Genomic DNA, 56385 nt, shown 5'->3' with positions numbered 1-56385 from the left:
CTGAGCGAGAACGAAATCGGCTACCTGGTACTGCATATTGGCGTCGGCCTGGAGCGGCACTACAACATTGGCTATGAGCGCCATCCGCAGGTGATGCTGGTGTGCGATACCGGTAACTCTACGGTGCGGATGATCCAGGCGCAGATTGCGCGCAAGTACCCGCAACTGGTGGTGACGCGCATCGTTTCGCTGCGTGATTACGAAATTCTCCCCAGTATCGACGAAGATTTTATCATTTCCAATGCGCGCATCAGCGAGAAGAACAAGCCGGTCGTCGTGATGTCGCCGTTCCCAACGGAGTATCAGCTAGAACAGTTGGGCAAGCTGGTGCTGGTCGATCGTACCAAGCCGTATATGTTGGAAAAATTCTTTGATGCCAACCACTTTATGATCGTCAACGAGCCGCTAACGCAGGAGCAGCTGTTTAGCAAAGTTTGCGCTCAGTTGGAGCAGGAAGGCTATGTGGGCAGTGATTTTTACCCTTCGGTCGTTGAGCGGGAGGCCATCGTTTCTACCTTGCTGGGGGAGGGGATTGCTCTGCCGCACTCTCTGGGGCTGTTGGCGAAAAAGACCGTGGTGGTCACGCTGCTGGCACCGCAGGGTATCCCGTGGGGAGAAGGTGAGGTGGCACACGTCATTTTCTTGCTGGCGATCAGCAAAAGCGATTACGAAGAAGCGATGGCGATCTACGATCTGTTCGTCACCTTTGTGCGAGAACGTTCGATGACCCGCCTGCTGGGCAGTGACAATTTCGACAGCTTCAAAGCGGTGGCGTTGGACTGCCTGAGCCGCATTTAACGGCTCCCCCTCTGAATGCAGAGGGGGAGCACCGTATTAATCGTCTTTCTTCTTGCCGAATATCTTCATCAGCGCGCCGACGATCAGCCCTAGGGCGATGCCGCCTAAAATCCAGTCAACCAAACTCATTGTTGTGCTCCCGCGATCCTATAGTGCTGATCATATTATCATTCAATCAAGAACGCCCCATCGATCATTAACCTCCGTTGCTCGCTAGTGTAACTGAGCCAGGAATTCTTGCTGTTGGACTTCTCCAGTACGATGGCCAGTTCCGCCTGACTAAGGGATAGCTCGTCCTGCCAGAACGGGGCGATGGCGTGGCGCGTGATAAAGTCGATCAAAAAGCGCGCCGGGCTGTCCTGCTCTTCAGGGAATAGCCGCAGGGCCAGCTCGGTCATTAATGCACGTTGTTGCGGCTGCTCGCTTTCTCCCAGCAATTCAAGGAACGGCAGCAGCAGGCGGCCGCACACTTGGCCGTGGTGGTAATCACGCAATGCCCCTATCTCGCCCGCGATGCCGTGGATCACACCCAGGCCCGCCATACTCAACGTCAGGCCACCCAGGTAGGAAGCTTGCATAATCGCTTCGCGGGCCTCATCGCTCTGTTTCAGCACCGGCCAGGCGCAAAGGAAATGATGGATGCCACTCAACGACATCTCGCGCGACAGGCTGCTAGCCGTCTTGGAAAGGTAGGCTTCAAACAGATGGGTGAAGGCATCGATAGCGCAATAGGCCAGTACATGGTCTGGCGCTCCTTTCAGCAGGTCAGGGTCGAGGATCGCCACCTGTGGCACAAAGTTATTATGCCGCAAAGAGGCTTTCACCTTGGTGACCTGAGTATCGGTGATCACTGCGTTTTGGGTTACTTCGCTACCGGTGCCTGCGGTGGTGGGGATGGCAATCAACGGCAGTGTTGCGCCACTGATTTTGCTGTCACCCACTTTTTCCATATAACGCAGGGTTGGCAGCGGGTGTTCGATCAGGGCAGCGAACGCCTTGGCGGCATCCAGCACGCTACCTCCGCCGATGGCTACCACTCTTTGCACCTGGCCTCGCCAGCGCGCTACCCATTGGTCGATTTCTTGCGGGGAGGCCTCATGGGCGACAATTTCTTTGCCTACCAGCAACGGCGTCAGCATCGGGGCCAGTTCAGCATAGAGGGTGCCGTTAAGGAACGATCGGCAGGTGAACAGCAGCGTGGTCTGCGGCTCTGCCTGGAGCAGTGGGATCAGGTGCTGGATGCTGCCCTTGCCAAACCAGGCCTGCCGGTTGGCGATCATCAGACTAGTGGTCATGCTCTCTCCTTGGCGTATTTGGGCATTGAAACCACAGCATAATTCAGCCTGGCTGGGCGAACCAACGCTTTTCCGTCGCTTAACGCGAAATTGTTAAGATATTAATCAATTCAATTTGTGTGGGTAATCGTTGTAAGGACCTAACTTGTGATTTGATTAACATGTAAACAGTAATACCCTTGCATTCTGGCCAATTGAATGCTTTTTATAGCCTATTGGCCCAATATCGGTCGCTGATTCGTTGGGAAAGGTTGATTGTTAATTTATTAATGATTGTGGGGGCGAAATGAGTATTCAGGTCGAAAGATTATCGGCGGTGATCGACGCAGTCGCTACCCGCCAATTCTATGCCAGCCTGCTGGGTTATCTAGAGGGTTTCTTCGCCTTTGATAATGCCATCGTCTATGCCTTCGAATATGGTCAGGCACCGCGCTGCCTGATGAAAACCGAGAAAGAAAACAGCGATGCGGTAAACCAGATTTACCAGCAGGGTGCTTACCTTGAAGATCCCTTTTACCAGGCGCTGAACGGCGGCGGCCATGGCGATGTGTTTACGCTGCGGCAACTGGCTCCCTGTGGTTTTTACCAGACGGATTACTACCGTAACTTTTACCGTAAAACCGGCTGGCACGACGAGGCTGGCGTGTTGCTGCAACTGACGCCGGAACGCGGACTAGGCATATTTTTCGGCTCGGCCCGGCAAACGGTTGGCGTGCGTTATCCCCAACTGGCTGACCTGCGTGGTGCGTTGACGCTGGTAAAAAGCGTGGCACGGCTGCATGGGGAAGTGGTGGTCGCGGCTAATGTGCCCACTCCCTCCGCCCCTCTGGTAGATAGCGCAGCCCAGGCGCGCTATGCGTTAAGCCCGCGTGAACGTGAGATCGTCGATCTGATCCTGAGCGGCAACGGATCGCAGCAGATCGCCGAACGTCTGTTTATCAGCCTGGGCACGGTAAAAAATCATCGCAAGAATATTTACGGCAAGCTGAATATTGGTTCTCAGGCCGAGTTGTTCAGCCTGTTCTTGAGTCCCCCCCTGCGCCGTACGGCATAATGTTAAAAAAGTGTTGCGAATGTCCCTAAAGGGACATAGCCGCCCACCCACGCTCTGCTGATAATCCAGGCTAAGGCAATGGGTAAAGGGAGTGCAGCAATGAATAATCAAATCGAATCGTTAACCTACTACGCGGCGACCAAGAAATACGATCTGCGCTTCCCCACGCTGGAAGAGGATCTGGATGTTGACGTGGTGATCATCGGCGGTGGCTTCTCCGGCATTAATACGGCGCTGGAACTGGCGGAAAAAGGCATCACCAATATCGCTATTCTGGAGGGCCGTCATCTGGGCTACGGCGGGACGGGCCGCAACGGTGGCCAGGTGATGGCCGGGATCGGCCACGATCTGGAGAAGATCAAGCGCCACGTTGGCCCGGCAGGGTTAGAAACCATCTTCAAGATCAGTAACCTTGGTGCCGGGATTATCCGCGAGCGGATTAAAAAGTACGCCATCGATGCCGATTTCTGCTTTGGCTATGGCTACCTCGGCAGCAACGCCAGGCAGGAAAAGACCCTGCGTTCCTGGCTCAAAGAATTCAAAGCGGTCTCACCGGATGAAGAGATCGAGCTCTATACCGGCTCCGAAGTGAAGCAGGTGGTGGGGTCTGATGCTTATACCTGTGCGCTGAAACACATGGGGGGTGGCCACGTTCATTCTCTCAACCTGCTATTGGGGGAGGCGCAGGCGCTGAGTGGTTACGGGGTGAAAATCTTCGAAAACAGCAACGTGCTGAATGTGGAATACGGCCCGCGCATTACCGTGCGTACCGCCATGGGATCGGTACGCGCCAACAAGATGCTGTGGGCCTGCAACGGCTTCCTCAACGGCATGGATCCCTTTATCTACAAAAAGACCATCAATACCTACGCCTTCCAGTTGGCGACAGAACCGCTGTCTGACGAGCTGATCCGCCAGATCAGCCCGATCCGTGGGGCTTACAGCGATATCCGGCCGGTGATCGACTATTACCGCGTCACCAACGAGAACCGCCTGTTGTTCGGTAGCGCCACCCGGCTGGTCGAATATATCCCTTCAGACCTGAAGGCCTGGAACCGCAACCTGATGCTGAAAGTGTTCCCGTATCTGAAGGACGTGAAGATCGACCTGGCCTGGGGCGGGCCGCTGTGTTGCAGCGCCAACCTGTTCCCGCAGATCGGCACCTTACCGCAGCACGATAACGTGTTTTACGTGCAGGGCTATTCCGGCTTTGGGGTGACACCGAGCCATATCGTTTGCAAGGTGTTGGCGGAAGGAATGAGTGAGGGGTCCGATCGCTATGACCTGATGAGTTCGATCCCGCACGTGGATATTTTTGGTAAAGACAAGCTGCGCCGTGTGATGACCACTGCGGGCAAGGTTTGGCACCAGACTTCCGGCTACTGGAAGGGGCGTCGTTAATTCTGACCACTAATCTATAAGGAAAAACCATGAAACCATTACTGCTTAAACAAGCGCTACCAGAACTGCAACAGATTGGCAGCGTCAGCAACCTGGGGGCCACGGTGGTCGCCGGTGAACCCAACGTCGGCGTGGCGATGATTTTTGGCGCGCCAACGGACAACCTCAACTGCGGTGTCTTCAGCTGTACCCGTGGCACCTTCGTGATGGAATATCCGTTTGCGGAACATGCCACGGTATGGGAAGGCACGGCAACGCTGACCAATGAAAACACCGGCGAGTCGGTACAGTATCAGGCCGGAGATTCCTGGTTTGTTGAGAAGGGCACCCCGGTGCGCTGGGAAATCACCTCGGATCGTTTTGTGAAGCACTATCTGGCGATTGTCGAAGGCTAACCCGCAAGGAGGGCGATGCGATGACGGATATTACACTGTTGCCACAGGTCACGGCCTTTCTGGACCGCCAGCAGGGCCATTACATTCATGGCCAACCGGTGGCTGGGGCAGGCGTAGAAAGGTTTGCGGTGGTTAACCCGGCAACCGGGCTGGCCATTGCGCAGGTGAATGAAGGCGGCCAGGCTGAAGTCGATGCGGCAATGCAGGCGGCCTTTGGCGCTTTCCACGGTAGTTGGGCACAGGTTTCTCCCTTGGAGCGTGGCAACTGCCTGACGCGCCTGGCCGATCTGCTGCAAACCCATCGTGAGGAACTGGCGCAGCTGGAAAGCCTGTGTTCCGGCAAAACCATTCAGCTGTCTCGCGGGCTGGAAATCGATATGGCCTCGCAGTTCCTGCGCTACTTTGCCGGTTGGTCGAGCAAAATCAGCGGAGAAACGTTGAACGTTTCATTGCCTTCCTTCCAGGGTGAGCAATACAGCGCATTCACCCGGCGTGAGCCGTTGGGCGTGGTGGTCGGCATCATTCCGTGGAACTTCTCGATCATGATCGCCATCTGGAAGCTGGCTGCGGCGCTCACCTGTGGCTGTACGGTAGTGCTCAAGCCGAGTGAGTATACGCCGTTAACCATGCTGCGGGTGGCGGAATTGGCAACGGAGGCGGGCATCCCGGCTGGTGCACTCAACGTGATCAACGGTTCAGGCGCACGCCTTGGCCCTATGCTTATCGCCCATCCGCGTTGCGCCAAAGTGACCTTCACCGGCTCGGTGCCTACCGGGATCGCGGTGGGGAAAGCGGCGATGGAGCAAGGGATTGTGCGTACCACGCTGGAACTGGGGGGTAAGAATGCCGCCGCGTTTCTGGCGGACGTCTCGGTCGACAAGATGGTCGACGGGATTATCGAGGCGGGCTATCTGAATCAGGGCCAGATCTGTGCCGCAGCAGAGCGTTTCTACCTGCCTGCCAGCCATATCGATGAGGTACTGGCAAAGCTGACGCAGCGCTTGGCGGCCATGAAGGTGGGCTCACCGCTGGATGAGAGTACCGAAGTGGGGCCATTGGCCAACGAGGCACATTACCGCAAGGTACTGGCGCTGTTTGACAAGGCACGGGCTGATGGCAGCCAGATCGTCTGCGGCGGTCAGGCGTTGGCAGGTCCAGGCTTCTTTGTTGCGCCGACGGCGATCCGCGCTAATGGGCCGCATGATGCGTTAATGCGTGAGGAGACCTTTGGCCCGGTGGGCACTTTCCTGGCCTATGAGGATGAAGAGCAGATGATCGCCATGATCAACGATTCGCCTTATGGCCTGGCCGCCAGCCTGTGGACCAACGATCTCAGCAAGGCGATGCGCATGATCCCGCGGATTGAAGTGGGCACCTTGTGGATCAATATGCACACATTCCTCGATCCGGCGTTGCCATTCGGTGGGGTGAAATCGTCGGGGATGGGCAGAGAGTTCGGCAGCGCGTTTATCGAGCATTATACCGAGTTGAAATCGGTGATGGTCAGATACTGATTGCCGTTGTTTTTTTAGGGGCGGAGGATCTCCGCTCCCATTAATCTTCGTCGAAGCCTGAATTAAACAGCTCAATCACCGCTGCCAGTGCCTGTTCTTCCTGCGGCCCGGTGGCTTCAATTTCGATCTGGCGGCCCTGGGCGGAATCCAGCATCAGCAGCGCAATTACGCTGCTGGCTTCCGCTTCGGTGCCGCTGTCATTACGCAGCAGCACTTCGGCGTCAAAACTCTGCACCAGCTCAAACAGCTTCATAGCCGGGCGTGCGTGCATGCCCAGCTTGTTCTTGATCTCAACCGTCTGCTTGACCGTCATTGTTGTTTACGCTTTTCCAGTGTGCGGTGACGGGATTGCACGTTCTTGCCGCGTGAACGGAAATAATCCGCCAACTGTTCAGCCACGTACACCGAACGGTGCTTACCGCCGGTACAGCCAATGGCGACGGTCAGATAGCTGCGGTTGTTGGTCTCCAGCATCGGCAGCCACTGTTCCAGATAGCTACGAGTCTGGTAGATGAAGTTGTGCACTTCGGTGTGGCGATCGAGGAACGAGGCCACGGGCTTATCCAGACCGGTCATCGGGCGCAGTTTAGGGTCCCAGTGCGGGTTGGGCAGGAAGCGTACGTCGAACACGTAATCGGCATCGATAGGAATGCCGTGCTTGAAGCCGAAGGATTCGAACACCATCGTCAGCTCGCGTTCGCGTTTGCCCAACAGACGGGTACGCAGCATTTCCGCCAACTCGTGCACCGACATTTCCGAGGTATCGATAATCAGATCGGCACGGGAACGCAGTGGCTCAAGCAGATCGCTTTCTTCATCGATCGCGCTTTCCAGCGACAGGTTCTTGGCAGACAGAGGATGCAGGCGACGGGTGTCGCTGTAGCGGCGGATCAGGGTGTTGCGATCGGCATCAAGGAACAGCAGCTGCGGCGTGAAGCTCTCCGGCAGCTGGGTCATTGCATATTCAAACACTTCCGGCGATTCCGGCATGTTACGGACGTCGATGCTTACCGCAGCGGAGCTATTACGTTCGGCCAGCGTCTGGGCCAGCTGTGGCAACAACACCACGGGCAGGTTATCAACGCAGTAAAAACCCATGTCTTCCAACGCCCGCAAGGCGACGGATTTCCCCGAACCGGAACGGCCGCTGACAATCATCAGCACCATGTGGTAACTCCCCTTGCATCTCAATGGCGCTCATCGCCACCGTTAGGATCTATTATCCGGGCCACGGCCCGGATATATCGTAAGTAAAACAGTAGCGTTTTCATGGCGGAAAGTCACGCCAGCCGCTGGTTACTCGGTGATGATCTGATACAGCTCCTCGTCGCTCAGCGCTGCGCGCAGGCGGCGGCACACGGTTTTGTCGGCCAGCCGTTTGGCAACCAGCGATAGCGTATGCAAGTGAGTTTTACATTGATCGGCCGGTACCAGCAAGGCGAACAGCAGATCGACCGGTTGATTATCAATGGCATCAAAGGCGATAGGTTGCTCAAGGCGGATAAACACGCCAACGGCCCGCAAAGTGTCCTCTTCCAGTTTGCCGTGTGGGATCGCGATACCGTTGCCGATACCGGTACTGCCCATACGTTCCCGGGTGAGTACTGCGTCAAACACCACCTGCGAAGGTAGGTTGAGCTGCTTGGCCGCCAGCTCGCTGATAATTTCCAAAGCCCGTTTCTTGCTGGTGCAGTGTACCGAGCTTCTGGTGCACTCGATGTTTAACACCGAGCTTAATTGCATTATTTCGTTGTTCATCTCATCTTCACTTAAAACCGCGTCCTGTCGCTTTATTGCAAGCCTGCTTTACCATTGGAAAGCAGGCTTGCGTTGATAACCTTCATGAAACGGTTTTTCGCCTGTTTAACCCTGATGGCTTATCGGCGCATACCTATACAGGTGCTGCGCCGAGGGTTGCCGTGTAGCCAATGCGACTACGATGTGGGCCATTACGCATCGCATAACGGCCCAGAATGTCAGTGTTGCTTTAGTTTGTCTTTATGTTTGTTCAATTGACGCGCCAGTTTGTCGATCAGGCAGTCAATTGCGGCATACATATCTTCTTTTTCCGAGGTGGCGTGCAACTCGCCCCCATTCACATGCACCGTTGCTTCCGCAATCTGCTGCACTTTTTCCACACTGAGTACGACATATACCTGGTTAATGCGGTCAAAATACTGCTCGAGTTTGGCAAACTTGGTGTTGACGAACTCACGCATTGGTTCGGTGACTTCGACATGGTGTCCGGTAATGTTGAGCTGCATAATGTCTTCCTTCTCTATAGAGGTCAAACCAACTGTTTACGCTGGTTGGACGGCGGGATGGACAAAGACTCTCGGTACTTGGCAACGGTGCGCCGCGCCACCATGATCCCCTGATCGGAAAGCATGGTGGTCAGCTTGCTGTCGCTAAGCGGTTTGGCAGGGTTTTCCGCCGCGATCAATTTCTTCACTAACGCCCGGATCGCCGTAGAGGAGGCTTCGCCACCGCTGTCGGTATTCACATGGCTGGAGAAGAAATACTTCAATTCGAAAATACCACGCGGGCTGTGCAGGAATTTCTGCGTCGTCACGCGTGAGATTGTCGATTCATGCATTTCCACGGCCTGGGCGATATCCGCCAGCACCATGGGCTTCATAAATTCTGCACCCTGTTCAAAGAACGCCTCCTGCTGTTCGACAATACAGCGGGTCACCTTGAGCAGCGTGTCGTTCCGGCTTTCCAGGCTCTTGATCAGCCACTTCGCTTCCTGCAAATTGCTGCGGATATACTGGCCGTCGGCATCGTTGCGCACCGTGTTGCCCAGTGCCGCATATTGCTGGTTGATTTTCAGCCGTGGGATGCTGTCTGCATTAAGCTCTACCACCCACTTGTCCTGCACCTTGCGCACCAACACGTCCGGGATCACATACTCGGATTCACCGGTATTGATCGACTGCCCAGGGCGCGGATCGAGCGAGTGGATCAACACCATCGCTTCTTTCAGTGTATCTTCTTTTAAGCGAGTTGTTCGCATCAGGGTGCGAAAGTCGTGGTTGGCCAGCAAATCCAGATGCTCGCTGACGATCAGGCGGGCCTCCGCCAGATAGGGCGTGTCTTTGGCATACTGGGAAAGCTGGATCAGCAGGCAGTCACGCAGATCGCGCGCCGCGACGCCGACCGGATCAAAACGCTGTACGCGCTTCAATACCGCTTCGACCTCGTCCATCGTCACGTTATCGTCACCCATACTCTCCAGAATGTCTTCCAGCGGTACGGTGAGATAGCCGGTGTCATCGACGGCGTCGACGATCGAGGTGGCGATGGCGGCATCGGTGTCAGAGAACGGTGTCAGATCCACTTGCCACATCAGGTAGTCCTGCAGCGTTTGCGTGGTTTCGCCCTGATAGACCGGCAGTTCGTCATCGCCATAGTCGGTACCGGTGCCGGACGGGGTGCCCGCGGTATAGATCTCATCCCAGGTGGCATCCAAAGGCAGCTCTTCGGGCATGTCCTTCTGTTCCAGCGCTTCGCGGGTGTCTAGCCCTTCGGTCTCGACGCTTTCTTTGGTGTCGATCTCTTCGTGCTGGTCTTCGGTCTGTTCAAGCAGAGGGTTGCTCTCTAGCGCCAGTTGGATCTCCTGCTGGAGCTCAAGCGTGGACAGCTGCAACAGGCGGATCGCCTGCTGAAGTTGGGGGGTCATGGCCAGTTGCTGGCTGAGCCTGAGTTGCAAACCTTGCTTCATAATCTTCTGCTACTTCCGTTAACGGCGGCCTGCTGGCCTGCCGCTGGAACCTACAGGCGGAACTCTTCGCCCAGATAAACGCGTTTCACCTGCTCATCGGCCAGGATGGCGTCCGGCGTGCCGTGGGCAATCAGCTTGCCCTGGCTGACGATATAGGCACGTTCGCACACGTCTAGCGTCTCGCGCACGTTATGATCGGTGATCAGCACGCCAAGGCCGCTGTCGCGCAGGTGCTCGATGATTTTCTTGATATCGATAACGGAAATCGGGTCAACCCCGGCGAAAGGTTCATCCAGCAGGATAAATTTCGGGTTGGCGGCCAACGCACGGGCAATCTCCACGCGGCGGCGTTCACCACCGGACAGCGATTGGCCCAGGTTGTCACGCAGGTGGGAGATATGAAACTCTTCCAGCAGCTCGATAGCCCGATCGTTGCGTTGCTCACTGGTGAGATCGGCGCGGATCTCCAGCACCGCCATCAGATTGTCGTAAACACTCAGGCGGCGGAAGATAGAGGCTTCCTGCGGCAGGTAACCGATACCGCGGCGTGCGCGGGCGTGCAGCGGCAGGATACTGATATCTTCGTCATCGATCACGATGCGCCCGGCGTCGCGCTGAACGATGCCGACCACCATGTAGAAAGTGGTGGTCTTACCGGCACCGTTTGGCCCCAGCAGGCCGACGATCTCGCCAGATTTCACTTTCAGGCTCACGTCTTCAACGACTTTGCGGCCTTTGTAGGCTTTCGCCAGGTTTTCTGCGATGAGTGTTGCCATAAGTAATTAGTTACTCTTCTTTTGACCGTTTTTGTCTTGCAACTGTGATGGCACCAGAACCGTGGTTACGCGTTTGCCTTTATCGCTGAACGCCTGCATCTGCTGCTGTGGCACCAGATAGGTAATACGGTCGCCCTTCACGTTGCTATCGAGCTGTTCCAGATAGGCGTTGCCGGTGAGGGTGATCAGCTGCGGCGCGACGTCGTAACGAACTTTCTGCGCATGGCCTTTCACCGGCTTGCCGTTGTCCTGCATCTGGTAGAAGGTTACCGGATTGCCGAACGCTTCAATATAGGTTTTATTCTGATCGCCACCCGGGCGCGTGACCACGACCTTATCGGCCTTGATCTCGATGGTGCCCTGCTTGATCACCACGTTGTCGGTAAAGGTGCTGACGTTGCTCTGCATATCCAGCGACTGTTTCAGCGAGTCGATACTTACCGGTTGGTCAGAGTCGGATTTCAACGCCAATGCGGGGGAGCTGGCGGTCAAAACGAGGCTGACGATCAACAGATTACGGAGTTGGCTTTTGGTTCTGAATTTCATAGTTGGTCTTGACCTTATCAATCAGCTCAGCGGTTTTTTTCCGCAGATTACCACGCATTTTCATGCCGTTAGAGGTGAAATTCGTGCCGAACAGGGTGACTTCATCATCGGAAGAAACGTCCTGGGTGACCAGATTAATCTGGGCATTATCGGTTTTAATTTTTTCCAGCTGTGAGGTGGTTGTCAAACTGTTCACCTCTACGTGACCGTACAGATACAGCATGCGGTTTTTGGTCAGCTTGGCGCGATCGGCGCGTATTGACCAGGTGGCCACGGCATGCTCATCAAACAGCGTCATCACCGGCTGGGTGAACCAGCTTAACTCATCAGCGGTGTAATATTTAACCTCTTCTGCCACCAGCTTATAGCTTAGCTGCCCGGCCGGATTGTATACCACAGTCACGGTATGCTGGCTCTGATAGGTCGGGTCTTGGTTGTTGACCGGTACCGAATTGTCGTCATCGCTGAAATCGGCCATGTTCCAGCCAATCAGCGCCAGCGCGATCACGGTCAGCAAGAGGGTGATCCAAAGTTTGGTTTTACTCATATTGACAGCCCTTTGGCGTCCTCCAGCTTGTTTTGCGCCAGCAGGATCAGGTCGCACAGCTCGCGCACCGCACCACGGCCACCGTTGATACGGGTGACATAATGGGCGCGAGGTAACAATAATGGATGCGCATCGGCCACCGCGACGGCCAGACCGACTTCGGCCATGACCGGCCAGTCGATCAGATCGTCGCCGATGTAGGCGATTTCATCTGGCATCAGGGACAGTTTATCCAACAGTTCACGGAAGGCCAAAAGCTTATCGGACTGCCCTTGATACAGATGGGTGATATCCAACGTTTTTGCCCGGTCTTCCAGCAGTTTGGCCGAACGCCCGGTGATGATGGCCACCTCGATACCCGAGGTTTTCAGGCAGCGGATGCCGTAGCCGTCACGGACGTTGAAGGCTTTCAGCTCTTCACCGTTATTGCCCATGTAGATCAGGCCGTCTGACAGCACGCCGTCGACATCACAAATCAACAGGCGGATTTTCCCGGCGCGGGCCATGACTTCTTCAGCTACCGGCCCGTAACAGGTTTCAACCAGACTCATGCAGTTCGTTCCTTTCATTAAACGACGCCAGCGCGCAGCATGTCATGCATATGTACCACACCCAGCAATTGGTCGCCATCGGCAACCAGCACGGCGGTGATATGGCGTTGCTGCATCAGATTGAGCGCATCGACCGCCAGCAGGTTCGGGCGCACCCGGATACCGCCCAGCGTCATGACGTCGGTGATGTTGGCATTATTCAGATCGATGCCCATATCGAACACCCGGCGTAAGTCACCGTCGGTAAAAATACCGGCGATCTTCATTAGATCGTCGCAGATCACCGTCATGCCCAGGTTTTTACGGGTGATCTCCAGCAGCGCGTCGCGCAGCGAGGCTTCGGGGCTGACGTGCGGAATTTCATCGCCGCTGTGCATGATATCACTAACGCGCAGCAGCAAGCGGCGGCCCAAAGCTCCACCAGGGTGAGACAGGGCGAAATCTTCCGGTGTGAAGCCCCGGGCCTTCAGCAGCGCTACGGCTAATGCATCGCCCATGACCAAGGTGGCGGTGGTGCTGGTGGTGGGGGCCAAACCCAGAGGGCAAGCCTCCTGCGGTACCTTGATGCACAGATGCACGTCTGCCGCCTTGCCCATCGAGCTTTCCGGATTGTTGGTCATGCAAATCAGTGGGATCTGCTGGCGTTTCAACACCGGGATCAGCGCCAGAATTTCGTTCGACTCACCGGAGTTGGAAATCGCCAACACGATGTCCTGTGCCGACACCATGCCCAGATCGCCGTGGCTAGCCTCCGCGGGATGCACGAAGAACGCTGGGGTTCCGGTACTGGCCAGCGTGGCGGCAATTTTGCAGCCGATATGGCCGGATTTGCCCATACCCATGACCACGACTTTACCGCAGCATCCGGCGATCGCTTCACATGCCCGGGTAAAATCGGCATTGATGTACTGATCAAGCTGGGCCAGGCCATCACGCTCAATCTGAAGCACTTCTTTGCCGGCCTGCTGAAAGTCAAAGCCCGGTTGCAACTGGTTAGATGACATACTCATTCTCAACGGTTAGCCGAACGTACTGAAAGGGTTAAAGAACAGCACTGCAAGATACGCAATAAAGCCACATAATAACAGAGCTCCCGCCAGATGACCGATACGATGTTTGCGGCCAATACACAGCGCGGCAAGCAGGATACCGGCCGCCAGCATCACCCAGTAATCGCGCTGGAAGGCGGCGGGATCGATACTGCCCGGTGATAGCAGGGCAGGGACGCCCAGTACGATCACCGTGTTAAAAATCGTCGAGCCGATGATATTCCCTACCGCCATATCATCTTCGCCTTTTAGTGCTCCGGCGATCGAGGTGGCCAGTTCGGGCAGGCTGGTGCCGATGGCGATAATCGTCAGGCCAACCACCAGTTCACTCAGGCCAAAGTAGTGGGCAATCACCGAAGCGTTATCGATGATCATCCTTGATGACAGCGGTAGAATAATGAAGGCCAGCACCAGCCAGAGAATGGCCACGGTGTTGCTGCTGTCCTGCGGCAGTTCGGCGAGTTGCTCCACCGTCAGGCTGTCGTTGCCTTCACGTTGCGCCAGCCTGGCGATTTTCAGCATCAGCAGAATAAAACCGGTGGCGGCCAACAGCAGCAGTACGCCATCGAAGCGGCTCAGGGTGTTATCCATCAGCACATAGCCGCACAACAGGATAACCCCCAGCATCAGCGGCAGTTCACGCCTTAACACTTCGGAGCGAACCGACAGCGGATGGATCAGGGCTGCCACCCCCAGGATCAGTAAAATATTGGTGATGTTGGAGCCAATCACGTTGCCCACCGCCAGGTTGGTCTGCCCATTAAGGGCGGCGGTGACCGACACAATCAATTCTGGCAGTGACGTGCCGATACCGACTATCGTCATGCCGATAATCAACGGGGGAACCCCCAGCGAACGGCTAATCACCGCCGCACCATAAACTAATCTATCCGCCCCATACACCAGTAAAAATAAACCAACGATCAACAGCACTATCGCGAGAAACATTCAGGGTCCTATATTGGGGTATCATCCCGGTTCGTTGGTTAAAGACCATCATCGGCCAGCTTGCTTACCCTACGTTGTGCAAAACAACGAATTTTCCCGGTAAAAGATCGAACCATAAGACTGCGACTAATCCTGATGAACTGGCTTTGTAGGGGCGCCGCATGCTGCGCCCTCAGAAACATTCTCAGTTTGTCATCAGTCAGACTTTATTTTTTGCGTTATTTCCTAATTTTGACCGTCTGGAGCCTAAAAGTAAAACCTATGGCATCATTGGTAGCGCATTGTGGGCAAGTTTCGGTAAAAATAGGACGTATTGCCCCTATTGCTTTACCATCACGGATGATTTGGCAAAAAAATAGCCTGTACAGGATCAATAAACATGCACCAGAAGGCAGATAATCTGGTCGAAGTGCGCGGCATGAGCTTCTCTCGCGGCGATCGGCTGATATTCGAAGACATCAACCTGACGGTTCCCCGTGGCAAAGTGACGGCCATCATGGGGCCGTCCGGCATTGGTAAAACCACGCTGTTACGCCTGATTGGTGGCCAGTTGAACCCAGACTGCGGTGAGATCTGGTTTGATGGGGACAACATCCCGGCGCTGTCGCGCCATCAGTTGTATGAGTCACGCAAGAAGATGAGCATGCTGTTTCAGTCGGGAGCGCTGTTCACCGATCTGACGGTATTTGAGAACGTGGCCTACCCGCTGCGTGAACACAGCCGCCTGCCGGAGCCGATCCTGCGCAGCACGGTGCTGATGAAGTTGGAAGCCGTAGGGCTACGCGGCGCGGCAGATCTGATGCCGAACGAACTTTCTGGCGGTATGGCACGGCGAGCGGCCTTGGCGCGTGCTATCGCGTTAGATCCGACATTGATCATGTTCGACGAGCCTTTCGTTGGCCAGGATCCGATCACCATGGGCGTGCTGGTCAAGCTGATCGATGAGCTGAATAACGCGCTCGGGATCACCTGCATCGTGGTATCCCATGATGTGCCAGAAGTCTTGAGTATCGCGGATTACGCCTATATTGTGGCGGATCACCATGTGATTGCCGAAGGCTCGGCAACGCAATTACAGAACAATCCTGATGCGCGAGTGCGTCAGTTTCTGGATGGTATTGCCGATGGGCCGGTACCGTTCCGTTACCCCGCCGGTGATTATCAGACAGAGCTTTTAGGGGAAGGGAGTAAATAACCTCATGTTTTTAAAGGCGTTAGCGTCGTTAGGACGCCGTGGTATCAACACCAGCGCAGCCTTTGGACGCGCCGGGCTGATGCTGTTCCACGCGCTGATCGGGCGCCCGGAGCCGCGTAAACAATGGCCGCTGCTGCTCAAACAGCTACACAGTGTGGGCGTTCAGTCGCTGCTGATCATCATGGTTTCCGGCTTGTTTATCGGCATGGTGTTGGGGTTGCAAGGTTACATCGTCCTTACCACCTACAGTGCCGAGGCCAGCCTGGGCATGATGGTGGCGTTGTCATTGCTGCGTGAGCTGGGGCCGGTAGTGACCGCTCTGCTGTTCGCTGGCCGCGCCGGTTCGGCTCTGACGGCCGAAATCGGTCTGATGAAGGCCACTGAGCAGCTTTCCAGCCTGGAAATGATGGCGATCGATCCGCTGCGGCGTATTGTTGCCCCACGTTTCTGGGCCGGTCTTATCAGCATGCCGTTGCTGACGATTATTTTCGTGGCCATCGGCATCTGGGGCGGCGCGATTGTTGGCGTGGACTGGAAGGGGATCGACAGTGGTTTCTTCTGGTCGGCGATGCAAGGGGCCGTTGAATGGCGTCAGGATTTACTTAACTGCCTGATCAAGAGCGTGGTGTTTGCCATTACCGTTAGCTGGATTGCGATCTTCAATGGTTACGATGCCGTACCGACCTCTGAAGGGATTAGTCAGGCAACGACAAGGACCGTGGTACATTCGTCACTGGCTGTGTTGGGATTGGATTTCGTGCTGACTGCACTGATGTTTGGGAATTGATGTGATGCAAACGAAGAAGAGTGAAATCTGGGTTGGGGCGTTTATGCTGATTGCGCTGTGCGCCATCATCTTCCTCTGCCTCCAGGTGGCCAATATTAAATCGATCGGTAATGAACCGACTTACCGTATCTACGCCACCTTCGATAATATCGGTGGTTTGAAAGCGCGTTCACCGGTGAAGATTGGTGGGGTGATGATTGGTCGGGTTGCAGCTATCTCGCTCGACCCGAAGACCTACACGCCACGCGTGGCGTTGGATATCCAGCAACAATACAACCAGATCCCGGACACCAGTTCGCTGGCGATCCGCACCTCCGGCCTGCTGGGTGAACAGTATCTGGCGCTGAATGTCGGTTTTGAAGATCCCGAGATGGGCACGACTATCCTTAAGGATGGTGGGACCATTCAGGACACCAAATCAGCCATGGTGCTGGAAGACTTGATCGGCCAGTTCCTCTATAAGAGCGGTGGTCAGGATAGCCCGAACTCACCAGACGCTGCAGCAGCACCTACATCAGTTCCGGATGCCGCTGCGCATTCCGCTACAAGTCATTAATCGAGGAAACCTGCATGTTTAAACGTTTTTTAATGGTTGCCCTGCTGGTGGTTGCACCGCTGGCTAATGCGGTCGATCAGACTAACCCATACAGCCTGATGCAAGACGCTGCGCAGAAAACCTTCACCCGACTGAAAAGTGAGCAGCCAAAAATCAAGCAGGATCCCAACTACCTGCGCACCATCGTGCATGAAGAGCTGATGCCGTTCGTGCAGGTGAAATACGCGGGTGCGTTGGTGCTGGGCCGTTACTACAAAGACGCCACGCCAGCCCAGCGCGAAGCTTACTTCGCCGCCTTCCAGGCTTATCTGGAGCAGGCGTATGGCCAGGCGTTAGCCATGTACCAGGGCCAGACCTATCAGATCGAACCGGAGCAGCCGCTAGGCAATGCCGATATCATCGCGATCCGCGTGACCATCATCGATAAAGGGGGGCGCCCGCCGGTGCGTCTGGATTTCCAATGGCGTAAGAACAGCAAAACCGGTCACTGGCAGGCGTATGACATGATTGCCGAAGGCGTCAGCATGATCACCACCAAGCAGAATGAGTGGGCATCGACTCTGCGCCTCAAAGGCGTAGACGGTTTGACCCAGCAGCTGCAAGCGGCCGCCAAACAGCCAATCACTCTGGATCAGAAAAACTGATGGTCGCAGCGCTGAGTTGGACATCACAACAGCAAACGCTGGTGCTGAGCGGCGAGCTGGATCGTGAGACGTTATTGCCGCTGTGGCAGCAACGTGAGACGCTGTTGGCAGACAAAACCGTGATTGATGTGGCTCAACTGCAGCGCGTGGACTCTGCCGGCCTGGCCCTGCTGCTGCATTTACGTGAGCAACGGCGCCAGCAGGGAATTGAGATAAAAATTTCCGGTATCACAGAACGGTTGCAAACGCTGATCACGCTCTACAATTTGTCAGCAATAATGCCTGTCGAAACCGCTAGTTAGCCACATTTTCGGCGGGTTGACCGGAAAAAATCAGTTAAAGGCCCCTGCTACTCGGGGGCTTTTTCTTTGGTTTAAGAAAGCGGCGGATTCCACTAAGATAGACGTCAAGAAGTCGCCACTGGTGACTATGATCCTTCGATGCAGAATTGGATACTATGGAAAATAGCGAAATTAAAGACGTGCTGATGAAGGCGCTGGCACTGGAAGAAGCGCATGTGACCGGCGATGGCAGCCATTTTCAGGTGATCGCCGTGGGTGAACTGTTTGCCACCATGAGCCGCGTCAAGAAACAGCAAGCCGTCTATGCGCCGCTGATGGAATACATCGCGGACAACCGCATTCATGCTTTGTCGATCAAGGCATATACCCCAGAAGAGTGGCAGCGGGATCGCAAACTCAACGGATTTTAAGGCTGTTTGCCCAGCGGGCAGGCAGCTCAGAACAGATAACAGAGAGTAGTTAAATGGATAAATTTCGTGTGCATGGCCGGACCCGTCTTAGCGGTGAAGTGACCATTTCCGGGGCGAAAAACGCCGCCCTGCCGATCCTGTTTGCCGCCTTGCTGGCGGAAGAGCCTGTCGAACTGCAAAACGTCCCGAAGCTGAAGGACATTGACACCACCATCAAACTGCTCAGCCAGTTGGGTACCAAGATCGAGCGTAATGGCTCGGTCTATGTTGATGCCAGCGGCGTGAACGAGTTTTGCGCTCCCTACGATCTGGTGAAAACCATGCGTGCCTCCATTTGGGCATTGGGGCCGCTGGTAGCGCGCTTTGGCCGTGGCCAGGTATCGCTGCCAGGTGGCTGTGCCATCGGCGCACGTCCGGTTGACCTGCATATTACCGGCCTGGAGCAACTGGGTGCGGAAATCAAACTGGAAGAGGGCTACGTCAAGGCCTCTGTGGAAGGGCGCCTGAAGGGCGCACATATCGTGATGGATAAGGTCAGCGTAGGCGCGACCGTCACCATCATGAGTGCGGCAACCCTGGCGACCGGTACCACCATCATCGAGAACGCGGCACGTGAGCCGGAAATCGTCGATACCGCCAACTTCCTCAACACGCTGGGTGCCAAAATCAGCGGCGCGGGCACGGACAGGATCACCATCGAAGGCGTTGAGCGCCTGGGTGGCGGGGTTTACCGTGTGCTGCCAGACCGTATCGAAACCGGTACCTTCCTGGTTGCCGCTGCCGTTTCCGGTGGCAAGGTGCTGTGCCGTAATACCCGTCCAGATACGCTGGATGCGGTGTTGGCCAAACTGCGTGAAGCAGGGGCCGATATCGAAGTGGGTGAAGACTGGATCAGCCTGGACATGCATGGCAAGCGCCCGAAAGCGGTAACCCTGCGCACGGCTCCACACCCTGGTTTCCCAACCGATATGCAGGCGCAGTTCAGCCTGTTGAACCTGGTAGCGGAAGGGACCGGCGTGATCACCGAGACGATCTTCGAAAACCGCTTTATGCACGTGCCTGAGCTGATCCGTATGGGCGCACACGCGGAAATCGAGAGCAACACCGTGATTTGCCACGGCGTAGAGCAACTTTCTGGTGCACAGGTGATGGCGACCGATCTGCGAGCCTCTGCCAGCCTGGTATTGGCAGGTTGTATTGCCGAAGGCGTAACGGTGGTGGATCGTATTTATCACATCGACCGTGGCTACGAGCGCATTGAAGACAAACTGCGTGCGCTGGGTGCCAATATTGAACGTGTGAAAGGCGAGTAATCGAGAATTTTAGCCTGTTTGTGCGAATAAAGCCCGGCTCGCCGGGCTTTTTGCTGACTAATTATTATCCTCTGGGAACTCACCCACCGCCATATGCAGCGTAATGCGTTGCCCATCGCGCAGCACCACCACCGGGATCTCCGTCCCAGGGCGGATCTCCGCCACCTGGTCCATCGTCTCTAATACCGACACCGCCGGTTTGTTATCGACGTTAATGATGATGTCATTAATACGGAACCCCGCATTGGCGGCCGGGCCGTTAGGGGTAATTTCGGTCACTATGATCCCCTGCAGGCGATCGATGCCGGTCGCCGAGGTGCGCACCGGGATAATCTCTTTGCCCTGAATACCAAAGTAGCCGCGGATCACCCGGCCATCACGGATCAGCTTATCCATGATCTTGGTTGCCAGTTCTACCGGGATGGCAAAGCCTAGCCCCTCTGGCGTTTCGCCATCGGTGATCTTGTCGTAGGTCAGCGTGTTGATGCCCATCAGCTCACCCAGGGAGTTAACCAACGCACCACCGGAGTTACCCCGGTTGATGGAAGCATCGGTTTGCAGGAAGGTTTGTCGCCCGGTGGTACTCAGGCTGATACGCCCGGTAGCGCTGATAATGCCCTGGGTAACGGTTTGCCCAAGGTTGTACGGGTTACCGATCGCCAGCGCCACATCACCGATACGTGCGGGGCGTGCGGTATTAATTGGGATCACTGGCAAGTTGCCCGGATCGATTTTCAGCACGGCCAGGTCGGTCAGGCTATCGGAGCCGACCAATAACGCCTCATAGCGACGGCCATCTTGCAGTACGGCGGTGATCTGCTGGGCGTCTTTGATCACGTGGCGGTTGGTAATGATATAGCCGCGATCGTTCATGATCACACCGGAACCCAGGGAGAGCACGTTGGTCGCGCCGCTGATGTTGCGGTTGTAGATGTTGACGACGGCAGGGGCAGCCCGGCGCACGCCGGTGTTATAGCTGGCCGGCGTTTGATCGCTGGTATTCTCAGATTTGCTGGCGAATATGTTATTGGTAGAACGCAATACGGGCAGGGCGGCCAGCAGTATACCGGCAACGACCAAACCAATAACAATAGAACGCAAGAGCTTAGCAAACATAGAGTTTTAGTTAGTGTTGAGGAAGATGAACGGAGGATAGCACGAGTTAACCGGGCGCAGTATGCTGGCGCGCCCGGTTTCGCAACAAATTAACGTAGCAACAGATAAATGTTTTCGTCGCCACGTACGATGTTCAACGCCATCACCGCCGGTTTAGCTTCAAGCAGTTTACGCAGTGCATTGATGTTTTCAACGCGCTGACGGTTGACGCCGATGATCACATCCCCTTTCTGCAGGCCAAACTGTGCTGCCGGAGTGCCTTTATCCACCTTGTCGATCTTCACGCCTTTATCACCGTTTGGCAGCGCACCGTTGGTGAGGGAGGCACCTTGCAGCGCAGGCGACAGCGTTTCGGCATTGGTTGATACGCTTTCGCTGTTATCCAGGGTGACGGCAACGTCCATAGGTTTGCCTTCACGCAGCAGGCCTATTTTAACGGTGGTGCCCGGTGCGGTGGTGCCCACTTTGGCACGCAGCTCGGCAAAGCTACTGATCGGTTTGCCATCCAGGGAGACCAGAATATCGCCGGCTTTGATCCCGGCTTTGGCTGCGGCAGATTTTGGCATGACTTCACTGACAAAGGCTCCGCGTTGGGCATCCGTATTGAATGCCTTCGCCATATCGGCGGTCATTTCACTGCCTTTAATGCCCAGCAGGCCGCGCTTCACTTCACCAAACTCAATCAGCTGCTTGCTCAGGCTCTGTGCCATGTTACTTGGAATGGCGAAGCCGATACCGATGTTGCCGCCGCCCGGTGCCAGGATCGCGGTGTTGATACCGATCAGCTCACCATTCAGGTTCACCAGCGCGCCGCCGGAGTTGCCACGGTTGATGGAGGCATCGGTCTGGATGAAGTTTTCCAACCCTTCCAGGCTCAGGCCGCTACGGCCCAGTGCGGAGATAATGCCGGAGGTTGCCGTCTGACCAAGGCCGAACGGGTTACCGACGGCTACGGCGAAGTCACCAACACGCAGCTTGTCGGAATCGGCGATTTTTACCGCCGTCAGGTTTTTGACATCGCTGACCTGCAGCAGTGCAATGTCAGACTGTTCGTCGCGGCCAATCAGCTTGGCGTCATATTCGCGGCCATCATTGAGCTGCACGCTGATCTTGTCGGCGTTGTTGATGACGTGGTTGTTGGTAAGGATGTAGCCCTTCGCCGCGTCGATAATCACACCGGAACCCAGCCCTTCAAACGGGCGAGTGCTTTCTTTCGGTGTAGGCATGTTCGGGCCAAAGAAGAATTTAAACTGCTCTGGCAGCTGTGGCTGGCGTTGTACCTGGGTGCCTTCTACACGCACGCTAACCACGGCGGGCAGCACTTTTTCCAGCATGGGTGCCAGGCTCGGCAGCGATTCACCCGCAACGGCGGCCGGCATGGCTGCGTTGGCTGCCGGGACGGAGGCAAATGCCAGGCTAATGCTCATTGCTAATGCACTAAGAATTAAAGATCTTTTCATCATTGGTTATAGCTCTCTCAAAATCTGCCGGTGAAATTTTTTACGATACTGCCATAGCAATACCATTTGTGTAGTCTAGGACAATGAATTTACGCGAAAAGTTCACTTAATCGTCAAGAGTAAGCATGGTCAGGGCGGGGAATTAGGGACGAACAAAGTGAACAACCCGTGGGATCGCCCCACGGGTCAGTATAACGGGGAATCAGTTACCGCGTGGAGCGCCGCGCAGCAGGCCAGATGCCCCTTCGGAGTAGTCACGAGGCATCTCCACCGGAGCCTGATCGTTATCCGCTTCCGATTCGGACAGACGGTAGCGGAACGGGTTGTCCTGCATCGGCAGATCCGGCAGCAGGTTATTGGAGCTTTTCGCCATATGTTGATACAGCTGGCGATAGTCGCGCGCCATGTTATCCAGCAGTTCGGCACTGCGGGCAAAATGGCCAACCAGCTCCTGACGGTACTCTTCAAGCTCGGTTTTGCTTTTATCCAGTTCGTTTTGCAGCACCTGTTGCTGACGTAATTTACTGTTACCAAAACGCATCGCTACCGCACCGATCACGATACCGACCACCAAACCAATCAGCGCATACTCCCAGGTCATGATGACTCCTATTTTGACTTCGTTGTTCCGCAGGGATTTTTCACTTAATAATATCCACTATAACCGTTAACCTTGTCCGAGTGGAATCCTGATAAGCCAATACCTGCAGTTTGCAGGGGTTTTCTTGGGGTACAACGCCGATAAATGTGGCGATCAGGGTGCGAAGCGGCTGCCATCCGCCGCGAAAATTGGATAAATAAATTCTCAGCGTTGTTAGGGATTGCGAATACATGCAGGCACAGTCACCGTTATCACGCTACCAGCAGGCGCTGGATGCGGGGGAATATCAGGCCGATGCGGTTCAGCGCCAGGCCGTCACGCAGTTGGATCAGATCTATCAGGCGTTGCAGCAGCTACCAGCTCCCGCCGCCGCTAACGCTGGCAAGCGCCGTAACCTGCTTAGCCGTTGGTTAGGTAAGAGTGAGGAAACCACCACGCAGCGGCCGGTGCAGGGGCTGTATATGTGGGGCGGCGTTGGCCGGGGTAAAACCTGGCTGATGGACCTGTTTTTCCACAGCCTGCCCGGCGATCGCAAACTGCGGCTGCACTTTCACCGCTTTATGCTGCGGGTGCACGAAGAGCTGACGGAGCTGCAAGGGCAGGAAAACCCGCTGGAAATCGTCGCGGACGGCTTCAAGGCGCAAACGGACGTGCTATGTTTTGACGAGTTCTTTGTCTCCGACATCACCGACGCCATGCTGCTGGCAACGCTGTTGCAGGCGCTGTTCGCTCGCGGTATTACGCTGGTGGCTACCTCTAACATTATTCCGGACAACCTGTATCGTAACGGGCTGCAACGCGCACGCTTCCTACCGGCGATCGATTTGATCAACGAGTATTGCGACGTAATGAACGTGGATGCGGGCATCGATTATCGCTTGCGAACCCTGACGCAGGCCCATCTGTATCTGACCCCGCTCAACCAGCAAACGCAGGACACGATGGACCACATCTTCCTCAAGCTGGCGGGCCACGCCGGGGAAGAAGCTCCGGTGCTGCAAATCAATCACCGGCCAATGCCCACCTTGCGCGCGGTGGAAGGGGTATTGGCGATCGATTTTCATACCCTGTGTGAAGAGCCGCGTAGCCAACTGGATTACATCGCTTTGTCACGCCTCTATCACAGCGTAATGCTGTATAATGTGCGCATTATGGGGCCGCTGAAGGAAAACACCGCCCGCCGCTTCCTGGCGCTGGTGGACGAATTCTACGAGCGCCACGTCAAACTGGTGATCGCCGCCGAAGCCTCGATGTTCGAGATCTACCAGGGTGAACAACTGAAGTTCGAGTTTCAGCGTTGCCTGTCCCGCCTGCAGGAGATGCAGAGCGAGGAGTATCTGAAGCTGCCTCATCTGCCGTAAACAGGCGTTCGGGCCTGGCTTTCAGGCCCAGTTTCGCCCCCGATTATCGTTGCCAAATCGGTCCCCTGTGCTAAATCCGTTTTCCCGGAAAAAACAGGTCGACCTTTGTGAGCGACTTCTCTATAATCTTGCGACCCCACGTTACAACAAAGTTTTTTTCCCAAAACTTTGTATAGTGCCGGCAATGGCTATTCGAAGGGGTAGGTTTGCTGGACTTGTATGGTCGTGTGAGCCTCAACTGTTTTCGAGCGTTGGGTGAACACCTACGTGTAACTAAATTATTGGGTAAGCTTTCTAATGAAAACTTTTACAGCTAAACCAGAAACCGTAAAACGTGACTGGTATGTTGTTGATGCAGACGGTAAAACTTTAGGCCGTCTCGCTACTGAACTGGCTCGTCGTCTGCGCGGCAAGCATAAAGCGGAATACACCCCGCACGTTGATACCGGTGACTACATCATCGTTCTGAACGCAGAAAAAGTTGCTGTAACCGGCAACAAGCGTACAGACAAGGTGTATTACCACCACACCGGCCACATCGGTGGTATCAAGCAAGCGACCTTTGAAGAGATGATTGCCCGCCGTCCTGAGCGCGTGATTGAAATCGCGGTTAAAGGCATGCTGCCAAAGGGTCCGTTGGGTCGTGCAATGTTCCGTAAACTGAAAGTTTACGCGGGCACCGAGCACACTCACGCGGCACAGCAACCGCAAGTTCTTGACATCTAATCGGGATTATAGGCAATGGCTGAAAATCAATACTACGGCACTGGTCGCCGCAAAAGCTCCGCCGCTCGCGTTTTTATCAAGCCGGGCAGTGGTAACATCGTTATTAACCAGCGTAGCCTGGAACAGTACTTCGGTCGCGAAACTGCCCGCATGGTAGTTCGTCAACCGCTGGAACTGACCGACATGGTTGGCAAATTCGATTTGTACATCACCGTTAAAGGTGGTGGCATCTCTGGTCAAGCTGGCGCTATCCGTCACGGTATCACCCGTGCACTGATGGAGTACGACGAGACTCTGCGTGGTGAATTGCGTAAAGCTGGCTTCGTCACTCGTGACGCGCGTAAAGTTGAGCGTAAGAAAGTCGGTCTGCGTAAAGCACGTCGCCGTCCGCAGTTCTCCAAGCGTTAATTTTTTCTGCTTCGGCAGAACGATTTACGCGAAAAACCCGCCTCTTCGGCGGGTTTTTTTATGCCTGCAATCAGATTAAACTTCATTAAAATCAGTGGTCTAGGTGATAAATCAACGCATGACCACCACAAAACAGTCAAAATCTGGTAAACTATCACCCACTTTTGCGCCTGTTCGCCGTGCAGTGCTGTCAGTCTACCTCCGAGGCCGTTTTCCAGACCTAAGGTTTATCTGTGAGCTGCGGGCTTGCGGTCACGATTATTCAGGATAGCAGCCTGAGATACCCAATCAATTTCACGTCGCAGCCCGGCGGCAACAACGCAATGGCTCGTGGAGTGATGGATATTTTGGCTATTCGCCGTATTTTCTAGATAACTTGGAGGTTTTCATGGCTGTCGCTGCCAACAAACGTTCGGTAATGACGCTGTTCTCTGGCCCGACCGACATCTTTAGCCATCAAGTACGTATCGTACTGGCGGAAAAAGGCGTCAGCGTCGAGATCGAGCAGGTAGAACCCGATAATCTGCCGCAGGATCTGATCGACCTCAACCCATACCAAACGGTACCGACGTTGGTCGATCGCGAGCTGACGCTGTATGAATCCCGTATCATCATGGAATACCTTGATGAGCGTTTCCCTCACCCGCCATTGATGCCGGTGTATCCGGTGGCACGCGGTGAAAGCCGTCTGATGATGCTGCGTATCGAGAGAAACTGGTACACGCTGATGTACAAAATCGAGCAGAGCAGCGGCCAGGAAGCTGAATCAGCACGCCGCCAACTGCGCGAAGAACTGCTGGCGATTGCGCCAATCTTCGGCCAGACCCCGTATTTCATGAGCGAAGAGTTCAGCCTGGTAGACTGCTACCTGGCCCCGCTACTGTGGCGTTTGCCGCAGCTGGGTATCGAACTGAGCGGTGCTGGCTCCAAAGAACTGAAAGGTTACATGACCCGTGTCTTCGAGCGTGATGCATTCCTGGCCTCTCTGACCGAAGCCGAGCGCGAAATGCGCCTGCAGACTCGGGGCTAAGCATCATGGATATGTCTCAGATGACCCCGCGCCGTCCTTATCTTTTGCGGGCATTCTATGACTGGCTGTTGGATAACCAACTGACTCCGCATCTGGTCGTGGACGTGATGCGCCCAGACGTGCAGGTTCCGATGGAATTTGCACGCGATGGTCAGATTGTGCTGAACATTGCTCCGCGTGCCGTAGGCAACCTGCAACTGGGCGACGACGAAGTGACCTTCAACGCGCGCTTTGGTGGCGTTCCTCGTCAGGTGCTGGTGCCAATGGCAGCCGTGCTGGCGATTTATGCGCGGGAGAACGGGGCTGGTACCCTGTTTGAACCGGAAGCCAAGTATGAAGATGAAGGGGCTTTCGAAGGGCTGGAAGAGGTGTCTAGCCCTACGGGTAGCCTGATGTCTGTGGTTGATAGCGATCGTCAGGATAGCTTGGAAGACGATAACGGCCCTGATGATGAACCGCCTCAGCCGCCACGCGGTGGTGGACGTCCGGCGTTGCGTGTCGTGAAGTAAGCTACGGCAGGCAGGGAAAAAGGTGCAACTCAGGTTGCGCCTTTTTTATTGCCTGTCGATCGGCAAGTTGGGAATCTGGAAGGTAAAAGCAAAGGGCCGGCAAGCCGACCCTTTGGGAGAACGTAGAGGTTTAAATCACACTTCCAGATAACACATGATGCCTTCGGCAGCTTTGCGCCCTTCGGCAATCGCGGTAACCACCAGATCGGAACCGCGAACCGCATCGCCACCAGCGAAGATTTTCGGATTGCTGGTCTGGAAGGCGTTATCGACCGATTCCGGTGCCACGATGCGGCCCTGCTTGTCCAACTGCACATCGTGCGCGGCCAACCAGTCCATCTGGTGTGGGCGGAAGCCAAAGGCCATCACCACCGCATCGGCGTCGATCACGTGCTCGGATCCAGGTACCTGTTCGGCAACCTGGCGGCCATTGGCATCCGGGGCACCCAACTGAGTGCGCACCATCTTGACGCCAGCAACGCGCCCCGCGCTGTTAAGCTCAATGCTCAACGGCTGTAGGTTGAACTGGAACTCGACCCCTTCCTCACGCGCATTCTTCACTTCGCGTTTGGAACCCGGCATGTTCGCTTCATCCCGGCGATAGGCACAGATGACCTGAGTCGCACCCTGACGAATGGAGGTGCGTACGCAGTCCATGGCGGTGTCACCACCGCCCAGCACGACCACACGCTTGCCTTCCATGCTGACATACGGCTCGTGTTGTTCTGGCTGGTAGCCCATCAGCTGCTTGGTGTTGGCGATCAGGAACGGCAGCGCATCGTACACGCCAGGTGCATCTTCGTTCTCCAATCCACCACGCATTGATTGGTAGGTACCTACGCCGAGGAACACCGCATCGTATTCGCTCAGCAGCGCATCCATGGTGATGTCTTTACCGACTTCGGTATTGAGCTGGAACTCGATCCCCATCTCGCTGAAGATGCCACGGCGTTTTACCATCACTTCTTTTTCCAGCTTAAAGGCCGGGATACCGAAGGTCAGCAAACCGCCGATCTCTGGATGACGATCGTAGACCACCGCTTTGACGCCGTTACGGGTCAATACGTCGGCACAGGCCAGGCCCGCCGGGCCAGCGCCAATAACGGCTACCCGCTTACCGGTTGGGTGCACGTGGGACATATCCGGCTTCCAGCCCATCTCGATGGCTTTATCGCTGATGTAACGCTCGATATTGCCGATGGTCACCGCGCCAAACTCGTCGTTCAGGGTGCAGGAACCTTCGCACAGGCGATCTTGCGGACAAACGCGGCCACACACTTCCGGCAGGCTGTTGGTCTGGTGTGCCAGATCCGCCGCCTCCATGATGCGGCCTTCATTCGCCAGCTTCAGCCAGTTCGGAATATAGTTGTGAACCGGGCATTTCCATTCGCAATAGGGGTTGCCGCAGGACAGACAACGGTCGGCTTGCGATTTTGCCTGGGTTTCCGAAAAGGGTTCATAGATCTCTACAAACTCAATTTTGCGGATCTTCAGCGGTTTTTTTGGCGGATCAACGCGCTGCAGGTCGATAAATTGATAAACGTTCTGACTCATTCAATGACCCCTTACTGCGCCTGAACCCGCAGCTCGGCTGCGGAACGACTACGGTGACCCAACAATGCTTTGACATCACTGGACTTCGGTTTGACCAGCGCAAACTTCGGCGCCCAAACCGGCCAGTTAGCCAAGATCTCTTCTGCCCGTGAGGAACCGGTCAGTTGCACATGCTCGGTGATCAAACCGCGCAGGTGCTCTTCATGGATCGCCAGTTGATCGACGTCCAGCACTTCCACCAGTTCCGGGTTGACGCGTTTGCGGAACTCGCCATCTTCATCCAGTACATAGGCGAAGCCGCCGGTCATACCTGCACCAAAGTTGATGCCGGTCTTGCCCAAGACGCAGACGATGCCACCGGTCATGTATTCACAGCCGTTATCGCCAATGCCTTCAACCACGGTAATTGCCCCGGAGTTACGCACGGCGAAACGCTCCCCGGCACGGCCTGCAGCGAATAGCTTGCCACCGGTTGCGCCGTACAAGCAGGTATTGCCGATGATGCTGGCTTCGTGGCTGCGGAAGGCAGAGCCCACCGGAGGACGCACGGCGATACGGCCACCGGCCATCCCTTTACCGACATAGTCGTTAGCATCGCCGGTCAGGGTCAGCTCAACGCCGCCGGCATTCCACACGCCGAAGCTCTGGCCTGCGGTACCGGAGAAATGCGCTTTGATCGGATCGGCGGCCATCCCTTGGTCGCCATGCAGGGTGGCAATAGCCCCTGACAAGGTCGCGCCGACGGAACGATCGGTGTTACGAATATCGAAATAGAAGGTCTTGCTGTGCTTGGCCTCAATATGCGGTTGCGCCTGTGCCATCAGCTCCTTGTTCAGCACGCCCTGATCGAAAGGCGGGTTGCTGCTTTCGGTGCAGTGCAGGGCTTTACCCGCGTGTGGCGTGGCGGTTTTCAGCAACGGCGACAGATCCAGCTTGTTCTGCTTGGCGGAGATCCCGTCGAGCTCGGTCAGGAACTCGGTGCGGCCAATCAGATCGACCAGTTGGCTGACGCCGAGCGAAGCCATGATCTCGCGGGTTTCCCGAGCGATAAACTGGAAGTAGTTGGTCACGCGCTCTGGCAGGCCGTGATAGTGATCGCGGCGCAGTTTTTCATCTTGAGTTGCCACGCCGGTCGCGCAGTTGTTCAAGTGGCAGATACGCAGGTATTTACAGCCCAGCGCCACCATCGGGCCGGTGCCGAAGCCAAAGCTCTCTGCACCCAGAATGGCTGCTTTGACAATGTCCACTCCGGTTTTCAGGCCACCATCCACCTGCAGGCGGATCTTGTGGCGCAGGCCGTTGGCCACCAGTGCCTGCTGGGTTTCCACCAGACCAAGCTCCCATGGGCAGCCAGCATATTTAACTGAAGATAACGGGCTTGCACCGGTGCCACCGTCGTAACCGGCAATGGTGATCAGATCGGCATAGGCTTTCGCTACGCCGGTGGCAATGGTGCCCACGCCCGGCTCGGAAACCAGCTTCACCGAAATCATTGCCTTCGGGTTCACCTGTTTCAGATCGAAAATCAGCTGTGCCAAATCTTCAATCGAATAGATATCGTGATGCGGCGGAGGTGAGATCAGGGTAACGCCCGGCACCGAATAACGCAGTTTGGCGATATACGGTGTGACCTTATCGCCAGGCAACTGACCGCCTTCACCCGGCTTGGCACCTTGGGCGACCTTAATCTGGATCACGTCGGCGTTCACCAGATAGGCTGGCGTCACGCCGAAGCGGCCAGAGGCCACCTGCTTGATCCGGGACACCTTGTTGGTGCCGTAGCGCGCCGGATCTTCACCGCCTTCACCGGAGTTGGAGAAACCGCCCAGGCTGTTCATGGCAATCGCCAGCGACTCATGGGCTTCCGGGCTGAGTGCCCCGATGGACATGGCGGCGGTATCGAAGCGTTTGAACAACGATTCGGCCGGTTCAACCTGATCGACCGGGATCGGCGCGCCTTTCGGGGTGATCGCCAGCAGGTCGCGCAATGTAGCAATCGGGCGCTCGTTCACCAGCTTGGCATAAGCCTGGTAATCGCTGTATTCACCGCTGTGCACCGCTTTTTGCAGCGAGTTCACCACGTCTGGGTTATACGCATGGTACTCGCCGTTGTGGACGAACTTCAGCAGGCCACCTTGATCCAGCGGCTTGCGTTTCAGCCAGGCGCGTTTGGACAGGTTTTGCAGATCCTGCTGGAAGTCGCTGAAGCTGGCACCATTGATGCGGCTGACCACGCCCTGGAAGCAGAGATCGGACAGGTCACGGTGCAGGCCGACGGCTTCAAACAGTTTGGAACAGCGGTAAGAGGCGATAGTCGAGATGCCCATTTTGGACATGATCTTGTACAGCCCTTTATTGATGCCGTTACGGTAGTTCAGCATCACGTCGCGGTATTTCTTGTCGATCGCCTGGCTGTCGACCAGCTTGGCCAGCGTTTCGTAGGCCAGATACGGGTAGATGGCGGTGGCACCAAAGCCCAGCAACACGGCGAAGTGATGCGGGTCGCGGGCGCTGGCGGTTTCAACGATGATGTTGGCATCGCAGCGCAGGTTTTTGTCCACCAGGCGGGTCTGGATTGCCCCCACCGCCATTGGCGCCGGCACCGGCAGGCGCTGGCTGCTGATGGCACGATCGGAGAGTACCAGCAACACTGCGCCGTCACGGACTTTACGTTCCGCTTCGTTGCACAGGGCATGGATGGTCTGTTCCAGATCCTGCTCCGCCGGATCGAAGGTCAGATCGAGCGTGTCGGCACGATAATATTCGCCTTCCAGCGTAGTGAGCTGCTTGAAGTCTGAATACAGCAGGATCGGCGATTTGAAGCTCAGACGATGTGCCTGGCCTTCGGCTTCGCAGAATACGTTCATCTCGCGGCCGATGCTGGTGGCCAGAGACATCACGTGGGCTTCACGCAGCGGATCGATCGGCGGGTTGGTGACCTGAGCGAACTGCTGGCGGAAGTAGTCATAAATGATGCGTGGACGGCTGGAAAGCACGGCGAACGGGGTATCGTCACCCATCGAACCGGTGGCTTCCTGGCCGATCTCGCCCAGTACGCGGATCACCTGGTCCAGCTCTTCGCTACTGTAGCCGAACTGCTTCTGGTAGGTTTCCAACGTGGCGTCATCCAGCTCGCGGCTGCCCACCTGATCTTCTGGCAGGTCTTCGAACGGCACCAGACGTTTGACGTTCTTCTCCATCCATTCTTTATACGGATGGCGACTTTTCAGGTCGTTGTCGGTTTCGGCGGAGTGCAGGATCTTGCCGCTGCGGGTGTCGATCACCATCAGCTCGCCTGGGCCGACGCGGCCTTTTTCGATAACTTCATCCGGCTGGTAATCCCAGATGCCGACTTCTGAGGCACAGGTGATCAGCTTGTCTTTGGTGATGACGTAGCGCGCCGGACGCAGACCGTTACGGTCCAGGTTACAGGCGGCGTAGCGGCCATCGGACATCACGATGCCCGCCGGGCCGTCCCACGGCTCCATGTGCATCGAGTTGAAGTCAAAGAAGGCGCGCAGATCGGTATCCATATCCGGGTTGTTCTGCCAGGCCGGTGGCACTAGCAAACGCATGGCACGGATCAGGTCCATACCGCCTGCCAGCAACAGTTCCAGCATGTTATCCAGTGAGCTGGAGTCGGAGCCGGTTTCGTTAACGAAAGGCGCAGCGGCTTGCAAATCCGGGATCAGCGGGGTCTGGAACTTGTAGGTACGAGCACGTGCCCACTGGCGGTTACCGGTGATGGTGTTGATCTCACCGTTGTGCGCCAGATAGCGGAACGGCTGTGCCAAAGGCCAGCGCGGCACGGTATTAGTTGAGAAGCGCTGGTGGAACAGGCAGATGGCCGATTCCAGCCGCAGGTCGGCCAGATCCAGATAGAAGCGTGGCAGGTCGGCTGGCATGCACAGACCTTTGTAGATCGTCACCAGGTTGGAGAAACTGCACACATAGAAGCTGTCGTCCTGGACGCGCTTCTCGATACGGCGACGGGCCACAAACAGGCGGCGTTCCATATCACGTGGACGCCAGCCCGCAGGGGCGTTCACGAAAATCTGTTCAATACGCGGCAGGGAAGAGAGGGCGATCTCACCCAGAACGTCCGGGTTGGTAGGAACTTCGCGCCAGCCGACGATCGACAGCGTTTCGTTCTGCAGCTCTTCTTCAACAATGCGGCGGCTGGCACGGGCTTCCTCTTCGTTCTGGCTGAGGAACATCATGCCAACGGCGTAGTTCTTGGCTAAACGCCAGCCGCGCTCTTCCGCCACCATGCGGAAAAAGCGATCGGGCTTTTGCAATAACAGGCCGCAACCGTCGCCAGTCTTGCCGTCAGCAAGAATTGCACCACGGTGTTGCATACGGGCCAGTGCGTGAATAGCGGTCCTCACCACTTTGTGACTAGGTTCGCCTTCTATGTGGGCGATCAGGCCGAAACCACAGTTGTCCCTCTCATGGGATTTATCGTACAGCATATCAGTGAACCTCCCCAGGCTCTGTGTGACTCTTACAACCCACTGCGAAGGGCCTGCTCAATTTCAGGCAGAAGTCCAATCAGCAAGGTTAATATCGCCAATCTGCTTTTCCGCCCTCCATCAATGGCCTCTCGTGACGGTTCTCACAAGTGGTAAATGACTTGTTTTAAGAGGGAGTCTTAAATTACTGCATAATTATGACGAGACGTTTGCCCGTCCAGAAAGCTTCCAGCGGACCTCCAACTTAGCGAGAAAGAATACGCAGGTCAAATATGGGCTTAACAGGGATTTTGATGGCTTGCATGAGGTTTATGATGATGAAAAATAAGTTTTTTCAGACGGTTTTGGCTCGATGGAAAGGCAGGGGGAGTGCCGCAAAAATGTGAGCTGTCTCACTATAGTGCAATGCCTGAATCTCTGCACCATGCTAGTGCTGGCGGCAATGCCAGAGTTTTATTCTAGTAAATTTATATTTATTGTTGTTTATAACTATTTTTCACCGCTTTGTCATAAAGCTGTTAACAGTGCGCTGAGGATTAGAAACTTTCATCGAGATAAAAATGATTTTATTTGCACTAATAATGAATAGTTATGCCTACGGCGGCCTTTGGGGAAAAGCGTTGATCCCTGTCATCACGGGAAAAGCCGTTTCTTATTAGCATAACGGCCTTCAAACACAGAGAGACACCAAGATTATGCAGTTGCCGCAATTAGTCAATATGTTTGGTAGCGATCTTCAGCGCCGTTATGGGGAGAAGATCCACAAACTCACGCTGCACGGTGGGTTTAGCTGCCCGAACCGCGACGGCACGCTGGGGCGCGGTGGCTGCACTTTCTGCAACGTGGCCTCTTTTGCCGATGAACAGATGCAGCAGCAAAGCATTGCGGAGCAACTGGCCATTCAGGCGCAGAAGGTTAACCGGGCAAAGCGCTATCTGGCTTACTTCCAGGCCTATACCAGCACCTATGCCGAGGTCGAACTGTTGGCCAACATGTATCGGCAGGCGCTGACGCAGGCCGAGATGGTGGGTATTTGTGTCGGCACCCGGCCAGACTGCGTGCCGGAAGCGGCGCTCGATCTGCTGGCAGGCTACCGTGAGCAGGGCTTCGAGGTGTGGCTGGAGCTTGGGCTGCAAACGGCGCACGATAAAACACTAAAGCGCATCAACCGTGGCCACAATTTCTCCTGTTACCAGCAGACCAGCCGCCTGGCGCGGGAACGCGGCCTGAAGGTATGCTGCCACCTGATCGTTGGCCTGCCCGGTGAGACTCATCAACACCACCTGGCTACGCTGAAAGCGGTGGCTAAGAGCGGGGTAGATGGCATCAAGCTGCATCCGCTGCATATTGTCACCGGTAGTACCATGGCAAGAGCCTGGCAAGCGGGCCGTTTGTCTGAGCTGTCGCTGGAGGATTACGCATTCAGCGCCGGGGAAATGATCCGCCATACGCCGAAGGAGATTATCTACCACCGCATCTCGGCCAGCGCCCGTCGGCCCACTCTGTTGGCACCATTATGGTGCGAAAACCGTTGGAACGGCATGCAGGCCGTCGGCGGCTATCTTCAGCGGCATGGTGGTCAGGGTTCGGCTTTGGCCGTAGGCCAGCAATACCAGCCTTAAAACCCTGTTCTCAGGTTGCGAATTGCAACCATTCCCACAGTTCACAGTAAGGTTTCTTATCTTGACCGTATTTTACGGTATGATTTGAGAGATTATGTCTGTTGGGAATGGCTCATGAAGCAAATCCGGGTGTTAGCCCAGTACTACGTTGATTTGATGGTAAAACTGGGGCTGGTGCGCTTTTCACTGTTGCTGGCTTCAGCGCTGGTGATACTGGCGATGGTGGTGCAGATGGCGGTCACCATGCTGCTGCGTGGTGAAGTGGAAAGCATCGACGTGGTGCGCTCCATCTTCTTCGGTCTGCTGATCACGCCGTGGGCGGTTTATTTCCTTTCGGTGGTGGTGGAGCAACTGGAAGAGTCGCGCCAGCGCCTGGCTCGGCTGGTGGATAAGCTTGAGGAGATGCGCAATCGCGATCTCGCGCTGAACCAGCAGATGCAAGAGAACATCAGCCAGCTCAATCAGGAAATTGCCGACCGTATCAAGGCGGAGCAAGATCGCCAACAGGTGATGGATAAGCTGACCGAAGAGATGGAGCAGCGCGAACAGGCGCAGGTGGAGTTGGGCCAACAATCAGCATTGCTACGCTCTTTCCTCGATGCCTCCCCCGATCTGGTTTACTATCGCAACGAAGAAAAAGAGTTTTCCGGCTGCAACCGGGCGATGGAGCTGCTGACCGGCAAGAGTGAAAAACAGCTGATCGGCCTGACCCCCTTTGATGTCTACAGCAAAGAGATCGCCGAAAAAGTCATCGAAACCGATGAGAAAGTATTCCGCCACAACGTCTCCCTGACCTATGAACAATGGCTGGTGTACCCAGACGGTCGCAAGGCCTGTTTTGAACTGCGCAAGGTGCCGTTTTACGACCGCGTGGGCAAACGTCACGGGCTGATGGGCTTTGGCCGCGATATAACCGAGCGTAAGCGCTACCAGGACGCGCTGGAGAACGCCAGCAGGGAGAAGACTACCTTTATCTCAACGATCAGCCACGAGCTTCGTACGCCGCTTAATGGCATCGTCGGCCTGAGCCGTATCCTGCTCGATACCGAACTGAACGATGAGCAACTGAAGTATTTGAAAACCATCCATGTCAGCGCCATCACCCTGGGTAATATTTTCAACGACATCATCGAGATGGATAAACTTGAGCGGCGTAAGGTCCAGTTGGACAATCAGCCGGTCGACTTTACCGGCTTCCTGGCGGATCTGGAGAACCTCTCCGGCCTGCTGGTACAGCCGAAAGGGCTGCAGTTTGTGATGGAACCCGAGTTACCGCTACCGGAGAAAATCATTACGGACGGCACACGCCTGCGGCAGATCCTGTGGAACCTGATCGGCAATGCGGTGAAGTTCACCCAGCAAGGCCAGATCGTGGTGCGCGTCAGGCGCGAAGAGCAGGAACAGATCGTGTTTGAGGTTGAAGACTCAGGCATGGGGATCCCGCAGGATGAGCAAGACAAGATTTTCGCCATGTATTATCAGGTCAAAGACCAGAACGGCGGGCGTCCGGCGACCGGCACCGGGATCGGTCTGGCGGTCTCCAAACGGCTGGCGCAGAGTATGGGCGGAGATATCACGGTAAACAGCGCACAAGGGCACGGTTCTTGCTTCACCTTGACCATCAAGGCGCCTGCGGTGGACGAAGTGGTCAATGAGGTCCAGGCGGTGGAAGAAATGCCGCTACCGGCGTTGCATATCCTGCTGGTGGAAGATATCGAACTGAACGTGATCGTGGCGCGTTCGGTGTTGGAGAAGCTGGGCAACAGCGTTGCGGTGGCCATGAACGGCCGCGATGCGTTAGCCATGTTCGACCCGGACGAGTTCGATCTGGCCCTGTTGGATATCCAACTGCCAGACATGAGCGGGCTGGATATCGCCCGTGAACTGCGCGAGCGTTATGCGGGCCGCTCGCTGCCGCCGTTGATTGCGTTGACAGCTAATGTCCTGAAAGACAAGAAAGAGTATCTTGAAGCGGGCATGGACGATGTGCTGAGCAAGCCGTTGTCGGTACCGGCCTTGACCAAGATGATCAAACATTACTGGGATCATCAACCCCAACATACCACAAAGAAAACGGAGCAAAAGTCGATGCAGATTAATGAATCGTTATTGGATACCGCAATGCTGGAGCAGTACATGGATCTGGTGGGGCCGCAGCTGATCCATCAGAGCCTGGCGATGTTTGAACAGGTCATGCCAGGGTATCTGGCGGTGCTGGATTCCAACATGACCGCGAAGGACGAGAAAGGGATCACCGAAGAAGGGCACAAAATCAAGGGTGCCGCTGGTTCCGTCGGGTTAAAACATCTGCAACAGCTGGCCCAGCAGATCCAGACGCCAACGTTACCAGCCTGGCAAGACAACGTGCAAGAGTGGGTCGATGAGCTGAAGCAGGAGTGGCGCAATGACGTGGCGGTGCTGCGAGCTTGGGTAGAGAACGCTGAAAAAAAATGACCCCAGCCGAGGCCGGGGTGCGCGAATATTGCGCCAACACCAGGGAAATCATTAACCTGCGTATTGGTTTTTAGCGTTCTGGTAGAGCAGGTGGTACGAAATTCGTATACATCATACAGCGAACAACATAGCAAATGTAAGCGCTCTTGTTAGAAGAATCATTAAAATATGTGATGTAGTTAGTATTTGTCGCCTCTGGGCCTGCCTTTGCCGGCGGTCCTGGCTGGGAGAATGTCAATGAAACAGGTCGCTGTAGTGCTGAGTGGTTGTGGTGTTTATGACGGGGCAGAAATCCATGAGGCGGTGCTCACCTTGCTGGCTCTGGATCGTGCCGGTGCGCAGGCGGTCTGCTTTGCACCGGATAAGGCACAACTGCATGTTATTAATCATTTATCCGGCGAAGAAATGCCAGAGAATCGCAACGTTTTGCTGGAGTCGGCGCGCATCGCTCGTGGCAAAATTCAGGCGCTTTCACAGGCCGATGCCGAGCAGTTGGATGCCCTGATTGTGCCCGGTGGATTTGGTGCGGCGAAGAATTTGAGCAGCTTTGCCACGCAAGGTGCGGAATGTTCAGTGGACCCCGATCTGTCTAAGCTTATTCTGAAAATGCATAAGAAAAACAAACCAATGGGTTTTATGTGCATTGCACCCACGCTGTTGCCGAAAGTTCTCGATCAACCGTTACGATTGACCATTGGTAACGATCCCGATCTGGGGGAAGTGATTGATGCCATGGGCGGTGAGCCGGTGATCTGCCCGGTAGATGACATCGTGGTTGATATTGAAAACAAGGTTGTCACGACCCCGGCCTACATGTTGGCCCAGTCGATCGGCGAGGCGGCGCAGGGAATTGATAAGCTGGTGTCACGAGTGCTGGATCTGGTGGAATGATAAGGTTTTCTCGTAAATCGTGGATTGTTCGCCTGTGGTTTTGGTTTAAACGAGGCGTTCTTGCGGTTATTGGCCTGTGGCTGGTGGGGATCATTCTATTCGCTTTTCTGCCGGTGCCGTTTTCTGCGGTGATGGTGGAGCGGCAGCTAGGTGCCTGGCTGAGCGGGGATTTTGGCTATGTGGCGCATTCTGACTGGGTAGCGATGGACGATATTGCCCCCTCGATGGCGCTGGCGGTGATGGCGGCAGAGGATCAGAAATTCCCCGATCACTGGGGGTTCGACGTGGCGGCTATTGAAAAGGCGATCAGCCATAATGAAAAGCGGCCAACGCGCATCCGTGGTGCTTCTACCCTTTCTCAGCAAACGGCAAAGAACCTGTTTTTGTGGGATGGGCGCAGCTGGCTGCGCAAGGGGCTGGAGGCTGGGCTAACGGCAGGTATTGAGCTGGTATGGACCAAACGGCGTATTTTGACGGTGTACTTGAATATCGTCGAGTTTGGTGACGGTCTCTTTGGCGTGGAAGCGGCGGCTCAGCACTTTTTCCACAAGCCAGCAAGCCGTCTGACTGCCTCGGAAGCGGCCCTGCTGGCGGCGGTGCTGCCTAATCCACATCGTTTCAAGGCCGGTGCCCCTTCGGGGTACGTGATCCAGCGCCAACAGTGGATTATGCGTCAGATGCGCCAGTTGGGTGGCGAAGGATTTCTCAAGGCGAACGATCTGAAGTGATCGTGATACAGGGTCTATGGGGTATCTGGATCACCCCAAGACCCGACTCACGAGATTATTTAACGTAGGTAAACGCCGTTGTCACGTGCTTCACGCCGCTGACCTGGCTGGCAATCTGCGCCGCAGACTGGCCTTCCTGCTGTGTCACCAAACCTAACAAGAACACTTCGCCATTTTCGGTAGTCACCTTCACGTTTGAAGATTTGACGGTATCGCTGGTCAGGATCTGCGAACGCACCTTGGTAGTGATCCAGGTATCGGAAGAGGCGGTGCCCAGGCTGACTGGCGTGCCCTGGCGAATTTCGTTATACACCTCAGCGGCACCATCGACGCCAAGTGCGATCTGTTTCGCCCGGCTGGCGAGCTCGGTGGTAGGAGCCTGGCCGGTCAGCAGCACTTTGCCCTGATAGGCGGTGGCTACGACACGGGCTTCTTTCTTCAGTTGCTGATCTTTGCTGATGGCATTTTCGACCCGGGCTTCCAACGTGCCGTCATCGACCTGTGTGCCTACGGTGCGTGGATCGGTCGCCGTTTTGGTGGCAACCGCGGCGCTGCCAACGACAACGCCCGCGACGCAACCCTGCAACAGTAGGGCGCTGAACAGCACTGCAAATGTGGCTCTTAGCTTCATCTCAGTTCCTTTAATCGTCCTGGTGGGGGAACAATGTGTTATCAATCAGGTCGCATAGGCAATTGACGGTAAGCATATGCATCTCCTGAATGCGTGCACTGCGGTGAGAGGGGATACGTATCTCCACATCCTGCTGGCCGAGTAAACCCGCCAACTCTCCGCCATCGTAGCCGGTAAGCGCAACAATGGTCATATCACGCGTTACCGCAGCTTCGACCGCTTTTACAATATCACGGCTATTGCCGCGGGTGGAAATCGCCAGCAATACGTCACCGGTGTGGCCGAGTGCCCGCACCTGTTTGGCATACATTTCATCATGCAGACGATCGTTGCCGATGGCCGTCAGCACCACGTTATCGGCGTTTAGCGCGATCGCGGGCAGGCTAGGGCGTTCGGTTTCAAAGCGGTTGATCATGCAGGCGGCAAAATGCTGGGCGTTAGCCGCCGAGGTGCCGTTGCCACAGCACAGGATCTTGTTGCCGTTCAATAACGATTGAACCAGGGTCATCGCGGCACGGGATATCGCGTCAGGTAAGGCTTCCGCCGCCGCAATCTGGGTTTGGATACTCTCGGTAAAACAGACTTTGATTCTATCCAGCACGTTGTTTTAATCCACTAGGTCAAAGGGCCGGCATACACCGGTCAACAGGGTTTAATCCGCATTGAAGGCATTGGGTATCCATTCTAACTGGCTACCGGTAATGGCTAAAACATCAAAACGGCAAGATGATGTGTCAAAACTGGCTCCTCGCCCCGCCAGCCAAACGGCGGCGGCATGCAGCAATCGCCGTTGCTTGCGGTAAGTCACGCTGGCCGCTGCGTCACCAAAGGCGGCGCTGCGCCGGTAGCGGACTTCGACGAACACCCAGGTTTGACCATCACGCATGATGAGATCGAGCTCACCCCCACGTACCGCCACGTTGGCGGCAGTGAAGGTAAGCCCCGCGCGCTCCAGGTATTGGCGGGCCTGGATCTCATAGCCCGCCCCCTTGGCGCGTTGACTCAGGAGACCGGAACGACCGAGCCCTGGCGGTATTGCAGCCAAGTCAGTTTCCTGGTGATCACACAGTTAGGTGAAGATGTCAGCACACCGGTGGTGCCTGAAATCTGGAATCCTGACAACTGGCGCATTTGAGCAAAGTGGTTGGCCAATGTCCAGGCATCCATCCCCATGGCGTAGAGGCGCACCAGGGAATAGTCGTTACGGAATTTGGCGGTGGCTTGCTGCTGCAACTGTGGATTGGCCCCTGCCAGCAGAGGAATATCACTGAATTGCAGGCCTTCCATTTCCAGACGGAAGTCCGGGCCAGCACCGGCCTGATAGCTGCGTGAACTGGCAAACATGGCTGGCTTGCTACGAGAGCTGGTGGTCATGTCGATCATCGGCTTGATCAGCGTCAACTGGTCTTGCGTGGCGACGATATACACCGAGTCCACGCCACCGCCGGTAGAGGCCGGGATATCGCTTGGTGGCGCTGGAATAGTCAGGCCAGCGATAGTCACCGACTGCTGCGCCGGAGCCTGTGAGGCCACCGGGGTGCCGCTCATGCGAATGCCGCCGCTGTTGACCATCTGGCGTAGCTCACCGGCAGAACCGATCCCTTGCTGCAGCACGGTCTGGCCGCCGAGCTTCTGCCACTCTTCGGCGAAGGCTTTGGCAATGCGATCGCCAAACGCGCCGCGTGGCAGCAGCAGTAACGGCTGGCGTTTTTGCTGTTCCCAGATATGGCGAGCGGCGTCGCGGGCTTCATCTTCCGGTGACAGGGCGAAGTAACAGATATTCGGGCTGTCCTTCGGCTGCTCAGGCTGGTTGAGTGCCAACACGTTCAACGTTGTTGAGGTGGTGGCAAGTTGATCGACTTCGGCTTTCAACAGCGGGCCCACAATCAGCGTTGCGCCATCCTGCTGGGCTTGAGCCAACAACGCTGGCAGAGGCTGGCTGGTGGTGTCGTAGACTTTCACCTGCCCGCCGTTTGCCGGGGCTGGAGTGACTGGTGCCGGAGCAGCAGGTTGTACTGCGGCTACCTGAGTTGCATCTGCCGCAGGGGCTGAAGTACTTACTGCACCGTTGGCATTGTCTGGCGTTGCTGCCACGGTCTGGTCGGGATTATTGGTTGGTTCTATTGCCTGAACAGGCGCGGTGAGTGCGATGCCACTTTGTGCTGCGTTAAAGCCCTGTTGGATCGCATCGGCAAACACCTTGGCCTGGCCGTTCAGCGGCAGCAACAGGGCGATATGCGAAGTTGAAGCCTGGGTGAAATTCAGCACCTGATTCAACTGCGTTGGCAGGCTTTTCGCCGCCGGATTCTGCGGATAGCGGTTCTGCCAGTCTTTGATCCCGGCCTTCAGCAGATCGGGATCCTGACGGTTGTCCTGATAGACTCGTAACAGATCCAGCCAGCCTTGCAGCACGTTTTCGTTGGCGTTAATCACCAGGCTGTTCATGTCGGCCGGCTTCAGGCCAAGCAGCGTTTGCCAGGTTTTATCCAGGTTATCCTGATGAGCCTGGCCGCTTAGTAACGGCTCCTGGGCAATATAGGCGCGGATCAGCGGCAGTGAGGCTTGACCCTGATTTGCCGCGATCTGCGCCTGATACAGGCGAACCAACTGATTCGGTGACAGCGCGCTGCTGTCGATGTTGTTCAGCGCATCGCGGGCTGCGCTCAAATTCTTGTTGGCCACCTGCAGTTCTGCGCTCAATAACTGGCGCTCAAGCTGTTGTGTACTCGTCAGGTTTTGCGGCAAGGTGCTCAGTTGCTCGTTGGCCTGTGGCAGTTTGCCTTCGCGAGTTAATGCGCGAATCGCAAGTAATTGCCAGTCAGCCTTGTTATCATCGCTGCTTTGCTGCAACTGTTGCAGATAGTAATCAGAGTTGGCACTGGCTTCGTCCTGGATATTTGAGGGCGGAGTTTGTGGAACCTGACTTGGACAACCAGCTAACAGCAAGGCTGCCAGTACAACAGGTACTAATCGCCCTGCTTTGGTACGAAGGAATGTTGAGGAAAGCATACTGTATCCAGTGATGTTTTTTTCAAGATGCTCAATATTAAATCGGCAATCCGGATGAAACAATGAATCAACACCAACAATCAGCTATTTCTGCATCGACACTGTACGTGGTGCCCACCCCCATCGGTAACCTGGGGGATATGACTCATCGGGCCATAGAGGTACTGAAAAGCGTCGATCTGATTGCGGCGGAAGATACGCGCCATACCGGGTTGCTGCTGCAACACTTTGCTATTAGCGCGCGGTTGTTTGCGCTGCACGACCATAACGAACAGCAGAAGGCGGACCAACTGCTGGCAAAACTGCAGGAAGGCCAAAGCATAGCACTGGTGAGTGACGCAGGCACGCCACTGATTAACGATCCGGGTTATCACCTGGTGCGCCGTTGCCGCGAAGCGGGGATCCGCGTCGTGCCGCTGCCGGGTGCTTGTGCTGCCACCACCGCGCTGTGTGCCGCCGGTGTGGCTTCCGATCGTTTCTGCTACGAAGGCTTCCTGCCAGCCAAAACCAAAGGCCGTAAGGATACCCTGCTGGCGCTGGCAGAGGAACCGCGAACGCTGATTTTCTACGAATCTACCCACCGTTTGCTGGAAAGTTTGCAGGACATGGTCACCGTGTGGGGGCCACAGCGCTACGTGGTGCTGGCGCGTGAACTGACCAAAACCTGGGAATCGATTCACGGTGCCCCGGTGGGGGAACTGCTGGCCTGGGTGCTGGAAGATGAGATGCGCCGCCGTGGGGAGATGGTGCTGATTGTGGAAGGGCATAAGGCGCAGGAGGACGATTTGCCGCTCGAAGCGCTGCGTACCCTGGCTCTGCTGCAAAAAGAGCTGCCGTTGAAAAAGGCGGCGGCGTTAACTGCAGAGATCCACGGCGTGAAGAAAAATGCGCTGTATAAACATGCGCTAGAGCAGCAGGAACAGTAAAGCGGTTGACCTGCTGGCGCAGCAACGCTACTATCCGCGCCGGAGTTGACCAGACAGTCGCCGCTTCATTGCCGTCCTCTTCGGGGGAGACAGATGGAGGGGAGGAAAGTCCGGGCTCCATAGGGCAGGGTGCCAGGTAACGCCTGGGAGGCGTAAGCCTACGACTAGTGCAACAGAGAGCAAACCGCCGATGGCCCGCGCAAGCGGGATCAGGTAAGGGTGAAAGGGTGCGGTAAGAGCGCACCGCGCGGCTGGCAACAGTCCGTGGCACGGTAAACTCCACCCGGAGCAAGGCCAAATAGGGGTTCGCATGGTACGGCCCGTACTGAACCCGGGTAGGCTGCTTGAGCCAGTGAGCGATTGCTGGCCTAGAGGAATGACTGTCCACGACAGAACCCGGCTTACCGGTCAGCTCCCTCTATACAGATAACCCCGCGTGACGAGAGTCGCGCGGGGTTTTTCTTTATCTGTACCCTACACCGGCAAATCAATCAGCAGCGCACGTAGCGGCGCTTCGGCCTGGATAGTGAGGCGGTTTTCCTCGCGGATAAACGCACCGTCTCCACAGGTCAGGCGCTGGCTCTGGTGATGGTCGCCATTGACCTCAACGGTACCGTGGATCGATTGCAGATAGGCTCGTGGCCCATGCAGAGTAAGCGCCTGCTGTGCTCCCGCCGGTAAGTTCAAATGATGTATCCAGACCTGTTGGCGCAGTTGCAGGCTGCCTTGGGCACCATCTGGTGAGGCCAGTAGCGTATAGGGCTGATCTGGCAGGCTAAAACGCTGCACACGTTCGTTACTGCGCTCCGGACAGGCATCCAGCCACAGCTGCATCCGGGTCAGTGGCGTGCTGCTGCTGACGTTCTGTTCGCTATAGCTAAGCCCCGGTTGCGTAGCCAGCAATAACGCCTCTCCTGCACCCGCGCGTACGGTATTGCCGTCGCTGTCCCGGTATTCGGCTTCACCTTGCAGGATCAGATTCAGGATATCTACGTTGGGATAGGTGCGTGGCTGGAAGGCGGCACCCGGTGCTAATACCTCTTGATTCAGTACCCGCAGCGACGCATAGCCCATCAGCTTGGGATCGAAGTAGTGGCCAAAGGAAAAGGTATAACGAGCCTGCAGCCAACCAAAGTCAGCTTGCCCGCATTGTTGTGCTGTTCTGCATGTGATCATGGCAATCGGCTCTCTAAATTCATTCTCTTGATGGTAAGCATCTGGACGGCGGATTGTTAGCCAGTTAATCTGGTCGGTATATTCAAATTTCCTGATAGAGAGTTTCGATGGCCAGAGATCGGGCGTTAACGCTTGAAGCGCTTAGGGTTATGGATGCGATCGACCGCCGTGGCAGCTTTGCCGCCGCCGCCGATGAGCTGGGGCGAGTGCCTTCGGCGCTCAGCTACACCATGCAAAAATTGGAAGAAGAACTGGATGTGGTGCTGTTTGACCGATCTGGACATCGCACCAAATTTACCAACGTTGGGCGCATGCTGCTTGAGCGTGGCCGCGTATTGCTCGAGGCGGCGGACAAGCTGACGACCGATGCAGAGGCATTGGCGCGGGGGTGGGAAACCCATCTTACCATCGTCAGCGAAGCGCTGTCCCCTGCCTACAAGCTGTTCCCTTTGGTCGATAAGCTGGCGCTGAAGGCCAATACTCAGGTTTCGATTTTTACAGAAGTGTTGGCCGGGGCATGGGAGCGGCTGGAGCAAGGGCGGGCCGATATCGTTATTGCGCCGGATATGCACTTTCGCGCCTCTTCTGAAATCAACACCCGCAAGCTGTATAAGGTGATGAGCGTGTACGTTGCCGCACCGGAACATCCGATCCACCTGGAGCCGGAGCCGCTCTCGGAGCTGACGCGGGTGAAATACCGTGGCATTGCGGTGGCGGATACCGCGCGGGAGCGGCCAGTGTTGACGGTGCAATTGCTGGATAAACAGCAGCGCCTGACGGTGAGCACCATCGAAGATAAGCGCCGTGCCTTGCTGGCTGGGCTGGGGGTTGCCACCATGCCTTATCAGATGGTGGAGAAGGATATCGAGCAGGGGCGCTTGCGCGTGGTGGGGCCGGAATATAGCCGTGAGGCGGACATTATCATGGCCTGGCGGCGCGACAGCATGGGCGAGGCTAAATCCTGGTTCCTACGCGAAATCCCGCGCCTGTTTGCACGCGAGGAGAATCAGTAACTTCTTCGCATTTTCGCATCGTGTAAGGCCCCTCACCCTAACCCTCTCCCACAGGGAGAGGGGACCGATCGAGTTCGTTAATTGCTCTGCGTAATACCTTGCCTTTCTTGTTTTTACTCCCGATTTTCCGAAGTTGTACGAGCCAACCAAGGTCACCGGACAGCTCCCTCTCCCTGTGGGAGAGGGTTGGGGTGAGGGGAAACAGCGATTGCCGGATCCTCAGATTAACCGCAATCAACCAAAACGCACATCGCGCCCGTGGGGTTCATCCAGATCCTGTGCAGGGCCGATCGAAATGATCCCGTGCGGATTGATGGTGGCATGGCTGCGATAATAGTGGTTGCGGATATGCGCCATATCTACCGTTTCGGCAATCCCTGGCATCTGGTAGATATCGCGCAGGAAGCCGTACAGGTTGAGATAGTCGCTGATGCGGCGCTGGTCGCATTTGAAATGAGTGACGTAGACCGGATCGAAACGGATCAGTGTAGTCCACAGGCGGAGATCGGCCTCGGTAAGTCGATCGCCGGTCAGATAACGGTGCTGGCCGAGGATCTGCTCCAACTGCTCCAAAGAGGCAAACACGCCGTTCACCGCTTCGTCATAGGCCTCCTGGCTGGTAGCAAAACCGGCCTTGTACACCCCGTTGTTCACCGAATCGTAAATCCAGCCGTTGAGCGAATCGATCTTTTCACGCAGTTCTGCCGGATAGTAATCTCCTGCCCGTGCGCCGACGGCGTCGAAAGCGCTGTTGAACATGCGGATGATATCGGCAGACTCATTGCTGACGATGGTCTGCTGCTGTTTATCCCACAGCACTGGCACGGTAACGCGGCCGCTGTACTGCGGATCGGCCCGTAGATAGAGCTGGTAAAGAAAATCGGAGTGATACAGCGCATCGCCGGTTGCTGCAGGGAAATCCTGGCCGAAGGTCCAGCCGTTTTCCAACATCAGCGGATGCACCACGGAAACCGGGATGGTTTGCTCCAGCCCTTTTAGCTTGCGCATCAGCAGGGTACGGTGTGCCCAAGGGCAAGCCAGGGAAACATACAGGTGGTAGCGATCTTGCTCGGCTTTAAAACCCGCGTTGCCATGCTCTCCCGCAGCGCCATCTGGGGTGACCCAATTGCGAAACTGAGAGGTTGAACGCTTGAAACGGCCCCCGGTGGATTTGGTGTCATACCAGGTGTCTTGCCAAACGCCATCAACGAGTTGTCCCATGAGATCCTCCAATGTGTCTGAGAGAAAAAGTCAAAAGGCCCGGCGTTGAGCCGAGCCTTTCGTCGATACTATAAGCTTACCACTTTTTGTTCAAAATGCGGTCAATGCTGAAGCCGCCAGGGCCTGCAACCGCCAGTACGATGAAGCCACCGGCAATGGTCAGGTTTTTCATAAACATCAGCTGGTTCACGCCTTCGGCAAAGTTGGTGTGGAACAGCAGCGCGGTCAGGATGGTGAAACCGGCAGTAAACAGCGCCACGGTACGGGTCAGGAAGCCGAACAGGATCGCCAGGCCACCGCCGAACTCCAGCAGGATGGTCAGTGGCAGCAAGAAGCCAGGTACGCCCATCGACTGCATGTATTGTTGGGTGCCGGCATAGGCATCACCCATTTTGCCGTAACCTGCAACGATAAACAGGATTGGCATCAGAATACGAGCAACCAGCAAACCTGCATCTTCTAATTTTTTCATCATTAACTCCAAAAAGTGTTGTTGCTTGCCAAACTTGGCATTGGTACCGCCAGGGGGGTCTGTAGCCACCATGTCCGGTTGATGGAGTGAATGTTAGACGGGAACGCTGCGGGTTGTTAGCAAGTAAAACTGTCGTAATTTTTCAAAAAATCTGAATATTCGCCGTGAGATAAAAGAATTTTTAAATCAATGCGTTAGCATGTTACGTTGGATTTTTGGATAGAAACCACGCAGAGGGGAGGGATTACCAACGGGATAATTGAACCTGTGGCAGCGCGGTTATTTTTTAGGAAGGGCGTTACGGATCAGGCGAACGGTGCCCCAGACGCTGAGTGCCCGTCGTGACCAACGGATCAACTTGCTTGGATGGCGGATGCCGTACAGCGCAATCACGCTGGAGCCAATAGCCATATACTTACGCAGACCATATAGGGTCTGCCAGCTGCGATCAAAGGATTCGGTCTTTTGCAGCCACTGACTTTTGTTGGCGGTCAGATCCAGACGTTGTTGCTGGATCTGCCGGATGAGTTGCTCTTTTCTGCGTTCACGGTACTGGCGGCGATTCATGTTTCTCCTCCAGTTCAGCGCGGTCGAGTTCCAATTGCTGACGTGTTGCCCCTAACAGTGTCGAACGGCGAGCCTTGGACAGTGTCCAGACAAGCCCCACAACAGCCAGGAACAGCAGAATGGCGGTAGTCGTACCCAACGCCATCAGGCGATAAGCGGGGTCGATAGCCCAGAAGATGAGGATTAACAGGCTCATCAGGCCGAAGGCGGTAAACAGCAGGGTAAGCCCCGCCATCATCAGCAACTGGATGAGGTTGGCTTTCTCCTCTTCCAGCTCGATAACGGCCAGACGCACCCGGGTTTCCACCATGCCGACCATAATGGTGACAATCCGTTGGGCGATATCCAGGACCCCTTTACCGGGGCCCTGTGCGCGCGTTTGCGGCTGCTCTGCCATAATCAGCGGCGCGCGAGCAGAACGCCTAACACCACGCCAACCGCGGCGCCGATACCGATACCGGTCCACGGGTTTTCACGCACGTAATCATCGGCCTGGCCAGCCATCTGCTTGGTTTGGTGAGCCAGTTTGTCACCGGCATCGCTCAGACGGGCACGGGTTTCTTTCAGTGCGCCTTCTGCTTTGGAGCGCAGTTTGTCCAGTTCAGCTTTAGGTTTATCGGTGGAAGAGTTCAGTACTTCTTCCAGCGTATCGGCCAGGGACTTCAGTTCAGCGCGTAAATTTTCTGCATGTGAATCATGTGCCATTTCGATAACTCCTTAACATTAACTTCGACAGACTTTTAACATAGCGGATTTATTCACTTAAGCAAAGGGCTTATCCCCGGTGGATATCACTAACCAATGTCATTATAGGCTGGTAAAATCCCGCCATATGGGGCTCTTAGCGATAAATCCGCTAATATAAAAAATTATTCGGCCTGCGCGGCTTTCAGCTCAGCCTGAGCTTCTGCCAGCTTTCTCTGTTTGTTGGCGATTTTATCTGCCTTGCCGGTTTCCTGAGCCTCTTTCAGCTCCTGCTCACGCTCGGCCACTTTCTCCTGCTTATCAGCAATCTTCTTCTGGCGATCGGCTTGTAAACCGGCCTCGGTGCAGTGGGTTTGTACTTCGCTCAGGGCTTTCTGCAGGCCTGCCACACGGTGGCTGTTGCCGTGTTTAGTGGCATAATCGATCTGGGTCTGGATCTCCTGGGCTTTGCTGGCACAAGTCTCGACCGCTGCCTGTGAAAGCGCAGAAAAAGTGAACAGGGGGATGGCCAGTAACAAAGTGTGGCGTAATTTCATGATTTCAATTCCTTAATGCTGGGAGATAACAAGGATGCTCCCGGTTTCCTGCTGCCCAAGGGGCAGTGCGACAGGTGGCCTACGCGGCTGACCCATGCTGACAATCAGCATAGTCACAAATTGCGTAGACCCCCAAAAGTTGAGACTGCCGGTATTTCTCATTCGGCTCAATGTGAAGGGGCGCTGCATGCTGCGCCCGCTTAGGCAATCCCTGCAATGTGAAGGGATTATCCCAGATCAAGTGGCGCACGTGCAAATTTACGCACCCAGCGGCCGGGGAGAGGAGACTCGTTCAGGGCAATGGTATAACCGGGGGGCAGGATATTTTCCAGGGCTTCACGGGCCAGCAGTTGCTGTTCAGGGGAATCCAGGCGGATCACCAGACCATCGCCCTCCGGCGTAATGCTTTTGATGCGGATACCGCGTTCATCCAGGCGCTGATAGACGTAAAAACCATCTGGCAACGATAAGCCCTGCTGAACCACGTGAATACGCAGCTCGTTTTCCGTACGCAAAATGTATGGCGCCAGCACGGCGGCCAATGCCAGCAATAGCAATGAAAGCATCAGCGCGTGTTGCCAGCGTGGGCGTTTGGCTATCACGCGTCTTTCCCTGCACGGTCGGCGCGCTTTTTGCGCCACAAAACCACCAGAGAACCGACTAGCCCGGCGACCAATAGCACCAGTGGCAGCATCATCAGGCCGAACATCAACTGGTCTTCATACTTGCGGAACATTGGGGTTTTCCCGAGGGCAAAACCGACCGATACCAGGATCAGAACCCACAGCAGGCCGCTCATCCAGTTAAAGAACTGGAAGCGTGCGTTGCTCAAACCAGACAACCCGGCAATGGTAGGCAACAGCGTACGGACGAAAGCCAGGAAACGGCCAACCAGCAGGGCCGACAGGCCATGGCGATGGAACAACTGGTGGGCACGCTGATGGTAATGGGCCGGTAGATGAGCTAGCCAACCCTGTACCGTAGGCGTATTGCCTAGCCATCGGCCTTGTATGTAGCTAACCCAGCACCCCAGGCTGGCTGCGGTGGTCAGGATAAGAATGGTCACCGGGAAATTCATGGTGCCTTTGGCGACCAGGACGCCGACCAGGATCAGCAGGCTATCACCCGGCAGGAAGGCGGCGGGCAGCAGGCCGTTTTCCAGAAATAAGATCATAAACAGCAAGACGTACAGCGTCCAGACCAACGAGGGGTTGGCCAGCGTTTCAAAGTCTTGCTGCCATAAGGCATCCAACAGTTGCTTAATGATATCCATCCGGTGTTCCTAAAAACGTCATTGTTATTTTCGTTCAGCGGCTGGGGGCGGTAAGCTCGAGGGGACCCTGGCTGCTGAAGATGATGATCGGTGTTGCTTTATTCTCTGATTCTTTTGGGGCGACACCGGATCATGAGTGATACGTTAGCGAGCCACGGTAAAGTATGTTGCTTTCTTTCCAACCCCCGAGCCTGCTTTGCTGCTGCGGGAAGTTCAGCGTCCAATTGACCTGCCGCAACCGGTTAGGGGCTGGGTTATCTGCCTGCGGTTGAGGCCACAGGCGGTAGCCCAGATCCGTTGCTAAAGTATAGGCCGGAACCGACTGGGACGGGGCCTGCAACGAGCTGGGATAGGAATGCATCCGGGGCAAAGACAGCAGTAGTTTGCTGAGGGGCTTGCGGCGGAGTTCACTGTGCGGACGGTAATCCTGATCGTAGGGGGAAACCACATGCTCATCAAATAATGCCTGAGCACTTAACGCGGAGGCTAAGGCTGCGGTTTGTGCTGCATAGAGCTTTGGGCCGGAGACCGAACCGGTCCAGCAGGAAAGAGCAATAAGCATGGCAAACAACCAGCGCATGTATTCGCGTTCCACCCCAAAGTCAGTCGATAAAAAAGTGGGCTAACTCTACCAAAATAGCACGATTGGCAACAGGGAAATCTACGTGGTCGCTGGGGAAATATCGCGCAGTGGGCGGCTGTACCGGGATCGATTCAGCCGTTTTTACAATACCTGACATTCGGTGCGATTTCTTGACGCCAAAACCCTATTTGATGGGGGTGGCCATGTTATCCAAATGGATCACCGGATTCTCGGCAAACAGGTAGCGATCGGCGTTGTATTCGAAATCGTCGGTGGTGGCATTGAACAGCATCTGCTTGGTGTTTTCCAGATGTTGCCACATGGCCAGTTTGGCACCGTGAGGATCTTTACGTATCAGCGCTTTAAGGATCTCATCGTGATCGTCGCACCAGCTGGCAATGGAACGTTCATCGATGTGTTCGTGCAGTTTGATCCAGTAAGGGTTACTGACACGCTGAGCCCACATTTTTTCCACTATGGTGGCCATGGCGGTATTCTGAGTCGCCAGCGCGACCTGCACGTGGAATTTGAGATCCCACTGCGAATCGCGGAAGCGATCCTCTTTGCGCGCCTGCTCCTGGATCTCCATCAGTTGGACGATATCCTGCTTGGTCACCTGAGTGGCGGCGAACTCGGCGATGTTACTTTCGATCAACTGGCGGGCCTGTAGCAGTTCAAAAGGCCCAGAGGTAGCGAATTCGAGGCTTTCACCCGGAACCACCAGGTGCTTCTGCTGGTTGGAAATCACATGGATGCCCGAGCCTTTGCGCACTTCGACGTAACCTTCCACCTCCAGCATGATGATCGCCTCACGCACCACGGTGCGGCTAACGTTCATCTCTTCTGCGATATAACGCTCGGCTGGCAGTTTCTCACCGACAGGGTAGACCCCGCCCTCAATGCGCCGTTTTAGCTCGGCGGCCAATTGCTGATAAAGGCGTCTGGTTTCAGTGAATTCCATAGTGAATACTCGGTGGTAGAAGGGCGTGATGCCATAGGACCTGTTATACCACTTATCCGTTGTAGCTGCTAGCGAGTCAGATGCGAAAAGCCCGGCACAAAGGCCGGGCTGTGAGGGTTAACTGCTGGCATCTGCCGTTTGTAATCGCTCCTGTTCCAGCTCGGAAACCGGCTTGTTTTGCAGCACGGTCCAGATCACGATGGCGGCCAGGATATCGAACACCGACAGGGCGGCGAACAGCGGGCTGAAGCCTATGGTGTCAGCCAATGCGCCGACCACCAGAGCGAACATGGTGCTCGCCGTCCATGCAGCCATACCTGTCAGCCCGTTGGCGGTAGCGACTTCGTTGCGGCCAAAGACGTCCGACGACAGGGTGATCAGCGCGCCGGACAGTGCCTGGTGGGCAAAACCCCCGATGCACAGTAAGGCGATGGCGACATAAGGGCTGGTGAACAAGCCGATCATGCCTGGGCCAATCATTAGTACAGCGCCCAGGGTGACCACCAGTTTGCGTGAGACGATCAGGTTGACGCCGAAATGCTTTTGGAAGAATGGCGGTAGATAGCCCCCCAGGATGCAGCCGAAATCGGCGAACAGCATCGGCATCCAGGCGAACATGGCAATTTCTTTCAGGTTAAAGCCGTAAGCCTTGAACATGAACAGCGGGATCCAGGCGTTGAAGGTCCCCCAGGCGGGCTCTGCCAGGAAACGCGGTAACGCAATACCCCAGAACTGACGGTTACGCAGGATCTGCCAGGCGGACATCTTCTTGGCATTGCTGGTCTGGTGGTGCGCTTCCTGACCATCCAGAATGTAGCTGCGCTCTTCGGAACTGAGTTTCTTCTGGTCTTTCGGGTGCTTATAGAAGATCAGCCAGCAGATGGCCCAGATCAGGCTCAGGACACCGGTAATGATAAACGCCATTTCCCAACTGTGCGCCACAATCGCCCAGACCACCAACGGAGGAGCGAGCATCGCGCCCACCGAGGAGCCGACGTTAAAGTAACCCACTGCGATGGAGCGCTCTTTGGCCGGGAACCATTCGCTACTGGCTTTCAGCCCGGCAGGGATCATCGCCGCTTCGGCCATACCAACCGCACCGCGGGCCATCGCCAGACCGACCCAACTGTTGGCCAGCGCGGTGCCCATACAGAAGATGGCCCACAGGATGGCAAACATCGCATAGCCGATTTTAGTGCCTAGCACGTCGAGGATATAGCCTGCAACGGGCTGCATCAGGGTATAGCAGGCTGAATAGGCGGCAACAATATAGGAATACTGTTGGGTTGTGATCCCCAGTGAACCTTCCAGCGAGGGGGCTGCGACGGACATCGCATTGCGGGTCAGATAACCGAGCACGGTGCCGATAGTCACCAGGCCGATCATATACCAGCGTAAGCCTTTAATTTTACGCATCCCAAATCTCTCCCAGTCTTAATATTTCGGCCACCGGCAAGCCCGTGGCGGTCATGGTGGTGATTCCCTTTCATCTGGTTGCCGGTATTCCGCTTACCGACGCCGCCTGCGCGTTGCCATTAATCTGTGGTTATAAACCAGTAGCAGGGTGGCGAGAAGATAACTTGTCATACAGATTTAAAAGTTGAGTGACATCACAAAAACCATTATTTTTTTAGGTGATAATGCTTGGCATCATATGGCATTGATTTAATAGTGTCCGTCTGGATAGGTGTTTAGAGGCCGTAATAATTGGCCATCCAAGGTGAAAATCCGCTAGACTCCGCATTAAATTGGTGTGATAACTTTCCGCGAGTTGACAGCAAGGTTAGCCAGGATAAAAGGTGAGGAACCCACTATGGCCACGTTTTTGAGCGATGATTTCTTGTTAGACAGTGAATTTGCCCGCCGCCTGTATCACGACTATGCGGCGGATCAGCCTATTTTCGACTATCACTGCCATCTGCCACCGCAACAGATTGCCGAAAATTATCGTTTTAAAAACATGTACGATATTTGGCTGAAGGGCGATCACTATAAGTGGCGCGCGATGCGTACCAACGGCGTGGCTGAACGCCTATGCACCGGCGATGCTTCTGATCGGGAAAAATTTGATGCCTGGGCGGCAACGGTGCCGCATACCATTGGCAACCCGCTTTATCACTGGACGCACCTGGAACTGCGCCGTCCGTTTGGCATCACCGGCAAGCTGCTCTCCCCAACTACTGCAGATGAAATCTGGCAGCGTGGCAATGAACTGTTGTCGCAGGAGGCTTTCAGCGCTCGCGGTATCATGAAACAGATGAAGGTGAAAATGGTGGGCACCACCGACGATCCGATCGACGATCTGCGCCACCATCATGCCATCGCCACCGACAGCAGCTTCGATATCAAAGTATTGCCAAGCTGGCGCCCAGACAAGGCCTTCAATATTGAAGCCGCCGGGTTTAATGACTATATGCGACAGCTGGAAGCCGCCGCAGACACGTCCATCAGCCGCTTCAGCGATTTGTGCGATGCGCTGAAAAAACGCCTGGATCACTTTGCCGCTCACGGTTGCAAGGTTTCGGATCACGCGTTAGACGTGGTGATGTACGGCGAGGCCGATGAGGCAACGCTAGACAAGATCCTGGCCCAGCGCCTTAGCGGAGAGCTGCCAACGCCACAGCAGGTTGCCCAGTTCAAGACCGCCGTCCTGCTGTTCCTGGCTACTGAATATCAGCGCCGCGAATGGGTGCAGCAATACCACATCGGCGCACTGCGTAATAACAATAGCCGGATGTTCACTACTATCGGCCCAGACATTGGCTTCGATTCCATTAACGATCAGCCGGTAGCCGAATCACTGTCGCGCCTGCTGGATGCTCAAGCCAAGCAGGGATCGCTGCCGAAGACCATTCTTTACTGCCTGAACCCACGGGATAACGAAGTGATCGGCACCATGGTCGGCAACTTCCAGGGTGAAGGTACGCCGGGCAAGATCCAGTTTGGTTCAGGCTGGTGGTTTAACGATCAGAAAGACGGTATGCAGCGCCAGATGACGCAGTTGGCACAGCTTGGGCTACTTAGCCGCTTTGTGGGCATGCTGACCGACAGCCGCAGCTTCCTTTCCTACACGCGTCACGAATACTTCCGTCGCATCCTGTGCCAGATGATTGGCCGCTGGGTGGAAGATGGCGAAGCACCGGCGGATATTGCGTTGCTGGGTGAGATGGTGAAAAACATCTGCTTCGACAATGCCAAACACTATTTTGCTATCGAATTAGCGTAGTTACAGCTCGAGGTTGGTTTATGCAAAGCATCATAAAGATTCATGCAAAAGATAATGTGGCGGTCGCACTGTGTGATTTGGCAGCTGGTGACCAGCCTGTCTGGGAAGGGCAGGCGATCGCACTGGCGCAGGACGTTGCTCGGGGGCACAAGTTTGCCCTTGAACCGATCGCTGCCGGTGAGATGATCGTCAAGTACGGCTTGCCGATCGGCTATGCGCTGGTGGCCATCGCAGCGGGCGAACATATCCATTCGCAAAATGCCAAAACCAACCTGAGCGATCTCGACAGCTATCAGTATCAACCGGATTTCCAGACCTTACCGGCGCAGGCGGCAGATCGTGAGGTGCAGATTTACCGCCGCAGCAACGGTGAGGTAGGGATCCGCAACGAACTGTGGATCATCCCAACCGTGGGCTGTGTGAACGGCATCGCCCGTCAGATCCTGCAACGTTTTCTGAAGGAAACCGGGGAAGCAGAGGGGATCGACGGCGTGCATCTTTTCAGCCACCCCTTCGGCTGCTCACAGCTCGGCCAGGATCATGAAAATACCCGCACCATGCTGCAAAATATGGTGCGTCACCCCAATGCCGGTGCGGTTCTGGTGATTGGCCTGGGCTGTGAGAACAACCAGGTGGATGCTTTCCGCAGCACCTTGGGTGAGTTTGATGAACAGCGCGTGCGTTTTATGGTCTGCCAGCAACAGGATGATGAAGTTGCCGACGGATTGGCACATTTACATGAATTATACCAGATTATGCGCGACGATCGGCGCCAGCCGGGCAAGCTCAGCGAGCTGAAGTTTGGCCTGGAATGTGGGGGATCGGACGGTTTATCGGGGATCACAGCCAACCCGTTATTGGGCTGCTTCTCGGATTATGTGATTGCCAACGGCGGCACCACGGTGCTGACCGAAGTGCCGGAAATGTTTGGTGCCGAACGCATTCTGATGAGCCGCTGCCGCGATGAAGACACCTTTGAAAAAACCGTCAGCATGGTCAACGACTTCAAACAGTATTTTATTGCCCACGACCAACCGATTTACGAGAACCCTTCACCGGGCAACAAGGCTGGAGGCATCACCACGCTAGAAGAGAAATCTCTGGGTTGCACCCAAAAAGCCGGGCAGAGCCAGGTGGTGGACGTGTTGAAATACGGTGAGCGTCTGCGTCTGCCGGGGCTGAACCTGCTGAGTGCGCCGGGCAATGATGCGGTCGCTACCAGCGCGCTGGCTGGAGCCGGTTGCCATATGGTGCTGTTCAGCACCGGGCGGGGGACACCTTACGGTGGCTTTGTGCCAACGGTAAAGCTGGCGACCAACTCGGAGCTGGCGGCGAAGAAACCGCACTGG

At 55.6% G+C, this 56385-nt stretch carries 58 protein-coding genes and 1 other RNA gene (2 of these 59 running past the window's edge); 26 read left to right on the top strand and 33 right to left on the bottom strand.

All coding sequences use genetic code 11. From position 1 onward, the window contains the following. A protein-coding gene (locus tag AC6HVW_RS15935; RefSeq protein WP_071682640.1) for a BglG family transcription antiterminator crosses the window boundary here: on the top strand, positions 1-798 show its 3' portion. 1119 nt of this gene lie to the left of the window's left edge; 798 of the gene's 1917 nt are visible here — the last part of the coding sequence; its start codon lies beyond the left edge, outside the window; the stop codon is at positions 796-798. A gap of 167 nt (positions 799-965) precedes the next feature. Here the strand turns inward: AC6HVW_RS15935 and AC6HVW_RS15930 are convergent, their stop codons facing one another. Then, the gene (locus AC6HVW_RS15930; protein WP_071682639.1) at positions 966-2093 is read right to left on the bottom strand and encodes an iron-containing alcohol dehydrogenase; all 1128 of its coding nucleotides are present in this window, start codon (positions 2091-2093) and stop codon (positions 966-968) included. Positions 2094-2379: 286 nt separating this feature from the next. Here AC6HVW_RS15930 and AC6HVW_RS15925 point away from each other — a divergent pair, with 286 nt between their 5' ends. The 4 genes from AC6HVW_RS15925 to AC6HVW_RS15910 all read left to right on the top strand — a co-directional run bounded on the left by AC6HVW_RS15925 (position 2380) and on the right by AC6HVW_RS15910 (position 6457). Next, positions 2380-3147 (top strand): response regulator transcription factor, encoded by a 768-nt coding sequence (locus AC6HVW_RS15925; RefSeq protein WP_071682638.1) that lies wholly within the window; start codon positions 2380-2382, stop codon positions 3145-3147. A gap of 99 nt (positions 3148-3246) precedes the next feature. After that, positions 3247-4548, top strand: a complete 1302-nt coding sequence (locus AC6HVW_RS15920; RefSeq protein ID WP_021806964.1) for an NAD(P)/FAD-dependent oxidoreductase — start codon at positions 3247-3249, stop codon at positions 4546-4548. A gap of 29 nt (positions 4549-4577) precedes the next feature. Then, the gene (locus AC6HVW_RS15915) at positions 4578-4943 is read left to right on the top strand and encodes a cupin domain-containing protein (protein WP_021180707.1); all 366 of its coding nucleotides are present in this window, start codon (positions 4578-4580) and stop codon (positions 4941-4943) included. 20 nt (positions 4944-4963) lie between these two features. Beyond that, positions 4964-6457, top strand: coding sequence for an aldehyde dehydrogenase family protein (locus AC6HVW_RS15910; protein ID WP_071682637.1), 1494 nt, complete (start codon positions 4964-4966; stop codon positions 6455-6457). 40 nt (positions 6458-6497) lie between these two features. Here the strand turns inward: AC6HVW_RS15910 and npr are convergent, their stop codons facing one another. The 11 genes from npr to AC6HVW_RS15855 form a co-directional block, all read right to left on the bottom strand. Beyond that, entirely contained in the window at positions 6498-6770 is a 273-nt protein-coding gene (gene npr / locus AC6HVW_RS15905; protein WP_021180705.1) for a PTS phosphocarrier protein NPr, read from the bottom strand. After that, positions 6767-7624, bottom strand: coding sequence for an RNase adapter RapZ (gene rapZ, locus AC6HVW_RS15900; protein WP_021180704.1), 858 nt, complete (start codon positions 7622-7624; stop codon positions 6767-6769). Before rapZ ends, npr begins: the two co-directional genes overlap by 4 nt. 129 nt (positions 7625-7753) lie before the next feature. Beyond that, entirely contained in the window at positions 7754-8215 is a 462-nt protein-coding gene (gene ptsN, locus AC6HVW_RS15895) for a PTS IIA-like nitrogen regulatory protein PtsN (protein WP_024483720.1), read from the bottom strand. Between the two features lie 218 nt (positions 8216-8433). Further along, positions 8434-8721, bottom strand: a complete 288-nt coding sequence (gene hpf, locus AC6HVW_RS15890; protein ID WP_021180702.1) for a ribosome hibernation promoting factor — start codon at positions 8719-8721, stop codon at positions 8434-8436. Positions 8722-8744: 23 nt separating this feature from the next. Further along, complete coding sequence (gene rpoN, locus AC6HVW_RS15885) at positions 8745-10181, bottom strand: RNA polymerase factor sigma-54 (RefSeq protein WP_071682636.1); 1437 nt, start codon at positions 10179-10181, stop codon at positions 8745-8747. A 50-nt stretch (positions 10182-10231) separates the two neighbouring features. Next, a complete protein-coding gene (gene lptB / locus AC6HVW_RS15880; protein WP_071682635.1) occupies positions 10232-10957 on the bottom strand; it encodes an LPS export ABC transporter ATP-binding protein in 726 nt (241 codons plus the stop codon). A gap of 6 nt (positions 10958-10963) precedes the next feature. Next, entirely contained in the window at positions 10964-11503 is a 540-nt protein-coding gene (gene lptA, locus AC6HVW_RS15875) for a lipopolysaccharide ABC transporter substrate-binding protein LptA (RefSeq protein ID WP_021180699.1), read from the bottom strand. After that, the gene (gene lptC / locus AC6HVW_RS15870; protein WP_071682634.1) at positions 11472-12050 is read right to left on the bottom strand and encodes an LPS export ABC transporter periplasmic protein LptC; all 579 of its coding nucleotides are present in this window, start codon (positions 12048-12050) and stop codon (positions 11472-11474) included. Before lptC ends, lptA begins: the two co-directional genes overlap by 32 nt. Beyond that, entirely contained in the window at positions 12047-12601 is a 555-nt protein-coding gene (gene kdsC / locus AC6HVW_RS15865) for a 3-deoxy-manno-octulosonate-8-phosphatase KdsC (protein WP_024483713.1), read from the bottom strand. Before kdsC ends, lptC begins: the two co-directional genes overlap by 4 nt. A 17-nt stretch (positions 12602-12618) precedes the next feature. Then, positions 12619-13605 (bottom strand): arabinose-5-phosphate isomerase KdsD, encoded by a 987-nt coding sequence (gene kdsD / locus AC6HVW_RS15860; RefSeq protein ID WP_071682633.1) that lies wholly within the window; start codon positions 13603-13605, stop codon positions 12619-12621. 15 nt (positions 13606-13620) lie between these two features. After that, on the bottom strand, positions 13621-14598 hold the full coding sequence (locus tag AC6HVW_RS15855; protein ID WP_021806956.1) for a calcium/sodium antiporter: 978 nt from the start codon (positions 14596-14598) through the stop codon (positions 13621-13623). Positions 14599-14977: 379 nt separating this feature from the next. Between AC6HVW_RS15855 and mlaF the strand changes: the two genes are divergently transcribed. From mlaF to murA, 7 genes are all read left to right on the top strand, one after another. Beyond that, a complete protein-coding gene (mlaF, locus tag AC6HVW_RS15850) occupies positions 14978-15793 on the top strand; it encodes a phospholipid ABC transporter ATP-binding protein MlaF (RefSeq protein ID WP_071682631.1) in 816 nt (271 codons plus the stop codon). Between the two features lie 4 nt (positions 15794-15797). Continuing rightward, entirely contained in the window at positions 15798-16580 is a 783-nt protein-coding gene (gene mlaE, locus AC6HVW_RS15845) for a lipid asymmetry maintenance ABC transporter permease subunit MlaE (RefSeq protein WP_021806955.1), read from the top strand. Between the two features lie 4 nt (positions 16581-16584). After that, positions 16585-17136, top strand: coding sequence for an outer membrane lipid asymmetry maintenance protein MlaD (gene mlaD / locus AC6HVW_RS15840; protein ID WP_021806954.1), 552 nt, complete (start codon positions 16585-16587; stop codon positions 17134-17136). A 14-nt stretch (positions 17137-17150) separates the two neighbouring features. Continuing rightward, positions 17151-17780 carry a phospholipid-binding protein MlaC gene (gene mlaC / locus AC6HVW_RS15835; RefSeq protein WP_021806953.1) on the top strand — a complete coding sequence of 210 codons (630 nt, stop codon included), beginning with the start codon at positions 17151-17153 and terminating at the stop codon, positions 17778-17780. Beyond that, the gene (gene mlaB, locus AC6HVW_RS15830) at positions 17780-18082 is read left to right on the top strand and encodes a lipid asymmetry maintenance protein MlaB (protein WP_021806952.1); all 303 of its coding nucleotides are present in this window, start codon (positions 17780-17782) and stop codon (positions 18080-18082) included. Before mlaC ends, mlaB begins: the two co-directional genes overlap by 1 nt. A gap of 155 nt (positions 18083-18237) precedes the next feature. Beyond that, positions 18238-18492 (top strand): BolA family iron metabolism protein IbaG, encoded by a 255-nt coding sequence (gene ibaG, locus AC6HVW_RS15825; RefSeq protein ID WP_021180689.1) that lies wholly within the window; start codon positions 18238-18240, stop codon positions 18490-18492. Between the two features lie 53 nt (positions 18493-18545). Continuing rightward, entirely contained in the window at positions 18546-19805 is a 1260-nt protein-coding gene (murA, locus tag AC6HVW_RS15820) for a UDP-N-acetylglucosamine 1-carboxyvinyltransferase (RefSeq protein WP_021180688.1), read from the top strand. Between the two features lie 57 nt (positions 19806-19862). Here the strand turns inward: murA and degS are convergent, their stop codons facing one another. The 3 genes from degS to zapG all read right to left on the bottom strand — a co-directional run bounded on the left by degS (position 19863) and on the right by zapG (position 22982). After that, complete coding sequence (degS, locus tag AC6HVW_RS15815) at positions 19863-20921, bottom strand: outer membrane-stress sensor serine endopeptidase DegS (RefSeq protein ID WP_071682629.1); 1059 nt, start codon at positions 20919-20921, stop codon at positions 19863-19865. An 89-nt stretch (positions 20922-21010) separates the two neighbouring features. Beyond that, on the bottom strand, positions 21011-22384 hold the full coding sequence (gene degQ / locus AC6HVW_RS15810) for a serine endoprotease DegQ (RefSeq protein ID WP_071682628.1): 1374 nt from the start codon (positions 22382-22384) through the stop codon (positions 21011-21013). A gap of 199 nt (positions 22385-22583) precedes the next feature. Next, entirely contained in the window at positions 22584-22982 is a 399-nt protein-coding gene (gene zapG, locus AC6HVW_RS15805; protein WP_071682627.1) for a Z-ring associated protein ZapG, read from the bottom strand. 230 nt (positions 22983-23212) lie between these two features. On the opposite strand from zapG, the gene zapE reads away from it, so the two are divergent. From zapE to sspB, 5 genes are all read left to right on the top strand, one after another. Then, positions 23213-24343, top strand: coding sequence for a cell division protein ZapE (gene zapE, locus AC6HVW_RS15800; protein ID WP_021180679.1), 1131 nt, complete (start codon positions 23213-23215; stop codon positions 24341-24343). A gap of 297 nt (positions 24344-24640) precedes the next feature. Further along, positions 24641-25069: a 50S ribosomal protein L13 gene (gene rplM / locus AC6HVW_RS15795; protein ID WP_021180678.1), complete on the top strand. Its 429-nt coding sequence runs from the start codon at positions 24641-24643 to the stop codon at positions 25067-25069. 15 nt (positions 25070-25084) lie between these two features. Continuing rightward, on the top strand, positions 25085-25477 hold the full coding sequence (gene rpsI, locus AC6HVW_RS15790; protein ID WP_021180677.1) for a 30S ribosomal protein S9: 393 nt from the start codon (positions 25085-25087) through the stop codon (positions 25475-25477). Between the two features lie 388 nt (positions 25478-25865). After that, the gene (gene sspA / locus AC6HVW_RS15785; RefSeq protein WP_021180676.1) at positions 25866-26507 is read left to right on the top strand and encodes a stringent starvation protein SspA; all 642 of its coding nucleotides are present in this window, start codon (positions 25866-25868) and stop codon (positions 26505-26507) included. Positions 26508-26512: 5 nt separating this feature from the next. After that, a complete protein-coding gene (gene sspB / locus AC6HVW_RS15780) occupies positions 26513-27016 on the top strand; it encodes a ClpXP protease specificity-enhancing factor (protein ID WP_037376229.1) in 504 nt (167 codons plus the stop codon). Positions 27017-27151: 135 nt separating this feature from the next. On the opposite strand, the gene AC6HVW_RS15775 is transcribed toward sspB, so the two are convergent. Both AC6HVW_RS15775 and gltB read right to left on the bottom strand, forming a co-directional pair. After that, positions 27152-28570, bottom strand: a complete 1419-nt coding sequence (locus AC6HVW_RS15775; RefSeq protein WP_021806948.1) for a glutamate synthase small subunit — start codon at positions 28568-28570, stop codon at positions 27152-27154. Between the two features lie 11 nt (positions 28571-28581). Next, positions 28582-33042, bottom strand: a complete 4461-nt coding sequence (gene gltB, locus AC6HVW_RS15770) for a glutamate synthase large subunit (protein ID WP_071682626.1) — start codon at positions 33040-33042, stop codon at positions 28582-28584. Between the two features lie 695 nt (positions 33043-33737). Between gltB and mnmL the strand changes: the two genes are divergently transcribed. From mnmL to mtgA, 4 genes are all read left to right on the top strand, one after another. Then, on the top strand, positions 33738-34664 hold the full coding sequence (mnmL, locus tag AC6HVW_RS15765; RefSeq protein ID WP_071682625.1) for a tRNA modification radical SAM protein MnmL/YtqA: 927 nt from the start codon (positions 33738-33740) through the stop codon (positions 34662-34664). Positions 34665-34778: 114 nt separating this feature from the next. Next, entirely contained in the window at positions 34779-37118 is a 2340-nt protein-coding gene (arcB, locus tag AC6HVW_RS15760; protein WP_071682624.1) for an aerobic respiration two-component sensor histidine kinase ArcB, read from the top strand. A 237-nt stretch (positions 37119-37355) separates the two neighbouring features. Then, complete coding sequence (gene elbB, locus AC6HVW_RS15755) at positions 37356-38009, top strand: isoprenoid biosynthesis glyoxalase ElbB (protein ID WP_071682623.1); 654 nt, start codon at positions 37356-37358, stop codon at positions 38007-38009. Continuing rightward, positions 38006-38737 (top strand): monofunctional biosynthetic peptidoglycan transglycosylase, encoded by a 732-nt coding sequence (gene mtgA / locus AC6HVW_RS15750; protein WP_497569542.1) that lies wholly within the window; start codon positions 38006-38008, stop codon positions 38735-38737. Before elbB ends, mtgA begins: the two co-directional genes overlap by 4 nt. 55 nt (positions 38738-38792) lie before the next feature. Here mtgA and dolP read toward each other — a convergent pair whose 3' ends face one another. The 4 genes from dolP to AC6HVW_RS15730 are packed head-to-tail and all read right to left on the bottom strand — an operon-like array spanning position 38793 to position 42377. Then, a complete protein-coding gene (gene dolP, locus AC6HVW_RS15745; RefSeq protein WP_021180667.1) occupies positions 38793-39368 on the bottom strand; it encodes a division/outer membrane stress-associated lipid-binding lipoprotein in 576 nt (191 codons plus the stop codon). A gap of 10 nt (positions 39369-39378) precedes the next feature. Next, complete coding sequence (diaA, locus tag AC6HVW_RS15740; protein WP_021806942.1) at positions 39379-39969, bottom strand: DnaA initiator-associating protein DiaA; 591 nt, start codon at positions 39967-39969, stop codon at positions 39379-39381. A gap of 51 nt (positions 39970-40020) precedes the next feature. Next, complete coding sequence (locus AC6HVW_RS15735; protein ID WP_175415670.1) at positions 40021-40374, bottom strand: YraN family protein; 354 nt, start codon at positions 40372-40374, stop codon at positions 40021-40023. Then, positions 40371-42377 (bottom strand): penicillin-binding protein activator, encoded by a 2007-nt coding sequence (locus AC6HVW_RS15730; RefSeq protein ID WP_497569541.1) that lies wholly within the window; start codon positions 42375-42377, stop codon positions 40371-40373. The genes AC6HVW_RS15735 and AC6HVW_RS15730 overlap by 4 nt, the downstream gene beginning before the upstream one ends. A gap of 62 nt (positions 42378-42439) precedes the next feature. Between AC6HVW_RS15730 and rsmI the strand changes: the two genes are divergently transcribed. Together rsmI and rnpB are read left to right on the top strand one after the other, a co-directional pair. Then, positions 42440-43303 (top strand): 16S rRNA (cytidine(1402)-2'-O)-methyltransferase, encoded by an 864-nt coding sequence (gene rsmI, locus AC6HVW_RS15725; RefSeq protein ID WP_021180663.1) that lies wholly within the window; start codon positions 42440-42442, stop codon positions 43301-43303. Between the two features lie 41 nt (positions 43304-43344). Next, an RNA gene (rnpB, locus tag AC6HVW_RS15720) (RNase P RNA component class A) lies at positions 43345-43723 on the top strand. Positions 43724-43777: 54 nt separating this feature from the next. Here the strand turns inward: rnpB and AC6HVW_RS15715 are convergent. Beyond that, entirely contained in the window at positions 43778-44479 is a 702-nt protein-coding gene (locus AC6HVW_RS15715) for a pirin family protein (protein WP_071682618.1), read from the bottom strand. Between the two features lie 107 nt (positions 44480-44586). On the opposite strand from AC6HVW_RS15715, the gene AC6HVW_RS15710 reads away from it, so the two are divergent. Beyond that, on the top strand, positions 44587-45492 hold the full coding sequence (locus AC6HVW_RS15710) for a LysR family transcriptional regulator (RefSeq protein ID WP_021180661.1): 906 nt from the start codon (positions 44587-44589) through the stop codon (positions 45490-45492). Positions 45493-45726: 234 nt separating this feature from the next. Here AC6HVW_RS15710 and AC6HVW_RS15705 read toward each other — a convergent pair whose 3' ends face one another. From AC6HVW_RS15705 to AC6HVW_RS15655, 11 genes are all read right to left on the bottom strand, one after another. Beyond that, on the bottom strand, positions 45727-46713 hold the full coding sequence (locus AC6HVW_RS15705; RefSeq protein ID WP_071682617.1) for a glutathione S-transferase family protein: 987 nt from the start codon (positions 46711-46713) through the stop codon (positions 45727-45729). A gap of 76 nt (positions 46714-46789) precedes the next feature. Continuing rightward, a complete protein-coding gene (locus AC6HVW_RS15700; protein WP_024528174.1) occupies positions 46790-47185 on the bottom strand; it encodes a DoxX family protein in 396 nt (131 codons plus the stop codon). Positions 47186-47464: 279 nt separating this feature from the next. Further along, positions 47465-47752, bottom strand: coding sequence for a YqjK-like family protein (locus tag AC6HVW_RS15695; RefSeq protein ID WP_071682616.1), 288 nt, complete (start codon positions 47750-47752; stop codon positions 47465-47467). Next, positions 47730-48149: a phage holin family protein gene (locus tag AC6HVW_RS15690; protein ID WP_071682615.1), complete on the bottom strand. Its 420-nt coding sequence runs from the start codon at positions 48147-48149 to the stop codon at positions 47730-47732. The genes AC6HVW_RS15695 and AC6HVW_RS15690 overlap by 23 nt, the downstream gene beginning before the upstream one ends. Before the next feature lie 2 nt (positions 48150-48151). Continuing rightward, positions 48152-48457 (bottom strand): ElaB/YgaM/YqjD family protein, encoded by a 306-nt coding sequence (locus AC6HVW_RS15685; protein WP_021180656.1) that lies wholly within the window; start codon positions 48455-48457, stop codon positions 48152-48154. Positions 48458-48621: 164 nt separating this feature from the next. Continuing rightward, on the bottom strand, positions 48622-48993 hold the full coding sequence (locus tag AC6HVW_RS15680; protein WP_024483094.1) for a DUF1090 domain-containing protein: 372 nt from the start codon (positions 48991-48993) through the stop codon (positions 48622-48624). 227 nt (positions 48994-49220) lie between these two features. Then, positions 49221-49592 carry an EnvZ/OmpR regulon moderator MzrA gene (gene mzrA / locus AC6HVW_RS15675; RefSeq protein WP_071682647.1) on the bottom strand — a complete coding sequence of 124 codons (372 nt, stop codon included), beginning with the start codon at positions 49590-49592 and terminating at the stop codon, positions 49221-49223. Beyond that, entirely contained in the window at positions 49592-50266 is a 675-nt protein-coding gene (locus AC6HVW_RS15670; protein WP_021180653.1) for a DedA family protein, read from the bottom strand. Before AC6HVW_RS15670 ends, mzrA begins: the two co-directional genes overlap by 1 nt. Before the next feature lie 130 nt (positions 50267-50396). Then, positions 50397-50846, bottom strand: coding sequence for a hypothetical protein (locus tag AC6HVW_RS15665; RefSeq protein ID WP_024528179.1), 450 nt, complete (start codon positions 50844-50846; stop codon positions 50397-50399). 187 nt (positions 50847-51033) lie between these two features. Next, on the bottom strand, positions 51034-51810 hold the full coding sequence (exuR, locus tag AC6HVW_RS15660) for a transcriptional regulator ExuR (protein ID WP_071682614.1): 777 nt from the start codon (positions 51808-51810) through the stop codon (positions 51034-51036). A gap of 117 nt (positions 51811-51927) precedes the next feature. Further along, positions 51928-53226: an MFS transporter gene (locus AC6HVW_RS15655; protein WP_021806933.1), complete on the bottom strand. Its 1299-nt coding sequence runs from the start codon at positions 53224-53226 to the stop codon at positions 51928-51930. A gap of 397 nt (positions 53227-53623) precedes the next feature. Here AC6HVW_RS15655 and uxaC point away from each other — a divergent pair, with 397 nt between their 5' ends. After that, on the top strand, positions 53624-55036 hold the full coding sequence (gene uxaC, locus AC6HVW_RS15650; RefSeq protein WP_059198972.1) for a glucuronate isomerase: 1413 nt from the start codon (positions 53624-53626) through the stop codon (positions 55034-55036). Between the two features lie 20 nt (positions 55037-55056). Beyond that, on the top strand, positions 55057-56385 hold the 5' portion of the coding sequence (locus AC6HVW_RS15645) for a UxaA family hydrolase (RefSeq protein ID WP_071682613.1). 162 nt of this gene lie beyond the right edge of the window; 1329 of the gene's 1491 nt are visible here — the first part of the coding sequence; the start codon lies at positions 55057-55059; the stop codon falls past the right edge of the window.

This window comes from Serratia sp. NCCP-200 (assembly GCF_059697885.1).
The sequence above is the reverse complement of the archived record's forward strand: the minus strand, read 5'-3'. Positions and strand labels throughout refer to the sequence as shown.

Bases quoted from the DNA above. Each gene is read 5' to 3' on its own strand.
- mlaC (WP_021806953.1), top strand. From the start codon at position 17,151: ATGTTTAAACGTTTTTTAATGGTTGCCCTGCTGGTGGTTGCACCGCTG.
- AC6HVW_RS15925 (WP_071682638.1), top strand. From the start codon at position 2,380: ATGAGTATTCAGGTCGAAAGATTATCGGCGGTGATCGACGCAGTCGCT.
- AC6HVW_RS15930 (WP_071682639.1), bottom strand. From the start codon at position 2,093: ATGACCACTAGTCTGATGATCGCCAACCGGCAGGCCTGGTTTGGCAAG.
- mlaE (WP_021806955.1), top strand. From the start codon at position 15,798: ATGTTTTTAAAGGCGTTAGCGTCGTTAGGACGCCGTGGTATCAACACC.
- elbB (WP_071682623.1), top strand. From the start codon at position 37,356: ATGAAACAGGTCGCTGTAGTGCTGAGTGGTTGTGGTGTTTATGACGGG.
- zapG (WP_071682627.1), bottom strand. From the start codon at position 22,982: ATGACCTGGGAGTATGCGCTGATTGGTTTGGTGGTCGGTATCGTGATC.
- rsmI (WP_021180663.1), top strand. From the start codon at position 42,440: ATGAATCAACACCAACAATCAGCTATTTCTGCATCGACACTGTACGTG.
- uxaC (WP_059198972.1), top strand. From the start codon at position 53,624: ATGGCCACGTTTTTGAGCGATGATTTCTTGTTAGACAGTGAATTTGCC.
- AC6HVW_RS15695 (WP_071682616.1), bottom strand. From the start codon at position 47,752: ATGAATCGCCGCCAGTACCGTGAACGCAGAAAAGAGCAACTCATCCGG.
- AC6HVW_RS15690 (WP_071682615.1), bottom strand. From the start codon at position 48,149: ATGGCAGAGCAGCCGCAAACGCGCGCACAGGGCCCCGGTAAAGGGGTC.
- AC6HVW_RS15730 (WP_497569541.1), bottom strand. From the start codon at position 42,377: ATGCTTTCCTCAACATTCCTTCGTACCAAAGCAGGGCGATTAGTACCT.
- AC6HVW_RS15670 (WP_021180653.1), bottom strand. From the start codon at position 50,266: ATGGATATCATTAAGCAACTGTTGGATGCCTTATGGCAGCAAGACTTT.
- AC6HVW_RS15775 (WP_021806948.1), bottom strand. From the start codon at position 28,570: ATGAGTCAGAACGTTTATCAATTTATCGACCTGCAGCGCGTTGATCCG.
- kdsC (WP_024483713.1), bottom strand. From the start codon at position 12,601: ATGAGTCTGGTTGAAACCTGTTACGGGCCGGTAGCTGAAGAAGTCATG.
- lptB (WP_071682635.1), bottom strand. From the start codon at position 10,957: ATGGCAACACTCATCGCAGAAAACCTGGCGAAAGCCTACAAAGGCCGC.
- AC6HVW_RS15665 (WP_024528179.1), bottom strand. From the start codon at position 50,846: ATGCGCTGGTTGTTTGCCATGCTTATTGCTCTTTCCTGCTGGACCGGT.
- rpsI (WP_021180677.1), top strand. From the start codon at position 25,085: ATGGCTGAAAATCAATACTACGGCACTGGTCGCCGCAAAAGCTCCGCC.
- mtgA (WP_497569542.1), top strand. From the start codon at position 38,006: ATGATAAGGTTTTCTCGTAAATCGTGGATTGTTCGCCTGTGGTTTTGG.
- AC6HVW_RS15705 (WP_071682617.1), bottom strand. From the start codon at position 46,713: ATGGGACAACTCGTTGATGGCGTTTGGCAAGACACCTGGTATGACACC.
- mnmL (WP_071682625.1), top strand. From the start codon at position 33,738: ATGCAGTTGCCGCAATTAGTCAATATGTTTGGTAGCGATCTTCAGCGC.
- degQ (WP_071682628.1), bottom strand. From the start codon at position 22,384: ATGATGAAAAGATCTTTAATTCTTAGTGCATTAGCAATGAGCATTAGC.
- degS (WP_071682629.1), bottom strand. From the start codon at position 20,921: ATGTTTGCTAAGCTCTTGCGTTCTATTGTTATTGGTTTGGTCGTTGCC.
- AC6HVW_RS15915 (WP_021180707.1), top strand. From the start codon at position 4,578: ATGAAACCATTACTGCTTAAACAAGCGCTACCAGAACTGCAACAGATT.
- hpf (WP_021180702.1), bottom strand. From the start codon at position 8,721: ATGCAGCTCAACATTACCGGACACCATGTCGAAGTCACCGAACCAATG.
- lptC (WP_071682634.1), bottom strand. From the start codon at position 12,050: ATGAGTAAAACCAAACTTTGGATCACCCTCTTGCTGACCGTGATCGCG.
- arcB (WP_071682624.1), top strand. From the start codon at position 34,779: ATGAAGCAAATCCGGGTGTTAGCCCAGTACTACGTTGATTTGATGGTA.
- mlaF (WP_071682631.1), top strand. From the start codon at position 14,978: ATGCACCAGAAGGCAGATAATCTGGTCGAAGTGCGCGGCATGAGCTTC.
- rpoN (WP_071682636.1), bottom strand. From the start codon at position 10,181: ATGAAGCAAGGTTTGCAACTCAGGCTCAGCCAGCAACTGGCCATGACC.
- AC6HVW_RS15910 (WP_071682637.1), top strand. From the start codon at position 4,964: ATGACGGATATTACACTGTTGCCACAGGTCACGGCCTTTCTGGACCGC.
- lptA (WP_021180699.1), bottom strand. From the start codon at position 11,503: ATGAAATTCAGAACCAAAAGCCAACTCCGTAATCTGTTGATCGTCAGC.
- gltB (WP_071682626.1), bottom strand. From the start codon at position 33,042: ATGCTGTACGATAAATCCCATGAGAGGGACAACTGTGGTTTCGGCCTG.
- npr (WP_021180705.1), bottom strand. From the start codon at position 6,770: ATGACGGTCAAGCAGACGGTTGAGATCAAGAACAAGCTGGGCATGCAC.
- AC6HVW_RS15715 (WP_071682618.1), bottom strand. From the start codon at position 44,479: ATGATCACATGCAGAACAGCACAACAATGCGGGCAAGCTGACTTTGGT.
- AC6HVW_RS15920 (WP_021806964.1), top strand. From the start codon at position 3,247: ATGAATAATCAAATCGAATCGTTAACCTACTACGCGGCGACCAAGAAA.
- sspB (WP_037376229.1), top strand. From the start codon at position 26,513: ATGGATATGTCTCAGATGACCCCGCGCCGTCCTTATCTTTTGCGGGCA.
- mlaB (WP_021806952.1), top strand. From the start codon at position 17,780: ATGGTCGCAGCGCTGAGTTGGACATCACAACAGCAAACGCTGGTGCTG.
- AC6HVW_RS15700 (WP_024528174.1), bottom strand. From the start codon at position 47,185: ATGAAAAAATTAGAAGATGCAGGTTTGCTGGTTGCTCGTATTCTGATG.
- mlaD (WP_021806954.1), top strand. From the start codon at position 16,585: ATGCAAACGAAGAAGAGTGAAATCTGGGTTGGGGCGTTTATGCTGATT.
- AC6HVW_RS15710 (WP_021180661.1), top strand. From the start codon at position 44,587: ATGGCCAGAGATCGGGCGTTAACGCTTGAAGCGCTTAGGGTTATGGAT.
- murA (WP_021180688.1), top strand. From the start codon at position 18,546: ATGGATAAATTTCGTGTGCATGGCCGGACCCGTCTTAGCGGTGAAGTG.
- zapE (WP_021180679.1), top strand. From the start codon at position 23,213: ATGCAGGCACAGTCACCGTTATCACGCTACCAGCAGGCGCTGGATGCG.
- AC6HVW_RS15655 (WP_021806933.1), bottom strand. From the start codon at position 53,226: ATGCGTAAAATTAAAGGCTTACGCTGGTATATGATCGGCCTGGTGACT.
- exuR (WP_071682614.1), bottom strand. From the start codon at position 51,810: ATGGAATTCACTGAAACCAGACGCCTTTATCAGCAATTGGCCGCCGAG.
- kdsD (WP_071682633.1), bottom strand. From the start codon at position 13,605: ATGTCATCTAACCAGTTGCAACCGGGCTTTGACTTTCAGCAGGCCGGC.
- rapZ (WP_021180704.1), bottom strand. From the start codon at position 7,624: ATGGTGCTGATGATTGTCAGCGGCCGTTCCGGTTCGGGGAAATCCGTC.
- AC6HVW_RS15855 (WP_021806956.1), bottom strand. From the start codon at position 14,598: ATGTTTCTCGCGATAGTGCTGTTGATCGTTGGTTTATTTTTACTGGTG.
- AC6HVW_RS15685 (WP_021180656.1), bottom strand. From the start codon at position 48,457: ATGGCACATGATTCACATGCAGAAAATTTACGCGCTGAACTGAAGTCC.
- ibaG (WP_021180689.1), top strand. From the start codon at position 18,238: ATGGAAAATAGCGAAATTAAAGACGTGCTGATGAAGGCGCTGGCACTG.
- sspA (WP_021180676.1), top strand. From the start codon at position 25,866: ATGGCTGTCGCTGCCAACAAACGTTCGGTAATGACGCTGTTCTCTGGC.
- rplM (WP_021180678.1), top strand. From the start codon at position 24,641: ATGAAAACTTTTACAGCTAAACCAGAAACCGTAAAACGTGACTGGTAT.
- AC6HVW_RS15680 (WP_024483094.1), bottom strand. From the start codon at position 48,993: ATGAAATTACGCCACACTTTGTTACTGGCCATCCCCCTGTTCACTTTT.
- ptsN (WP_024483720.1), bottom strand. From the start codon at position 8,215: ATGAACAACGAAATAATGCAATTAAGCTCGGTGTTAAACATCGAGTGC.
- dolP (WP_021180667.1), bottom strand. From the start codon at position 39,368: ATGAAGCTAAGAGCCACATTTGCAGTGCTGTTCAGCGCCCTACTGTTG.